55 protein-coding genes and 1 pseudogene (2 of these 56 cut by a window edge) are annotated in these 56538 nt (G+C 71.3%); 28 read left to right on the top strand and 28 right to left on the bottom strand.

The window, feature by feature from the left end:
• On the top strand, positions 1–541 hold the final stretch of the coding sequence (gene metH / locus ACIQLL_RS07250) for a methionine synthase (RefSeq protein WP_402464875.1). 3071 nt of this gene lie to the left of the window's left edge; only the last 541 of its 3612 coding nucleotides appear in the window; the start codon falls outside the window, past its left edge; the stop codon is at positions 539–541.
• Between the two features lie 34 nt (positions 542–575).
• Here the strand turns inward: metH and ACIQLL_RS07245 are convergent, their stop codons facing one another.
• The 5 genes from ACIQLL_RS07245 to ACIQLL_RS07225 form a co-directional block, all read right to left on the bottom strand.
• Entirely contained in the window at positions 576–2114 is a 1539-nt protein-coding gene (locus ACIQLL_RS07245; RefSeq protein WP_402464872.1) for a recombinase family protein, read from the bottom strand.
• Positions 2115–2397: 283 nt separating this feature from the next.
• Entirely contained in the window at positions 2398–3126 is a 729-nt protein-coding gene (qatD, locus tag ACIQLL_RS07240; RefSeq protein WP_402464870.1) for a Qat anti-phage system TatD family nuclease QatD, read from the bottom strand.
• Positions 3123–4391 carry a Qat anti-phage system QueC-like protein QatC gene (qatC, locus tag ACIQLL_RS07235; RefSeq protein ID WP_402464867.1) on the bottom strand — a complete coding sequence of 423 codons (1269 nt, stop codon included), beginning with the start codon at positions 4389–4391 and terminating at the stop codon, positions 3123–3125. The genes qatD and qatC overlap by 4 nt, the downstream gene beginning before the upstream one ends.
• Positions 4388–5119, bottom strand: coding sequence for a Qat anti-phage system associated protein QatB (gene qatB, locus ACIQLL_RS07230; RefSeq protein ID WP_402464864.1), 732 nt, complete (start codon positions 5117–5119; stop codon positions 4388–4390). The genes qatC and qatB overlap by 4 nt, the downstream gene beginning before the upstream one ends.
• Positions 5120–5174: 55 nt before the next feature.
• Complete coding sequence (locus tag ACIQLL_RS07225) at positions 5175–7055, bottom strand: KAP family P-loop NTPase fold protein (protein WP_402464862.1); 1881 nt, start codon at positions 7053–7055, stop codon at positions 5175–5177.
• A gap of 240 nt (positions 7056–7295) precedes the next feature.
• Between ACIQLL_RS07225 and ACIQLL_RS07220 the strand changes: the two genes are divergently transcribed.
• From ACIQLL_RS07220 to arfB, 3 genes are all read left to right on the top strand, one after another.
• Positions 7296–7511: a CDP-alcohol phosphatidyltransferase class-I family protein gene (locus ACIQLL_RS07220; protein WP_402464859.1), complete on the top strand. Its 216-nt coding sequence runs from the start codon at positions 7296–7298 to the stop codon at positions 7509–7511.
• A gap of 3 nt (positions 7512–7514) precedes the next feature.
• Positions 7515–7643, top strand: coding sequence for a hypothetical protein (locus ACIQLL_RS07215; protein WP_402464856.1), 129 nt, complete (start codon positions 7515–7517; stop codon positions 7641–7643).
• Between the two features lie 84 nt (positions 7644–7727).
• Positions 7728–8174: an alternative ribosome rescue aminoacyl-tRNA hydrolase ArfB gene (arfB, locus tag ACIQLL_RS07210; protein WP_402464853.1), complete on the top strand. Its 447-nt coding sequence runs from the start codon at positions 7728–7730 to the stop codon at positions 8172–8174.
• Between the two features lie 15 nt (positions 8175–8189).
• On the opposite strand, the pseudogene ACIQLL_RS07205 reads toward arfB, so the two are convergent.
• Positions 8190–8408 (bottom strand): annotated as a pseudogene (locus ACIQLL_RS07205) (rhodanese-like domain-containing protein); the annotation flags it as partial.
• 470 nt (positions 8409–8878) lie between these two features.
• On the opposite strand from ACIQLL_RS07205, the gene ACIQLL_RS07200 reads away from it, so the two are divergent.
• The 9 genes from ACIQLL_RS07200 to ACIQLL_RS07160 all read left to right on the top strand — a co-directional run bounded on the left by ACIQLL_RS07200 (position 8879) and on the right by ACIQLL_RS07160 (position 17232).
• Positions 8879–9628, top strand: a complete 750-nt coding sequence (locus ACIQLL_RS07200; RefSeq protein ID WP_402464851.1) for an HAD family hydrolase — start codon at positions 8879–8881, stop codon at positions 9626–9628.
• Positions 9625–10662 carry a phosphate/phosphite/phosphonate ABC transporter substrate-binding protein gene (phnD, locus tag ACIQLL_RS07195; RefSeq protein WP_402464848.1) on the top strand — a complete coding sequence of 346 codons (1038 nt, stop codon included), beginning with the start codon at positions 9625–9627 and terminating at the stop codon, positions 10660–10662. The genes ACIQLL_RS07200 and phnD overlap by 4 nt, the downstream gene beginning before the upstream one ends.
• Before the next feature lie 5 nt (positions 10663–10667).
• Positions 10668–11495, top strand: a complete 828-nt coding sequence (gene phnC / locus ACIQLL_RS07190; protein WP_402464845.1) for a phosphonate ABC transporter ATP-binding protein — start codon at positions 10668–10670, stop codon at positions 11493–11495.
• The gene (gene phnE / locus ACIQLL_RS07185; protein ID WP_402464842.1) at positions 11492–12316 is read left to right on the top strand and encodes a phosphonate ABC transporter, permease protein PhnE; all 825 of its coding nucleotides are present in this window, start codon (positions 11492–11494) and stop codon (positions 12314–12316) included. The genes phnC and phnE (ACIQLL_RS07185) overlap by 4 nt, the downstream gene beginning before the upstream one ends.
• On the top strand, positions 12313–13170 hold the full coding sequence (phnE, locus tag ACIQLL_RS07180) for a phosphonate ABC transporter, permease protein PhnE (RefSeq protein WP_402464840.1): 858 nt from the start codon (positions 12313–12315) through the stop codon (positions 13168–13170). The genes phnE (ACIQLL_RS07185) and phnE (ACIQLL_RS07180) overlap by 4 nt, the downstream gene beginning before the upstream one ends.
• 1 nt (position 13171) lies before the next feature.
• Positions 13172–14032, top strand: a complete 861-nt coding sequence (locus ACIQLL_RS07175) for a MurR/RpiR family transcriptional regulator (protein ID WP_402464837.1) — start codon at positions 13172–13174, stop codon at positions 14030–14032.
• Positions 14033–14123: 91 nt separating this feature from the next.
• Positions 14124–14570 (top strand): hypothetical protein, encoded by a 447-nt coding sequence (locus tag ACIQLL_RS07170; protein WP_402464835.1) that lies wholly within the window; start codon positions 14124–14126, stop codon positions 14568–14570.
• Positions 14571–14660: 90 nt separating this feature from the next.
• Positions 14661–15170, top strand: coding sequence for an LURP-one-related/scramblase family protein (locus ACIQLL_RS07165; RefSeq protein WP_402464833.1), 510 nt, complete (start codon positions 14661–14663; stop codon positions 15168–15170).
• A 10-nt stretch (positions 15171–15180) separates the two neighbouring features.
• The gene (locus ACIQLL_RS07160) at positions 15181–17232 is read left to right on the top strand and encodes a bifunctional lysylphosphatidylglycerol flippase/synthetase MprF (RefSeq protein ID WP_402464830.1); all 2052 of its coding nucleotides are present in this window, start codon (positions 15181–15183) and stop codon (positions 17230–17232) included.
• Between the two features lie 42 nt (positions 17233–17274).
• On the opposite strand, the gene ACIQLL_RS07155 is transcribed toward ACIQLL_RS07160, so the two are convergent.
• On the bottom strand, positions 17275–18060 hold the full coding sequence (locus tag ACIQLL_RS07155) for a hypothetical protein (protein ID WP_402464827.1): 786 nt from the start codon (positions 18058–18060) through the stop codon (positions 17275–17277).
• The gene (locus ACIQLL_RS07150; protein ID WP_402464823.1) at positions 18057–18977 is read right to left on the bottom strand and encodes an ABC transporter ATP-binding protein; all 921 of its coding nucleotides are present in this window, start codon (positions 18975–18977) and stop codon (positions 18057–18059) included. Before ACIQLL_RS07150 ends, ACIQLL_RS07155 begins: the two co-directional genes overlap by 4 nt.
• A 208-nt stretch (positions 18978–19185) precedes the next feature.
• On the opposite strand from ACIQLL_RS07150, the gene ACIQLL_RS07145 reads away from it, so the two are divergent.
• Positions 19186–19962: a CPBP family intramembrane glutamic endopeptidase gene (locus ACIQLL_RS07145; protein WP_402464820.1), complete on the top strand. Its 777-nt coding sequence runs from the start codon at positions 19186–19188 to the stop codon at positions 19960–19962.
• A 120-nt stretch (positions 19963–20082) separates the two neighbouring features.
• Here the strand turns inward: ACIQLL_RS07145 and ACIQLL_RS07140 are convergent, their stop codons facing one another.
• Both ACIQLL_RS07140 and ACIQLL_RS07135 read right to left on the bottom strand, forming a co-directional pair.
• The gene (locus tag ACIQLL_RS07140; RefSeq protein WP_402464818.1) at positions 20083–20238 is read right to left on the bottom strand and encodes a hypothetical protein; all 156 of its coding nucleotides are present in this window, start codon (positions 20236–20238) and stop codon (positions 20083–20085) included.
• Positions 20231–20887: a DsbA family oxidoreductase gene (locus tag ACIQLL_RS07135; protein WP_402464815.1), complete on the bottom strand. Its 657-nt coding sequence runs from the start codon at positions 20885–20887 to the stop codon at positions 20231–20233. Before ACIQLL_RS07135 ends, ACIQLL_RS07140 begins: the two co-directional genes overlap by 8 nt.
• Before the next feature lie 102 nt (positions 20888–20989).
• Here ACIQLL_RS07135 and ACIQLL_RS07130 point away from each other — a divergent pair, with 102 nt between their 5' ends.
• Positions 20990–21610, top strand: a complete 621-nt coding sequence (locus ACIQLL_RS07130; protein ID WP_402464812.1) for a dihydrofolate reductase family protein — start codon at positions 20990–20992, stop codon at positions 21608–21610.
• A 13-nt stretch (positions 21611–21623) separates the two neighbouring features.
• On the opposite strand, the gene ACIQLL_RS07125 is transcribed toward ACIQLL_RS07130, so the two are convergent.
• The 4 genes from ACIQLL_RS07125 to ACIQLL_RS07110 form a co-directional block, all read right to left on the bottom strand.
• The gene (locus ACIQLL_RS07125; protein WP_402466248.1) at positions 21624–24029 is read right to left on the bottom strand and encodes a lysylphosphatidylglycerol synthase transmembrane domain-containing protein; all 2406 of its coding nucleotides are present in this window, start codon (positions 24027–24029) and stop codon (positions 21624–21626) included.
• A 102-nt stretch (positions 24030–24131) separates the two neighbouring features.
• Entirely contained in the window at positions 24132–24743 is a 612-nt protein-coding gene (locus ACIQLL_RS07120) for a DUF6580 family putative transport protein (RefSeq protein WP_402464809.1), read from the bottom strand.
• Entirely contained in the window at positions 24740–25183 is a 444-nt protein-coding gene (locus ACIQLL_RS07115) for a DUF4430 domain-containing protein (RefSeq protein WP_402464806.1), read from the bottom strand. Before ACIQLL_RS07115 ends, ACIQLL_RS07120 begins: the two co-directional genes overlap by 4 nt.
• A gap of 88 nt (positions 25184–25271) precedes the next feature.
• Positions 25272–27398: a DNA gyrase/topoisomerase IV subunit B gene (locus ACIQLL_RS07110; RefSeq protein WP_402464803.1), complete on the bottom strand. Its 2127-nt coding sequence runs from the start codon at positions 27396–27398 to the stop codon at positions 25272–25274.
• A gap of 161 nt (positions 27399–27559) precedes the next feature.
• On the opposite strand from ACIQLL_RS07110, the gene ACIQLL_RS07105 reads away from it, so the two are divergent.
• Positions 27560–27775 (top strand): DUF7455 domain-containing protein, encoded by a 216-nt coding sequence (locus ACIQLL_RS07105; protein ID WP_402464801.1) that lies wholly within the window; start codon positions 27560–27562, stop codon positions 27773–27775.
• Positions 27776–27874: 99 nt separating this feature from the next.
• Here the strand turns inward: ACIQLL_RS07105 and ACIQLL_RS07100 are convergent, their stop codons facing one another.
• The 4 genes from ACIQLL_RS07100 to ACIQLL_RS07085 form a co-directional block, all read right to left on the bottom strand.
• The gene (locus ACIQLL_RS07100; RefSeq protein ID WP_402464799.1) at positions 27875–29452 is read right to left on the bottom strand and encodes a SpoIID/LytB domain-containing protein; all 1578 of its coding nucleotides are present in this window, start codon (positions 29450–29452) and stop codon (positions 27875–27877) included.
• 123 nt (positions 29453–29575) lie between these two features.
• Positions 29576–31168 (bottom strand): RNA polymerase sigma factor, encoded by a 1593-nt coding sequence (locus ACIQLL_RS07095; RefSeq protein ID WP_402464797.1) that lies wholly within the window; start codon positions 31166–31168, stop codon positions 29576–29578.
• Positions 31169–31407: 239 nt separating this feature from the next.
• Positions 31408–31764: a universal stress protein gene (locus ACIQLL_RS07090; RefSeq protein ID WP_402464796.1), complete on the bottom strand. Its 357-nt coding sequence runs from the start codon at positions 31762–31764 to the stop codon at positions 31408–31410.
• Positions 31740–32942 (bottom strand): DUF4192 domain-containing protein, encoded by a 1203-nt coding sequence (locus ACIQLL_RS07085; RefSeq protein ID WP_402464794.1) that lies wholly within the window; start codon positions 32940–32942, stop codon positions 31740–31742. The genes ACIQLL_RS07090 and ACIQLL_RS07085 overlap by 25 nt, the downstream gene beginning before the upstream one ends.
• Before the next feature lie 108 nt (positions 32943–33050).
• Here ACIQLL_RS07085 and ACIQLL_RS07080 point away from each other — a divergent pair, with 108 nt between their 5' ends.
• Positions 33051–33614, top strand: coding sequence for a hypothetical protein (locus ACIQLL_RS07080; RefSeq protein ID WP_402464792.1), 564 nt, complete (start codon positions 33051–33053; stop codon positions 33612–33614).
• Between the two features lie 41 nt (positions 33615–33655).
• Positions 33656–34762, top strand: a complete 1107-nt coding sequence (locus tag ACIQLL_RS07075; RefSeq protein ID WP_402464790.1) for a polyprenyl synthetase family protein — start codon at positions 33656–33658, stop codon at positions 34760–34762.
• Between the two features lie 2 nt (positions 34763–34764).
• Here the strand turns inward: ACIQLL_RS07075 and ACIQLL_RS07070 are convergent, their stop codons facing one another.
• Positions 34765–35148, bottom strand: coding sequence for an Rv2175c family DNA-binding protein (locus ACIQLL_RS07070; protein WP_402464788.1), 384 nt, complete (start codon positions 35146–35148; stop codon positions 34765–34767).
• A gap of 62 nt (positions 35149–35210) precedes the next feature.
• Here ACIQLL_RS07070 and pknB point away from each other — a divergent pair, with 62 nt between their 5' ends.
• Positions 35211–37208: a Stk1 family PASTA domain-containing Ser/Thr kinase gene (pknB, locus tag ACIQLL_RS07065; RefSeq protein WP_402464786.1), complete on the top strand. Its 1998-nt coding sequence runs from the start codon at positions 35211–35213 to the stop codon at positions 37206–37208.
• On the opposite strand, the gene ACIQLL_RS07060 is transcribed toward pknB, so the two are convergent.
• The 3 genes from ACIQLL_RS07060 to ACIQLL_RS07050 all read right to left on the bottom strand — a co-directional run bounded on the left by ACIQLL_RS07060 (position 37195) and on the right by ACIQLL_RS07050 (position 40652).
• Positions 37195–38559: a class II 3-deoxy-7-phosphoheptulonate synthase gene (locus tag ACIQLL_RS07060; RefSeq protein ID WP_402464784.1), complete on the bottom strand. Its 1365-nt coding sequence runs from the start codon at positions 38557–38559 to the stop codon at positions 37195–37197. The two genes, pknB and ACIQLL_RS07060, sit on opposite strands and share 14 nt — an antisense overlap.
• Before the next feature lie 13 nt (positions 38560–38572).
• Positions 38573–39799, bottom strand: a complete 1227-nt coding sequence (locus tag ACIQLL_RS07055; protein ID WP_402464782.1) for a pyrophosphate--fructose-6-phosphate 1-phosphotransferase — start codon at positions 39797–39799, stop codon at positions 38573–38575.
• 76 nt (positions 39800–39875) lie between these two features.
• Positions 39876–40652, bottom strand: coding sequence for a lysophospholipid acyltransferase family protein (locus ACIQLL_RS07050; protein ID WP_402464780.1), 777 nt, complete (start codon positions 40650–40652; stop codon positions 39876–39878).
• Positions 40653–40694: 42 nt separating this feature from the next.
• Between ACIQLL_RS07050 and ACIQLL_RS07045 the strand changes: the two genes are divergently transcribed.
• Complete coding sequence (locus ACIQLL_RS07045; RefSeq protein WP_402464778.1) at positions 40695–41201, top strand: hypothetical protein; 507 nt, start codon at positions 40695–40697, stop codon at positions 41199–41201.
• Positions 41202–41298: 97 nt separating this feature from the next.
• On the opposite strand, the gene ACIQLL_RS07040 is transcribed toward ACIQLL_RS07045, so the two are convergent.
• Positions 41299–42243, bottom strand: coding sequence for an ROK family glucokinase (locus ACIQLL_RS07040; RefSeq protein WP_402464776.1), 945 nt, complete (start codon positions 42241–42243; stop codon positions 41299–41301).
• Positions 42244–42454: 211 nt separating this feature from the next.
• Between ACIQLL_RS07040 and ACIQLL_RS07035 the strand changes: the two genes are divergently transcribed.
• From ACIQLL_RS07035 to ACIQLL_RS07025, 3 genes are read left to right on the top strand one after another with little or no spacing between them, the layout of a single operon-like run.
• On the top strand, positions 42455–44263 hold the full coding sequence (locus ACIQLL_RS07035) for an AMP-dependent synthetase/ligase (RefSeq protein WP_402464774.1): 1809 nt from the start codon (positions 42455–42457) through the stop codon (positions 44261–44263).
• A 33-nt stretch (positions 44264–44296) separates the two neighbouring features.
• Positions 44297–46072 carry a DEDD exonuclease domain-containing protein gene (locus ACIQLL_RS07030; RefSeq protein WP_402464772.1) on the top strand — a complete coding sequence of 592 codons (1776 nt, stop codon included), beginning with the start codon at positions 44297–44299 and terminating at the stop codon, positions 46070–46072.
• Positions 46066–46347, top strand: coding sequence for an Lrp/AsnC family transcriptional regulator (locus tag ACIQLL_RS07025; RefSeq protein WP_402464770.1), 282 nt, complete (start codon positions 46066–46068; stop codon positions 46345–46347). The genes ACIQLL_RS07030 and ACIQLL_RS07025 overlap by 7 nt, the downstream gene beginning before the upstream one ends.
• 21 nt (positions 46348–46368) lie before the next feature.
• Here ACIQLL_RS07025 and trpD read toward each other — a convergent pair whose 3' ends face one another.
• Complete coding sequence (trpD, locus tag ACIQLL_RS07020; RefSeq protein WP_402466245.1) at positions 46369–47427, bottom strand: anthranilate phosphoribosyltransferase; 1059 nt, start codon at positions 47425–47427, stop codon at positions 46369–46371.
• Positions 47428–47468: 41 nt separating this feature from the next.
• On the bottom strand, positions 47469–47858 hold the full coding sequence (locus tag ACIQLL_RS07015) for a response regulator (RefSeq protein ID WP_402464768.1): 390 nt from the start codon (positions 47856–47858) through the stop codon (positions 47469–47471).
• A gap of 202 nt (positions 47859–48060) precedes the next feature.
• Between ACIQLL_RS07015 and ctaE the strand changes: the two genes are divergently transcribed.
• From ctaE to ACIQLL_RS06990, 5 genes are all read left to right on the top strand, one after another.
• The gene (gene ctaE / locus ACIQLL_RS07010; protein WP_402464766.1) at positions 48061–48714 is read left to right on the top strand and encodes an aa3-type cytochrome oxidase subunit III; all 654 of its coding nucleotides are present in this window, start codon (positions 48061–48063) and stop codon (positions 48712–48714) included.
• A gap of 70 nt (positions 48715–48784) precedes the next feature.
• Positions 48785–49567, top strand: a complete 783-nt coding sequence (gene qcrC / locus ACIQLL_RS07005) for a cytochrome bc1 complex diheme cytochrome c subunit (RefSeq protein WP_402464764.1) — start codon at positions 48785–48787, stop codon at positions 49565–49567.
• On the top strand, positions 49564–50613 hold the full coding sequence (gene qcrA, locus ACIQLL_RS07000) for a cytochrome bc1 complex Rieske iron-sulfur subunit (RefSeq protein ID WP_402464762.1): 1050 nt from the start codon (positions 49564–49566) through the stop codon (positions 50611–50613). Before qcrC ends, qcrA begins: the two co-directional genes overlap by 4 nt.
• Entirely contained in the window at positions 50610–52319 is a 1710-nt protein-coding gene (qcrB, locus tag ACIQLL_RS06995) for a cytochrome bc1 complex cytochrome b subunit (protein ID WP_402464760.1), read from the top strand. The genes qcrA and qcrB overlap by 4 nt, the downstream gene beginning before the upstream one ends.
• 175 nt (positions 52320–52494) lie before the next feature.
• The gene (locus ACIQLL_RS06990; RefSeq protein ID WP_402464758.1) at positions 52495–53121 is read left to right on the top strand and encodes a superoxide dismutase; all 627 of its coding nucleotides are present in this window, start codon (positions 52495–52497) and stop codon (positions 53119–53121) included.
• A 351-nt stretch (positions 53122–53472) separates the two neighbouring features.
• Here ACIQLL_RS06990 and ACIQLL_RS06985 read toward each other — a convergent pair whose 3' ends face one another.
• The 3 genes in view from ACIQLL_RS06985 to ctaC are tightly spaced (each overlapping or abutting the next) and all read right to left on the bottom strand, a layout consistent with a single transcriptional unit that may run on beyond the window.
• Complete coding sequence (locus tag ACIQLL_RS06985) at positions 53473–53874, bottom strand: cytochrome c oxidase subunit 4 (protein ID WP_402464756.1); 402 nt, start codon at positions 53872–53874, stop codon at positions 53473–53475.
• Positions 53871–55706 carry an aa3-type cytochrome oxidase subunit I gene (gene ctaD, locus ACIQLL_RS06980; protein ID WP_402464754.1) on the bottom strand — a complete coding sequence of 612 codons (1836 nt, stop codon included), beginning with the start codon at positions 55704–55706 and terminating at the stop codon, positions 53871–53873. Before ctaD ends, ACIQLL_RS06985 begins: the two co-directional genes overlap by 4 nt.
• On the bottom strand, positions 55706–56538 hold the 3' portion of the coding sequence (gene ctaC / locus ACIQLL_RS06975; protein ID WP_402464752.1) for an aa3-type cytochrome oxidase subunit II. 91 nt of this gene lie beyond the right edge of the window; 833 of the gene's 924 nt are visible here — the last part of the coding sequence; its start codon lies beyond the right edge, outside the window — the gene reads right to left on this strand; the stop codon is at positions 55706–55708. The genes ctaD and ctaC overlap by 1 nt, the downstream gene beginning before the upstream one ends.

The following is a 56538-nucleotide window of genomic DNA, read 5'->3' as shown; positions in this document are numbered from 1 at the left end:
CGACGGCGGATCCGGCGGCGAGCCGGGCACGGAGCGGCTGCGCTTCACCTTCCCGAGGCAGAAGCGCGACCGGCACCTGTGCCTGGCCGACTTCGTGCGCCCCAAGTCGTGGGTCGAGGAGACCGGCCGCTACGACGTGCTGCCCATCCAGCTCGCCACCGTCGGCGACCCGGTGTCCGCATACACGGCGAAGCTGTTCGCCGAGAACAAGTACCGCGAGTACATGGAACTGCATGGGCTGTCCGTGCAGCTCACCGAGGCGCTGGCCGAGTTCTGGCACTCCCGCGTGCGCTCCGAGCTCGGGTTCGGCGACGAGGACCCTGACGACGTCGAGGGCATGTTCAAGCTGGCGTACCGCGGGGCCCGGATGTCACTCGGGTACCCGGCCTGCCCCGACATGGAGGACCGCACGAAGGTTGTCGAACTGTTGCGGCCCGAGCGGGTGGGCGTGACGCTGAGCGACGAGCTGCAGCTGCACCCGGAGCAGTCGACGGACGCGTTCGTGCTGCATCACCCCGAAGCCATCTACTACAGCGTGTGATCGCCGGAGCCTTCGTCAGATGGTCCGTCGCCGACTACTCCACCCTCAACGGCACGGTCTTCCGAACGTGCTCTCCGTCCTCGTCCACCCGAACTACCAGTGACACCCGGTCTCCATTGATCTTCCCGCGTGGGCCCCGTCCCGAGCCGATAGGACGAGGCTCAACGGCTTCCAGCCATCCCCCGATCAAGCTCCGGCGATCTTCGTCCGTCGGGGCCAGCGAGTACTCCTCGGCGACGGTTCTGCCCGTCGGAACGAGTTCGCGACGCACGGAGCGCGCAGGCGTCTTGCGGAGACGGGCGCGCTCGGTCTTCAGGGCCGAGATCCGGCTCAGCGCAGCTGCCTCGGCACCGTCGCTGTCAGCTGCCAGCAGCGCAGTGGATGCCGCAGCGAGCGCGGCCTCGACCTCAACGAGCGACCCTTCGGACTCGCCGGTCTCGACCAGTCTCTCGACGGCATGCGGGACCTGTCCGACGGCGTCCAAGAACTGCGAGATCACCGCCTCCTCCAGGTCTCGGGCGCGAACACCCGTCGCGCCCGCACATTTGCCACCCTCGCGCACGGGCATGGGGTGCTGATAGTCGACGGCATTCCTCGCCTTGTGCGTCCGTGTGTAGAAGCGCGCACCGCAGACTGAGCACCGAACGAGACCGGTCAGGAGTCGCGGCGAACGCTTCTTCCGACCGCCCGAACTCACCGCCCACGGGAACATGGTGCGGAGGGCATCGGACTCGTGCTGCTCGAGGATCGGATCCGAGACGAGCACGGGCTCGCCACGACTGTTCCGGACGGTCTCACCGCGCTCCTGCTGACGACCGAGCAGTGGGTCACCCGTCATCATCCGGACGATCACGGTGTGGCCCCAGCTACCGGTGTCCAGACCCTCGGCCCGCCGTCCGACAATCAGTGCTCGTCGAGCGGCAGAGTTCGGCGCAGGCACTCCACGCTCGGTCAGATCACCCGCGACGATCCAGGGACTGACCCCGTCCAACAACTGATCGCGGATCTCACGGACGACGGCAGCTTCCTGGGGCTCCTGCACGAGGCGCTTCCCGCCGGGAACCTCGATCGGCCGATAGCCATACGGAATGCGCCCGCCACCCCACAGCCCTGCGCGCAGGCGGGCGGCGCGGTCAGACTTCACCCGCAGGCTGATGTTGTCGGATTCCATCCGAGCGACTTCAGCCAGCATGCCCGCGACCATGCGCCAGGCAGTGCTATCGCTGCGCAACCCATCCTGCAGCGCCACGAACTGTGCGCCCGGCCGGGCTTCGAGAGCGTCCATCAGACCCGCCAGCGCGCCGAGACCCTGTCGTGTGAACCTGTCGAACTTCCAGACGGCGAGCACGTCGGCACGCCCCTCGGCGAGCATCTCGACCGCTTCATCCGCGTTGGCGCGCGCTCGGCGGCCCGAGACGCCCTCGTCGACGAGGACTCGAACCACGACCCAGCCCTCTCGCACTGCCAGGGCGCGAAGATCGTCCTCCTGTCTCGAGATGGACGTCGATGTCTCATCACCTTGTACGGAGAGCCTCGTGTAGAGGACGGCACGCTTCCTTGTCGTCGTTGACATCGCCCCAGTATGCCCGATTCGCGCGCCTTGGGACACCCGGAGGCCAAGTACTTCAGCGTGTGAGTTGCAGGTGCCCTAGCGGCGTCATCCTGATCGCCGTGACTGCAGCGATACACGTCGCAACGCGGACACAGCCGTCGCGCTCCGCACCCGCACCGAGTTCGCCGCCAGATGATCACGTCACCCGTTCTTCCTTGCGGTCCGCGTCATCAGCCTCGACTCCACCCTCATCCATGTAAAGCCCTCTCAGCTCGAAACCGACGTTGGCCCCGACGCAGCGATGTCAATGCGAGAGCAAGACTGCCTCATTCGCCCGTATCGTCTGGGCCGCACGTTGGCGGGTGGTTCTCCACAAGTCTGCTAGGCCGTCGATCACGTCGGTTACGTCCCATGGTCGCAGCGGTCGGCGACCCTTCTTCGCGAAAGGTCCGTCCGTCTCAACGAGCAACCGGTCGATGGGGATCTCGGAGACTAGCGAACGGCCCCGCGCACTGGCGAGCATCGCTGGACCAACGCTGAACCAGCACCCTTGCGCGGCTGCTCGGCGCAACTCGTCCTTCGTACCAGAGAACCAATGAAGAACGACCTTGTTCAACCCAGGATGACGATCCAGACAATCAAGGACCTGCGACGCCGCCCGACGGCTGTGCACCGAGAGAATCTTGCCGCCCGCCCGCTCGCAGGACCCTAAGACGTGGTTGAAGACCAGGAGTTGCGAATCCCAGCTGCTGAGTTGCTGGGGCGAGCCGTCCAGGCCAACCTCGCCCACGAAGCGGGTCTCTGACAGCAGTCGATCGAACAGGGCGAGTTCGCGGTATCGGGCACCGGCGAGTTCAGGGTGAAATCCAAGTGCGGTGCGGATTAGTGGACATCCCTTGGCCAAGAGGGTGGTGCCGGCCCATGCGGCCGGTGTCGTCGTCACCGACAAGACACCGACCCCGCGAAGCCCAAGTTCATCGACGACCGCCGCAGGTTCAGGGAACAGGTCGAGATGGCAGTGGAAGTCGATCACGCCACACCGTAGACATCTAGCAGGTCGCTAAGCTCGCCGAGTCCGCGCGAGAGCATCGCCCGAAGCGCGCCGGCATTGTGAACGTGCGGTGAGTTGAGGGCGTTGCCGATCCAACGATCGAGGCCCTGGTCCTTGACCTGGATTCGCGCCCTGGCGATAGCGCGGAGGTCCTCCAGTTCAGCGCTGGCATAGCTTGAGAGGTCGTCGTACCTGTACGAGGTCGTGTCGGTGAAACCCGCGGACAAGAACGCCGCGCGCCGCACGGTACATGGCAAGCACCTTCCACAATGCTGCAGACCGTAGCGTTGGTAGCGACCGCAGCTCGTTGACTCCACCGCGAGTTCAGCCAGCAAGTTCGGATCACTGCAGTCCTGGATCATCTGACCCTTGGTCTTCTCCGCGTACGGATTCCGCAGTTCCACCCGGAGCGCGAGTGCGTCCAGGATCGACTGGAGTTCCCCCAGGTAGTGCGGATGAGCGGTGCGGGTACTCAGACTGCCGACCCGTCCAGGTGTCAACGCCGGGTTGACTGCAATGAACCCGTTCTCGCAGATGTACACCGGCACGACGTCCCCATCCGCATACCGCTGGGTGGCAGTTGCCGCGAGCACCGCAAAGGCCAGGAACAGCAGCGAGCGTGCCCGCTGCGATGTTTCCCTGAATTTCCACGGTGTGCTGACGTTGTGATTCACCTGAAGGTGATCGATGGCGGCGACTCTCTCAGCGAAGTGGACCTGGTTAGCTTTGTCACCACGAACCGTGTGGCTGACGGCGAGGGCTGCGGACCCCCCCGTGTGCAAGTCGATCATTCCGATTAGGCTGTCTAGGCCACCCGACAAGAGCACGGCCGAGTCAGCCGCGGACAAGCGAGGATTCTTCGGCGCCTCGGGCAGATCGGCGCCCCCTGCGAACCTAACAGACCAGCGGTCCGTGGTGAGAAAAGCAAGTGTCGACGCAATCTGGTCGCTGAGACCGGCCCATCGCGAGAGGTCGCCTACTGCGACCTCCAGATCGGTCTCCCGAGTCCACCCGTCCACGCTTGTGTCCCGGCGAACAGTGAAGTCGGCGGCCACCGCGCTCAGTGCAAGCGAAACAAGGTCCCATGCCGCTGGTGCGGGCGCCAGACCCAAGCGCCGCACTGCGGTGGCAGCCGCACCACCGGCCGACACACCACCCGCCGGCACCGACTTACTGTAGAGCACGACCGGTATCGCCCCGGCGGTGGACCGGCCGATGAATGACTGCGGACCGCAAATGAACTTCATTGCAGGTATCCCTCGAACACTTTGAATGTCTCCCTCAGCGCACCCTGCGTGACCCGCGCCAAGTCCGGGCTGGCGGGCGTCACGCCAGCCGCCCAGAGTTTGTCGAACTCCGCGGCAACCGTCGCAGCGATATACTCCCGCACCTCTGCGAACCTAGCTGCGGCAACGGACGCGGACGACGCGTGCTCGTCGAGCTTCTCGCCCAAATCGAGGCAGAACCGGTTGTAGACGTCCAACCCGACGAACCTCTGGACGACGAACTGCCTCTGGAAATCATCCAAGTCGAGCAGGTCCGCCTCGGGGTATCGCTCCAGGACGTCCGACAGCGCGTCGCGGACCGCCCGGCGCGACGACTCGGCATCTTGGGTGCCGTCGACAGGTCTGATCGCCTCGACGATGGCGTCGAGAACGGACTGCGCGTTCTTGCCGCCAGCGATGGCGGCGTCGCGAGCAGCCGCCAAATCTGCCTGGACACCCGGCTGCAGCACCGCACCCAGTCGGGCAGCCGTCCGCGAGGTACCGTTCAGCCGCCGCGCCATCGTCGCGGCGCCGCCGTAGCCACTTCGGACGTAGTGCCCGACGGCCCGGCGCATCTGCTCGCCACCGCCGGAACGTGCGTATCGGCCGATACTTGTGCGAGCGTTACGAAACCGCGCGGGCGCGGCGACTGGAGACGGCCCATCTGGATCCGGATCGTCGAGCGGCAACTCTCCGGCGGGTGGGTCCACGGGAATGTCCTCCACCCACGGCGGGATTAGGGCGACGGACGCGGACGGTCCGCCGCTACTTTGCGAGGTTCCCATTGCCACTCCGCTCCGTGATGGCCGCCTTGACCGGCGCCTTGATGTCGTCGGCCTTCTTCCACTTGTCGAACACCGCGGACGACCACTCGTGCCCGGCAATCTTCGGCACCACGCTCGCGCTGATCTGGCTGTGCGGGCGCTCGGTCAGGAACCGGGACAGTTTCTGGCCCCACGCCGGGTCGATACTTGCCACCGTCAGGCAGGCGTCGAGGATCGGCGGGCTGCCCCAGGACTGGATCGGACGGGCGATCGCTAGCAGACGATCGAGGATGAATCCTTGCTCCACGCTGGGCAATGCAGCCAGGCGGGCCTTCAACCGGTGCGCCTCCTGGGGGTGCTCGGTGAGAGCGGTGAGCAGTTCGACGGCCGCCGCCGACAACTTGTCCGAGCCGGTGACGAGCGGGGCCTGCTCGCGCCCGACGTATAGAGCGCCGCGCAGGTCGGTACTGGCGAGCTCCGGCTCCAGCCCCAGCCAATCGCGGACGAAGGCGTTGTCCCACCCTTGGGGGAGCGTGATTTCTGCACCCGCGGCCACGGCCGCCTCCCATGGCCCGAGGAACTTCGGGCGCCCGTCGGGGTCCTCGTTGACCTTCGTCGCGAGTTCGACGAACACTGGCGCATCGACCACCCGCTCGAACAGCAGCAGCTTGGCCAGTACCGCCTCGTCCACGTCGACGCCTTGCGCCCGGGCAATCGACATCCGGATCGACAGTGCGTTGAGGAAGCGCTTGATCAGCCGCGGGTTACCAACGATGTGGGTGGCGCCCGTCATCAGCGGCGCCAGACGCTCAGCCGTCTCAAGTCTCGACACGAGAGACGTCGGCAAACGGTCGTCGACCTTTGTCACGAAGGCGCAGTCGACGCGTACGCCCTTCCAGGACTCCCGCAATCCCGACGCGATCGCCGTTCTCAGCGTGTCCTTGCGGGCGGGATCAAGCTCTGTGCTGTCGTCGATGAACAGCATCATCATATAGGCGCGCACCTCCTGGATCCCGAGTGCCGGGACCTTGATCGGCACCTGGATGAGCTTGTCGAAGTAGTTCGTCACGAGTTCGTCGTCGTCGAGGCCGCTGAAGTGCTTCTTGACAGCCCGTTTGACCATCTCGTCGTCGGCCGCGATAACAAAGGCGGTGTTCTGAAGGAACAGCAGCAGCCGAATCGCCTCGAGCGTTGATATCGCGGTCTCGGGCAGGCAGCGGTCCAAGTCGTCGATCAGCACGACGAGCGTGACACCGATCGCCCCAAGCGCCTCTTCGAAGCTGTCGCGCAGCGCCTGGATCTCCTTAGGCGGAGACGTGTCCAACGCGGGCTTGAGAATTCCGGTGCCTGCCGCGGCCAAGGCGCCTCCGACATCCTCGATCTGCTCAGAGTCGGCCGTACCGTCGCGTACGTCGCGGAAGACCTTGGAGATATCGCCGCTGAGACCCACGGGCGGGATCCCCAGCGCCAGAGACGCCGCCGGCAAAGCCACGAGCTTTGCCAGGCGCAGCCACCTGACCCTGCCCATGAACTCCTTGACCTTGTCAGTCCCGGACTTGCGTTCCTCGGCGGCGGCCTCCAGCTTGGAAGCGATCACGTCAAGCAGCGCCGCTCGGGCATCGTCGTACCCCTGATATAGCCACGCGTTGAACTCGACGAACACGAACTCCGTCGGCTCGTCCGTTGGACGCTTCTTCTCGTTCAGCGCCGCCCGCGTCAGTTGGATCATCGTCGACTTGCCTACTCCCCAGGCGCCAGATACCCCCACGGAGATAGGAGTTCCGTGCGCCTGAAGAATGAATTCGGCTACGGTGTCGGCGACGCCCTGAAAGTTGAGCAGGTCCCGATCCGTTTCGTTGTCCGACCACACGACTTCGTGCACCTCGATCGTTGCGCTCCACTGTCCGTCCCGAACACGAGGGTAAGCCCAGTTCCAAGCCCCAGGGTGCTTTGCGGTGGGTGAAATGTTTCTGCGGTAGGCGCAAGGGCAAATGCTGACGAGTCAGCCAGCGGCCGCCCCTGGGATCACGCTCGGCGATGTCGCGGTCCACCCTGGCGGGTTTGGCCGTCAACGCCCGCCGCCCCCTTCGTCTTTGCTTGGGCCTCTCCGCCGTAGGTTGTCGTGGTCCGCCAGAGATCACTCGCAGCCACCAGAGACGACGCCGTCGGGGTGATGCAGCTCGGCACCGAGTTCGGGCTGTTCGGCAAGCCCGATGAGGCGCAGATGTCCGCTGCCCTCGTCCGGATGGTCGACGACCCCGACCGACTGATCCTCTTCGCCTGCGACGGCACCGGGAAGATGCTCATGAAGGCGGTCGAGGAATGGGCATGTTCCTGACCGATGCCGCTCATCCTCGACTGGCAGGCGTCTGCCGGAACGGTCGAGCTCTACGAACGGATCGGGTTCGAGGCCGATCGCGTCGGTGACTACGAGCAATTCCCCGGGTTCTGCATCGACACCCGTCCATGACCGCGAGCGCTGGCCCTCGACGGCAAGCTCGGCTCCGCGATCGAAGAGTATGGACGTGCACGGCAACCACGCCACGATGGAGTCATGCCCTCGTCAATCCGCTCCGGACTCGTCGTCGGCCCGTCCCTGACGATCCCCCGGGCCGAGCTGACCGAGCGGTTCTCGCGGTCCTCGGGCCCCGGGGGTCAGGGCGTGAACACCACCGACTCGCGGGTGGAGCTGTCCTGGGACGTCGGACGCTCGGCCGTGCTGAGCCGCGTCCAGCGCGAGCGGATCCTCGCCCGGACCGGTCACCGGCTGGTCGACGGCGTCCTGACGGTGACCGCTTCCGAGCACCGCGAGCAGCGGCGCAACCGGGACGCGGCCGCCCCCGGTCTGGCCGCGCTCGTCGCCGACGCCGTCGCACCACCCGGCCCCCGCCGTCGGGCGACCCGGCGCACCCGCGGGTCCCAGGAGCACAGGCTCAAGGCCAAGAAGCAGCGGTCCGCGACCAAGCGGATGCGCTCGTCCCGGCCGTCGCGGGACGACTGAGCAGAGCCCGCTCCGTCAGTCGACGATCGCGAGGCCCGTCTCATCGGCCGCCTCCTGGACGCTGCCCGCGTTGACGACGTCGTCGAAGCCCTGCGCCTGCAGGAAGTCGAGCGCGGCGCCGGCGCGGTTGCCCGAGCGGCAGTACAGGACGTACGAACCGTCCGGGTCGAGCTCGGCGAGCTGCTGGGTGGCGCCCGGCGACTGGACGTCGATGTTCAGCGCACCCTCCAGGTGGCCGCCGGCGAACCCGGCCTACGTGCACGCTGAAGGGCACGCCGCGGGTGCCGAGGGCCAGAGCCCTCGGGGTCGCCGCTGAACTGGGCGGCCTGCATCGCCGTCGTGTACGGCCAGCCGACGCCTCGAGAGTCGCCCCGCTGCACCAGGCGCAGCGCGTCCGGGGCGTCCCGGACCGGGCGGCTGGGCTCGTAGGCCAACCCTTCGGCCCGGGCCAGCGCGGCGACCCGGGACTCCATCGGCCGAGCTGGCTCGACCGGCAGCCCTTCCTAGACGACAGGCAGTCGCCGCAATGGCCCGGTCACGGCGCACGTCGCCGATGCCGGACCACCGGCATGGGACGTCGACCGTATAGCTCAAGGCGGGTGTTGTGTCGGGCTGCCGACATCCGTTGTTCACCTCCTCATGACATTTCCGTTCACACAGGCTGGCTACCGTGAACGCATCGTCCACCAGAGGAGGCAGCCCGCGTGACCCCGACCATCCTGTTCGACTTCGACGGCACACTCGCCGTCGGTGACGGCCCCGTGCTCGCGTTCGCCCGGCAGGTCTCGGGCCACGCCGGGCCCGGGTACCTCGAGCGGGTCATGGCCACGTTGCGCGACCACGACGCCGGCACGGCCACGCAGTTCCGCGACGGGTACGACGTCGTCGGCACCCTGGCCCGCCAGGACGGCGTCGACCCCACCGACCTGCAGGACGCCTACCTCGCCAGCCGCCGCGTTCTCGGTACCCCCGAGGCCCCCGTCGACGCGGCCCCCGGACTGGCACAGCTCCTGGATGCGCTCCCCCGTGACGTCCGCGCCGTCCTCGCCACGAACGCCCCCGGCGTCGGCATCGAACGCCTCCTGACCACCTGGGGCGTCCGCGAGCGCTTCGCCGCCCTGCACTACGACGTCGGCAAGCCCGCCGGACTCGCCCCGATCGTCGAGGCCGCCCTCGCCGACGGCCCGGTGCTCGCCGTCGGGGACATCGTGGAGAACGACCTTGCGCCCGCCACGGCGCTCGGCGCCGCGACGGCGCTGGTCGGCCCCACGGCCGACACGCCGCCCGCCCCCGTGACGATGCACGCCCGGACCCTCGACGCCCTCGCCGGTGACATCACAGCGTGGGCCCGCCAAGCAGTCAGCACAGCCACCACCGAAGCCACCACGTCAGCCACCCCCGCGATCCACTCCGAGTCCGTGCCGACCGGCACGGCCGACTCCCTCGAAAGGTGACCCTCCCCATGCGCAAGTCCCTGCTCGCTCCCGGCGCCACCGCGGCACTCGTCCTCGCGCTCGCCGGTTGCGCCGGAGCCGACGACGCCGGCAGCAGCGCCGACGCCGACTCCACCGACGCCGGCACCGAGTGGCCCGAGTCGATCACCATGTCGCTGGTGCCGTCCGTCGAGGGCGAGAACCTGGCCGAGGCGCTCGACCCGCTGACCTCCTACCTCTCGGACGGCCTCGGCATCGAGGTCGAGGGCGTCGTCGCGAACGACTACACCGCCACGGTCGAGGCGCTCGGCGCCGACCAGGCGCAGGTGATCATCACCGACGCCGGGTCGCTGTACCAGGCGACCGAGCGCTACGGCGCCGAGCTCGTGCTGCGCGACGTCCGCTTCGGCGCCACGTCCTACGCGTCGGTCGCGTACACGAACAACCCCGACAAGTACTGCGAGGACGAGCCCGTGCTCGCCACCTACGAGGCCAGCGGCATCGAGCTGTCCTACTGCAACGGCCTGGAGGAGGCCGGTGCCGCCGCGACCGGTCAGGGTCCGGCCGCCACCGACGTCTTCGGCGACCTGGCCGGCGCGGACGTCGCCCTGCAGGCCGCCACCTCGCCGGCCGGCTACCAGTACCCGGTGGTCCTCATGCGCGAGGCCGGCCTGGACACCGACGCCGACATCACCCAGATCCCGGTCGAGGGCAACAACAACGCCGTGCTCGCCGTCGCCAACGGCGACGCCGAAGTCGGGTTCGCCTACTGGGACGCGCGCACCACGGTCACCGAGGAGGTCCCCGACATCGCCGACAAGGCCGTGGCCTTCGCCTACACCGACATGATCCCCAACGGCGGCGTCGCCGTCACCGACACCCTGCCCGACGGCCTCGTCGCCGAGCTCACCCAGCTCATGGACGACTACGCCGACTCCTCCGACGAGGCCGCCGACGTCATGTTCGAGCTCGTGGGCCTGTCCGACTGGACGGCCGAGACCGCCGACGACGAGATCGCCCGCTACGGCGAGGTCCTCGAGCAGTTCGCCGGCTGACTGCCATGACTCACGACACCCAGGCGGCGGAGGCCGGGCACGCCCCGGCCTCCGCCGCGTGGCCGATCCGCCTCGACGGCGTCTCGGTCACCTACCCGAACGGCACCACCGCCCTGCGCGACGTCTCCCTGGACATCGACGCCGGCGAGATGGTCTCGATCGTCGGCCTGTCCGGCTCGGGCAAGTCGACCCTGATCCGCACCATCAACGGCCTCGTGCCCGTCACGTCCGGCACGGTGACCGTCGGCCCGCACACGGTCTCCGGTCTGCACGGTCGCCACCTGCGCGAGGTGCGCGGGCACGTCGGCATGATCTTCCAGGGCTTCAACCTGGCCACCCGGGTCGACGTCTACCGCAACACGCTGGTCGGCCGGTTCGCCCGCGCCGGGCGGCTGCGCACGCTCCTCGGCGTCACCAGCGCGCGCGACCGCGAGGTCGCCCTGACCGCCCTGGACACCGTCGGCATGCTCGACAAGGTCTGGTCGCGGGCGGGCGCGCTGTCCGGCGGGCAGCAGCAGCGCGTCGCCATCGCCCGGGCGCTGTCGCAGGAGCCGAGCATCATGCTCGCCGACGAACCCGTCGCCAGCCTCGACCCGCCCACCGCGCACGCCGTGATGTCCGAGCTGGAACGCATCAACGTCGAACGCCACCTCACGGTGCTGGTCAACCTGCACCTGATGGACCTCGCCCGGCAGTACACCCGCCGCATGATCGGGCTGCGCGACGGCGAGCTCGTCTACGACGGTCCCGCGGCCGAGGCCACCGAGGCCGACTTCGAGCAGATCTACGGCCGCCGCATCCGCCCGCAGGACCGGCTCGGGGACCGCACGTGAGCCCGGGCACGACGGCGGAGCCCGGCCCGCGCCTCGACGTCCCGCCGCGTCCGCGCACCTGGCCGCGCCGCACCCTGGTCGTCTCGGCGCTGACGGCGTTCACCGTGGCGACCTGCCTGCCCGCGATCGGCGGCGTCGAGATCGACCTGGGCGCCATCGCGCAGAACTGGCGCCACGGCGCGGCCAACCTGTCCGCGCTGCTGCAGCCCAACTGGTCGTTCGTCCCGCGCACCATCCAGCCCATGCTGGAGACCCTGCAGATGGCGTTCGTCGGTGCCGCGATCGCGGCCGCGCTGTCCGTGCCGCTCACGCTGTGGGCCGCCCGCCCCACCAACCCGAACACCGTCACCCGCACCGCGGTGCGCGCCGTCATCAACGTCGTCCGCGCCGTCCCGGACCTCGTCTGGGCGGCCATCCTGGTGGCCATGGTGGGCGTCGGCGCGCTGCCCGGCCTGCTCACCCTCGTGCTGTTCGACGTCGGCATCGTGGTCAAGCTCGTCTCCGAGGCGATCGACTCCACCGACCACCCCTACCTCGAGGCCGCCCGCGCCGGCGGCGCCACCCAGGGCCGCATGAACCGCGCCCTCGCGCTGCCCCAGAGCCTGCCGCTGTTCAGCAACCAGTGGCTCTACGCCCTCGAGCTGAACGTCCGCATCTCGGCGATCCTCGGCATCGTCGGCGCTGGCGGCATCGGCCGGCTGCTCGACGAACGGTTCGGGTTCTTCGCCTACGGCGACGTGTCGGTCATCATCCTGGAGATCCTCGTCGTCGTGCTCCTCATCGAGGCCGCCTCGAACGTCCTGCGCCGGAGGCTCGCATGAGCGGCATCCTGCAGAACCGAGCCTCCCGGTCCCGCACCGTCACGTCACGCCCCGCCGGCGAGCGGCCCGCCCTGGCCCTGCCCCCGCGTCCGTCGCGGCGCGGGCAGACCGTCGCGACCGCCGTCGTCGGCCTCGTGCTGCTCGCCTCCGCCGCGACCCTGGACGTCGACTGGTCCGACCTGCGCGAGCTGCCCGCGGCCGTGGCCGAGTACGGCACGCTGATGTTCGCCGACCCGGACTGGTCGCGCCTGCCGCGCGCCCTGTTCGAGATGTGGCGCTCGATCTCCATGGCGTGGCTCGGCGCGATGCTCTGCGTCGTCGTGTCCATCCTGCTCGGCATGCTCGCCGCCGATGGCGTCGGACCGGCCTGGCTGCGCCTGGCCCTGCGCGGGCTCTTCGCCGTCATCCGCGCCGTGCCCGAGGTGATCATCGCCCTCGTGCTGCTCACCGTCACCGGGCTCACGCCGTTCACCGGCGCGCTGGCGCTGGGCATCGCCGGGATCGGCACGCAGGGCAAGTGGACCTACGAGACCGTCGAGACGCTGCGCGACGGCGCCGCCGACGCCGTGCGGGCCGCGGGCGGCGGCCGCACCGCCGTCGTGCGCTGGGCGCTGTGGCCCGCCGCGCTGCCCGCGCTGCTGTCCTTCGCGCTGTACCGGTTCGAGATCAACATCCGCATGTCCGCGGTGCTCGGCATCGTCGGCGCCGGCGGCATCGGCAGCATGCTGGCCAACTACACGAACTATCGTGAATGGGACACGGTCGGCATGCTGCTGATCGTGGTCGTCGTGACCACCATGGCCGTCGACGCCGTCTCGGGCGCGGTGCGCCGCCGCATCATGGAAGGGGCCTGAGGTGACCTGGACCGGCTCGGCCGACGCACCCCTGACCGCCCGCATCGTGGCGCTCGCGCCGTCGATGCACCCCGGCGAGCGCCGCGCCGCCGAGGCCATCGCCGCCGACCTGGACGCCGCCGTCGAACGCACCGCCCAGCAGGTGGCCGACGACGTCGGGGTGGGCCGGGCGACCGTCGTGCGCGCCGCGCAGACCCTCGGGTACGAGGGCTACCCGCAGCTGCGCGTCGCCGTCGCCCGCGAGCTCGCGCTGCGCCCGACGTCGGACGGCTCACCGGACGGCACCATGCTCGGCGCGGTGCGCGAGTCCGTCGACCGGTTCGCCGCCCGCCTCGGGCACACCGTGGCCGGGCTGACCGAGGACGGCCTGCAGGAGTTCGTCCGCGTCCTCGACGACGCCCGGCGCGTGCTCGTCGTCGCCAACGGGCTCTCCTCCCCGCTCGGCCTCGACCTCGTGCTGCGCCTGACGTCCGCCGGCCGGCCCGCCGAGCTGCTGCAGGACGCGCTCGCCCAACGCATCGCGGCCCGGCAGCTCGGCCCCGAGGCCGTCTGCCTCGTCGTGTCCGGGTCCGGGGCCAACGAGGCCACGCTGGAGGTGATGCGGGCCGCGCACGACGGCGGCACCCCGGTCGTGGCGATCACCTCGTTCGCGCAGTCCCCCGTCGCCCAGCTCGCCGACACCGTGCTCGTCGTCCCGCCGGTCAACGAGTCGTTCCGCGACGAGCTGCTGCACACCTCCCGCGCGGCGCTGATGCTCATGATCGAGGCACTCGTCGAGGTGCTGGTCGCCCGGCGCGGCGAGCGCGGGCGCGACGCCCGGGCCGCAGTCCTGCACGAGCTGGGCTCGGCGATCGAGGAGTAGCCGGACGCCGTCCGGTCGCCGGGTCGTCGGCGCCGTGCCAGCATCCTTCTCGACGGACGTATCCCAGTCGATGACCCGGAGGACGATTGCCGTGAGCGTGACGACCGATCAGGTGGACAAGCTGGCCGACGCCGCGATGGGATGCACCGAGTACGTCATGGCGTACAGCCGGGCGGGCACGTGGGGCATGATCAAGGAGGTCTTCGCCATGCGCAGCGCCGCCGGCGACGTGTCGCACGGTCCCGGCCACGAGCTGATCAGCGCCACCCGGAAGCACCTTTCGGACCGGTCGGACTCCGGTCCCACCATCGACGCCGAGGACAAGGACGCGCTCCGCGCCGACGGGCAGCGCCTCGTCGAGAGCGCCCTGCCCACCGTTGCCCAGCTACCGCCCGACGTCGCCGAGCAGGTACGCGCCTGGCTGATCGGCATCGCCGAGAAGGTCGCCGGGGCGTCCAAGGACAAGGGCGGGTCCGAGAAGGTGTCCGACGCCGAGGCCGCCGCCATCGAGGACCTGCGCCGACTCCTCCACGCCTGACCGTCGCTGCGGTAGCCCGCGACGTGGCCTTCCACGTGCTGTGACACGTGTGCTGCGCTACGTTGCTGGCACGTCGACCCGGAGGTCCCGATGCCGCTCCCCCCGCCCCCCGCCGGCTGGTCCCGCTACATCCTCAAGAGCAAGTTCGGGATGGGGCGCGACTTCGCCGTCCTCGACCCGGACACCGAGGAACAGACCTGGTTCGTGGACGGCAAGGTGGGCATGCGCCCCAAGGCCGACGTCCAGGACGCCGCCGGGAACGTCGTCTACACCGTCACCGGCAAGATGTTCGGCATCCCCAAGCAGATGACGATCGCCACCGCCGACGGCACCGAGGTCGCCTCCCTGCGGGCCAAGGCCTTCTCCATGATCAAGGACAAGATGACCATGGAGGTCCCCGGCAGCGAGCCGTGGAGCCTCGAGGGGTCCTTCATCGAGAAGAACTACTCGGTCAGCGCCGGTGGGCGGCACGTCGTCCAGATCACTCAGAAGTGGGTGACCATCCGCGACTCCTACACCCTCGACGTCGCCGAGGGCGTCGACGTCGGCCTGGCACTGGCCGTGGTCTGGGCGATCGACCGCTGGGTCGAGCGCGACTGAGCGGCCTGCCGTGAGCTGGCTCGGGCGGACGGCGCGCCGCATCCCGTTCACTCTGGGCGTGGTCGCGACCATGCTCGTCCTGGGCCTGGTGAGCCAGGCTCTGTGGTCCCCCTTCGAGGACTCGGACTGGTTCGAGTCGGTCGCGTTCGGCGCGCCGGCGTTCGCCGAGGGGCGTTGGTGGACGCCGGTCACCGGGTCGTTCTTCGCCCTGCTGCCGTGGGAGTACGTCCCCGTCGCGGGCGGCTTCCTGGTGCTGGTCGGGTTCGCCGAGCTGCGGCTCGGAACCCGCCGCGCCGCGCTCGTCACCGCCGTCTGCCAGCTCACCGGCGTCGTCGGCTCCGCCCTGCTGCTCGCGTTCCTCGCCCGGACCACCTGGACCTGGGCGCAGCACACCTCCCAGGTGCTCGACGTCGGTTTCAGCGCGGGCGCCGTCGGTGCCGTCACCGTCGCGCTCTGGACGCTCCGCCCGCCCTGGCGCGGGCGGCTGTCCGCCGTCGTCGCCGCCTACGTCCTGGTCTCGGTGGTCTTCTTCGGCGGTATCGCCGACGTCGAGCACCTCGTGGGGTGGCTCGCCGCGCTGGCTCTCGTGCCCGTCGTCGTCCACCCGTCCCTGGGCCTGCGCGCGCCGGCGGGACGCGTACGCCTGGCCCGCGTCCAGGCCGCCGGGTACTTCGGGATCTCCGCCCTGATCACCGTGCTCGCCGGGTTCGCCACCGCCGCCGAGGGGCCGCTCGGCACCGTCGGTGGCGGCGACTGGCCGACCGGTCTGCTCAGCGTCGTCGTGGACCTGGTCCTGGCCGTCGGACTCCTGCGCGGCCGACGACTCTGGTGGCGCGTGGCGCTGGTGCTGACCACGATCTCGCTCGTCCTGCTCTCGCTGCTGCTCGTGGCGGCCGTCGTCGCCGAACCCGACGAGCTCCCGCTCGTCGTGGTCATGCTGCTGCTCGACGCCGGCGCGCTCGTCCTCCTCGTCGCGCGCCGCCACGCCTTCCGTAACCGCCGCGGGGCGGGCCTCGCCGGCACGGACGACACCTTCGACCAGGAGGACGCCCGCGAGACGCTCGTCCGTCTCGGCGCCGGCCAGCGGCTGGCGTGGATGACCACGTGGGACGGGTCGCAGCGCTGGGCACCGGGTACCCCTGACGGCTACGTCACCCACCAGGTGCACTCCGGAGTCGCCGTCGGGCTGACCGACCCCGTCGGCGACGGACCCGAGGGGCGCGCCGAGCTGACCGACGCGTTCGTCGCCGCGGCGCGGCACTCGGGCCTGACCGCCTGCTTCTTCTCCTGCAGTGCCGAGCTCGCCGACCTGGCCGCCGAACGCGGTTGGACCACCGTGCAGGTGGCCGAGGAGGCCGTCGTCGACCTGCCGGACCTGGAGTTCCGTGGCAAGAAGTGGCAGGACGTCCGCACGGCGCTCAACCAGGCCCGCAAACAAGGCATCGAGCACCGCCTGACCCACCTCGCCGACGAGCCCCCGGCGATCCGGGACCAGGTGCGCGGCATCTCCGCGGCGTGGCTCGGCGACAGCGACCTGCCGGAGATGGCCTTCACCCTGGGCGGCCTGCGCGAGGCGTCCGACCCGGCGGTCCGCGTCGGGCTCGCCGTGGATACCGACGGCCGGGTGCACGGCGTGACGAGCTGGCTGCCCGTGCACGCCCCGGGAGGCAAGGTCGTCGGCTGGACGCTCGACGTCATGCGCCGCGCCCCGGACTCGTTCCGCTACACGATGGAGCTGCTCATCGCCTCGGCACTGACCACCTTCCGCGACGAGGGCGCCGTGGAAGCCTCGCTGTCCGGCAGCCCGCTCGCACGCTCCGGCGACGCGGACCCGCAGGGCATCGATGCCGTGCTCAGCCAGCTCTCGGCGACGCTGGAACCGCTGTACGGGTTCAGCTCGCTGCACCGGTTCAAGCTGAAGTTCCAGCCGCGGTCGGTCCCGCTGTACCTGGTGGTCCCGGACCCCGCCGCCCTGCCCCTGGTCGGCATCGCGCTCGTGCGGTGCTACCTGCCCGCGGCACGGGCCAGGGACCTGCTGGCGGCCGCTCGGTCCACGCGCTGACGCCCCGCCGGACGTCCCGGCGGGGCGTCGAGGACGCCCGGTTCAGGCGTCGCGGCGGTTCATCGCGAAGGCGGCGAGCAGGCAGGCGCCCGCCGCCCAGGCGAGCATGACGACGGAGCCGAGCACGACACCCAGGTCGTCGGCCGTCACGCCGAAAGCCCCGCTGCGCACGATCGAGTCGCCGGCCCCGCTGGGCAGGTAGGACGTGAGGTGCGCCAGCCAGTCGAGGCCGAACATGCCGGCGAACGGGAGCACGACGAGCAGCGCCACGACCACGGTGACCGCAACACCGCTTGAACGTACGAGCGCGCCGATGCCCACGGCCATGACCGCCGTGGCGATGCACACCGCCGGCACTCCGAGGAAGACTTCCCAGGTGCGCGCCGCGCCGAGATCGACGACGGCGCCGTCGCTGCCGTGGCGGGCGAGCATGATGGCGGTGGAGGCTGCCACGACCACGATCGACACCACACCCGCATAGATGCCGAGCACGGTCGCCTTGGCCGCGAGCCACAAGCTCCGACGCGGGACGACGGCGAACGAGACCCGGTACATGCCCGAGGTCCACTCGCCGGTGGCCTGGAGCGCCGCGAACACCGAGACGATGACCCAGGCCGTGACGATGGCGCTGGCGATGCTCGCCATGGTCCAGTCGAGCTCGTTGCCCGGTTCGGGCAGGGCTCGACTGGAGGTGGCGACCATCATCAGGCTGAGCGCGATCGACGCGACAGCGACCCACCACATGCCGCGCACCGTGGTCAGCTTGAGGGCCTCGGCACGCACGGCGTGGCCGAAGGTCAGGCGGGCGTCCGCGAGCGTGGCGCTCATCGAGCCGCTCCTTCCTGCGCGGTGGCGTGGTACTCGACGGCGTCGGCCGTCAGGTGGAGGTACGCCTCCTCGAGGGTGGCGTTGGTCTTGACCAGCTCGTGCAGGTCGAGCCCCGCCCCGACGGCGAGGTGAGCGATGCGAGGAGGTTCGAGGCCGTCGACGACCAGCGCCTCGCTCGTGCGGGTGGCTCGTGCTCCTTCGGTCGCGACGATCTCCGCGAACCTCTCGTCGTCGGAGGTGCGCACGGTGACCGCACCCGAGGCCGCCTGGGCCGTGAACTCGACGATGGACGCGTCCGCCAGGATCCGGCCCTTGCCGATCACCACCACCCGGTCCGCCGTGAGCTGGACCTCGCTCATCAGATGGCTGGACAGCAACACGGTGCGGCCCTCGGCGGCGAACTGACGGGCGAGGTTGCGCACCCACAGCACGCCGTCCGGGTCGAGGCCGTTGACCGGCTCGTCCATGATGAGCGTCGACGGGTCGCCCAGCATCGCCGTCGCGATCCCGAGCCGCTGACCCATTCCCAGCGAGAACCCCTTGACGCGCTTGTTCGCGACGGTGTCGAGGCCGGTCATCTGGATGACCTCGTCGACACGGCGGCGTCCGATCCCGTGCGAGGCGGCCAGCACCCGCAGATGGTTGCGTGCGGTCCGGCCCGGTGTCACGGACTTGGCCTCGAGCAGCGCACCCGCGGCACGCATCGGCGCCACGTGGTCCGCCAGCGGCTTGCCCTCGATCGTCGCCGTGCCGGAGTCCGGCCGGTCGAGTCCCATGATCATGCGCATCGTCGTGGACTTGCCGGCACCGTTGGGCCCGAGGAATCCGGTGACCGAACCCGGCGGGGCCAGGAACGAGATGTCGTCGACGGCCCGCTTGGGGCCGTAGGTCTTGGTCAGGCCGGACACCTCGATCATGAGCACGCCTCTCCCTCGGGATGACCTCGGAAAGGACGCTATCAACGAACAGAGATCTTGGCCCGATGAAAGAGAATCATCGCTACTGTCTACCGCGACAACAGAATCTGCTCTTTCGGACTTGAGGGAACCGACATCTTCTGTCGCGCCCCTAGCGAATCAATGGTAGTTGTATGCCATTGCCGCATTCTGAGGAGACGAGGAACTCATGGCGACGACCGAGCCCACCGAGCAGAGCACGGCGCAGGCCGCCACGAAGCGAGACTTCCCCTTCTACGCCGGAAACCCTGTTCTGCTGCGCGGGCGACAGTGGGCGGTCGTCCTGCTCGGCGTCGTCCTCGCCTTCGCACTGCTCTCCCTGCTGCCCGTGCCCGGTCCGCCGCTGCTGGGACAGTGGGTCCGCGCCCTGCTCTTCGTGGCGGTCCCGTTGGCCGCGCTCGCGCTGGTCGCCGGCCGGCACTGGACGGCGCTCTTCCACCGTGTGGGGTGGAAGGACGTCGGCATGATGGTCGGCTTCGCCGTGCTCAACACGTTGGTCAGCATCGTCGTCGGCTCGCTCGTGATCTCCACGGCGGGCGCCGACGCCAACCCGGTGGGCGGTGCGCTCCAGGACATGGGGACCGGCGAGCGCGTGCTGATGTTCACCTCGATGATCCCTCAGCTCATCGGCGAGGAGCTGCTGACGATCCTGCCGTTCCTGGCGCTGCTGTACCTGGGTGTGACCAAGCTCGGCCGCTCCCGGCGCGCCACCATCATCGTCGCGTGGCTCGGCACGGCGCTGCTGTTCGGGGCGGTCCACCTGCCCACCTACGACTGGAACGTCGTGCAATGCTTCGTCATCATCGGCATTGCGCGCGTCATCCTGACCATCCCGTTCCTGATCACCAAGAATCTCTGGGTCAGCGCCGGCGCGCACATCCTCAACGACTGGTTGCAGTTCGGGTTCGGCCTCTTCGCAGGGTCCTTGCTGTTGGTCACCCTGTAGAGGACGCGCACCGCGAGCAGCGCCCCGACCGGGACGCGGCCGCGCGCCGCCCGGCCGTCGCGGGACGACTGACCCGGCGAGCGGAGCACCCTGAGTCGCTGCGCTCGTGCTGATCCACGATCAGCGCCCGCTCGCCGCACCCTCCCCGCGAGCGCCGTCGTCATCCCGGGCCTCGGACCCGCCGTCCGGCACCGCGCAGACGCCGGTGTCCGGGTCGCACACCGCGGCGTCGTAGGCCGCGACGAACGTCAGCGGCACCACGGCGCGCTCAGGCATCGACCTGCTCCCACGCCTGCGCGATCGCCTGGCCGTACGCCTCGGTGGGCACGGCCCCGGGGATGCCGAGCCGGCGTCCGAGCACCGTGAACGGGACGCCACGAGCGCCCAGGGCGATCGCCTCCTCGTGCTCGGCGCGGACGGCGTCGGCGTACCGGTCGGTGGCCAGCACGTCGCGGATCTCGGCCTCGGGGATCCCGAGCCCGGTGCCGAGCCGGACCAGGGTCTCGGCGGCGAAGGCCTCGGGATCGCCGCTGAACAGGGCCGCCTGCATCGCGGTCATGTACTGCCACCCGACGCCGTACTCGTTGCCCAGGTGCACCAGCCGCAGCAGGTCGAGCGTGTTCTGCACGGGGTGGTTCGGCGCGTAGTCGAGCCCCTCGGCGCGAGCCAGCTCGGCGACCTGTTCCTCCATCTGCCGGGCCTGCTCGACCGGCAGTCCCTTCTTGGCCGACAGGTAGTCGACGACGGGTGTCGGCTCGGCGGGGAAGTCCGGGTCGAGCTGGAAGGTGCGGATCCTCACGTCGATGCGGTCGGCCTGCGGCGAGGCCGCGATGGCCTGCTCGAGACGTGCGTCGCCGATGTAGCACCAGGGGCACAGGACGTCGGACCAGACCTCGATCTGGAGGCGGGTGTCGGTGGCAGTCACGCTCGGTACAACGGCGGTGGTGCCGAGACATTCCGTCCCGCTCCGATGAGTTCGGTCACCGCCCCGGGTCCGCCCACCAGGACGATCACCAGGAGGACGACCATGGGCATCATCCAGATCGAGCTGTTCACCACTCTCGACCTCGTCGGCCAGGCACCGGGCGGGCCGGACGAGGACCCGGACGGGTTCCCGTTCGGCGGCTGGCAGGCGCCCCTGCTCGACGACGAGACGGGCACGCAGATCGCGGCCGCCTACGAGGGCACGGACGCCCTGCTGCTCGGGCGCCGCACCTACGACATCTTCGCGGCCTACTGGCCGCACCAGCAGGGCGGCACGGACGGCGACATCGCGACGCTCTTCAACCGCGTCCCGAAGTACGTCGCCTCGCGCGGCACCCCGGACCTGACCTGGTCCGGCTCCACCCGCCTCGGCCCCGACCTGGCCACGGCGGTGCGCGAGGTCCGCGACCGGCACGCCCAGGTCCGGGTCGTCGGCAGCCTCGACCTGGTCCAGTCGCTGCTGCACGAGCGGCTGTTCGACGTCCTCGACCTGTGGGTGCACCCGATCGTGCTGGGCGTCGGCAAGAAGGTGTTCGACGGCGGGGAGGTCCCGGCGAACCTCACGCTGCTCGAGCCGGCCGCCACGAGCCCGCGCGGCGTCGTGCACCTGCGCTACGGCCTCGCCGACGGGGTCCCGGCCACGGGCGACATGTCGGCCCGCTGACCCGGCGCCACGGTCACAACACCTCGCGCCGCGTCAGCACGCGGAACGCCACCGCCCCGGGCGCGATGGGGAGCCAGAACGTCGCGAGCCGGTAGAGCACCACGGCCGCGAGCGCCGTCGCCCCGTCCAGCCCGATGCCGGTCAGGGAGGCGACGAGCACGGCCTCGACCGCGCCGACGCCGCCGGGGACGGGCGCCGCGGTCGCCACGGTGCCGGCGGTGAGGGACACGAGCGCGACGGCCACGAAGCCGACGTCGCCGTCGAACGCCCGCACCGAGAAGTACAAGCAGACGGCGTACCCGAGCGGCAGCAGGACGACGCCGCCCAGGAGGGCGATCATCTTGGCCGGGCTGGTGATCACCTCGTGCATGGCCGTGACCGACGACCGCACGGCGGGCACCACGCGCTCCCGGACGAGGCGGCGGGCCGCCGGCACGACGAAGACGGCCCCGACGACCACGGCCGCGCCCAGGCCCCACAGGCCCAGGGTCCGACCGGACGGCAGACCCTCCAGCTCGCGGGCCAGGGCATCGGTGGTGCCCGCCCACAGCGCGAACGCCGCCAGCAGCGTGAGGTGGACGGTCAGGACCGCGGCCTCCTTCGCCGCGGACGCCGACACCGCCACCGGGGTCGGGAACCCGCGGCGCTGCAGATAGCGGATGTTCAGCCCCACCTGACCCACACCGGGCGGCGCGAAGGTCGCCACGAACGACGCCGCGACCGCCACCGCGGACGCCTCGCCGACGGGGACCCGCCCCGGGGTGCCCCCGGCCAGGCCCAGCGCTGCCCCGAGGTACGTCGCCGCCGAGGCCAGCACGACCGGCACCAGCCATGCCGTGTCGACCTCCCGCACGGTCTCGAGGAGCCCCGGCAGGTCGGCGAGCTGCGGGGCCAGGAAGTAGACGGCGACGACGATCATCGCCCCGGCGACCAGCGTGCGCGGCCGGAACCGCTCGATCTTCTCGAAGACCGGTTCCGCCACGCCCGCGACCCGGCACGTCACCGCCACGACGTCGTCCAGCCCGGTCTCGCCGTCCTGGAGCAGCGCCCGCGTGGCCGGGGTCAGCGCGGCCGGGACCATCCGGGCGACAGCCGCCGCGACCGGCGTCGGGCCCAGGACGGCGTGGGCCGCGGCCGCCGCGCGCTCCGGGCCGACCAGCGTGGCCGTCGCGACCAGAAGCTCGGCCACGTCCCCCGCCAGGACCTGCTCCGGCGCCCCCGGCTCCCCGTGACCGAGGTCGGTCACCCCGATCCCGCCGTCGTCGGCCAGGACCAGGTGCCGCAGCGAGAGCTCCCGGTGCGCGACCCGGGCCCCGCGGAGCGATGCGACCTGGGTCCACGCGGCGTGCAGCACGCCGTCCGTGACGGCGGCGGCCGGGACGTCGTCGAGGCGCCGCCCCTCGATCTGGTCGCACGCGAGCAGCGCCTCCCCCTCGGGGGCTCGCGCCAGCGCCCGGACCGTGGGCACCCGCGCTCCCCCGGCGGCGGCGAGCTGCAGCAGTGCCGCCTCCAGCGCCAGGGCACGCACGGGCGACGTCGACCCCTCCTCGTCGACGCCGGTGCGCAGACGTGCGCGCCGGTAGGTCCGGCTCATGCGTTCCCTGCGCCACGAGCGCCGGTCGACCACGGTGACGGACAGCGTCCCGCCGTCGGCCGCCCAGGCGTGCACCACCCGCGGCGTGCCGGCCGTCGCCGCCTCCCGCACCTCCGTGACCTCGAGCCCGGCACCCGACAGCGTCTCGCGGACGCCGTGGGTGGTGAGCACCCGGACGGTGCGGCCGCACGTCAGCGTCACCAGGACGCCGACGAGACCGCCCACGCCCACCGAGGCCACGGCGTCCAACGGGCCCGAAACCTGCAGCAGGACGTCCAGGACGACCAGCACCGCGAGAAGGCTCCACCAGGCACGTGCCCACGTGCGCGATGGACGCAGCGTCGCCAGGACGGCAGCGAGCGCGGCGACGACCCCGAGACCCGGGCCGAGGTCCTCCAGCTCGGGCCGCACCACGGCGACCTCAGGGGTGGGGAACCGGGCGGCCAGCGCCGCATGGAACGCCGCGGAGGCCACGAGAGCCAGCACGATCGCCAGGCCGCCGGTCAGGAGCAGCCGAGGGCGACGGCGCACCAGGAGGACGACCGGAGCGACCAGGGCGGCCACCAGCACGGCCGCCTGGGCCAGGACCGTGAGGCCGAGCAGGATCTGCCACGGCACCCTGGAGGCTGCGGAGCGCGCGTCGGTGGCCAGACCCGCGGAGGTCTCGGGGCCGACGCTGGCCAGCAGCAGTCCCACCAGGAGCAGCCCCGCGAACACCGCGGCGGACCGCAGGTCGTCCAGGTCCACCCGCACGACGACGTCGCGGTACGGGGCGGTGTCGAGGACAGGCGCGGCACCGGCCGGGGTGCCGCCGTCCACCGTCATGGCAGTCACCTTGGCACTCCCCGGGCCGACGGGCACGCGGAACGTGCGGGGGTGCGTGGCGGGGCGCCGCGCGGTCGGGGCGGCACCTCGGGCGCCGGGCGGTCAGGCGCGGCCGGGAACCGCTCCGAGCGAGTGCGCCCGCTCGAGCCGCTCGACGAGCGCCACTACCCCTGCCGCGACGGGCAGCAGTACCAGGTTGCCCAGCAGCATGGGCCGCAGGAACGGCAGCCCGGCCACGTAGCTGGCCACCAGTCCGTCCAGGCCGGCCGGGTAGAAGGTGCCGCGGCCCTGCAGCCAGACACCGAAGTTGGTCCACAGGTAGAACCACAGCGAACCGCCGACGCCGAACGCCAGCGCCGCGACGAACCGGCGGGCGCCCGTGGCCCGGCGGGTCCACCAGGCACCGACACCGATGGCCGCCCACGCCGTCCAGGTGAACACCAGGATCGCCGAGTTGCTCAGCAGCACGTCGCTCACCGCGACGACCACCAGCGGGGCGAGCATCGCCAGGCGGTGCCGCAGCAGACCGGCCGCCGCGAAGGCGGCGAACGTGGACAGCTCCAGGTTCGGCGGGGCACCGAGATCGTCCTTGACGAGCCGCCACACGACGGCCGCCACGACGAGCAGCACCGCGACGGCGGGACGCCACCAGCGCTCGCCGAGGTCGCGCAGGGTCAGGTCCGGCGCCGGACCCGCAGCGGGCGCGTGGCTCATTCGGTCTCCTCGATCTTCTCCAGCGTCCACCGGATCTGCTGGCCGTCCTCCGTCTCCAGGGAGCCGGCGCCGACCTGGGCCATCTCGTCGTCGACGTACAGCGCCCAGAACTCCTTGCCGTCCTCGGCGGTCCGCCCCTTGATCCCGGTGACGTAGGCCATCTCACCCTCGCCGGAGACCTCGGCGTCCGGGTCGTTGGCGAGCAGCAGGTCCAGGGCCGTCTCGCCGTCCTGACCGACGTAGGAGAACTCGGTGACGTTCTCCGCCATGTGCTCGTCGGTGTCCGTCGACCCCGGCGAGGCCTCGGCCGACGCGCTCGACGCCGACTCCGGGGCGACGTCGTCGTCCCCGGAGCAGCCGGCCAGCAGGCCGATCGAGAGCACGCCGACGGCGGCGGCGGACAGCAGGCGGGGCGACGTCGGACGCAGCAGGGTCTTCACGGGACGAGCCTATCCGCACCGCTCGCAGCGGGGTCCGGCGCGCCGCGATGCGGACGGTGACGTCCGGCACGCTCGACGGCGCCGCGCCTCAGACGTCGATCTGGGAGCGGTCCAGGGCGTGCGCCCCGGCCACGATGAACTCCTTGCGCGGCGCGACGTCGGACCCCATCAACAGCTCGAAGACGCGTTCGGCCGCCTCGGCGCCCTCGACCGTCACCCGACGCAGCGTGCGGTGCCGCGGGTCCATCGTCGTCTCGGCGAGCTGGTCGGCGTCCATCTCCCCCAGGCCCTTGTAGCGCTGGATGTCGTCCTTGTAGCGGCGTCCGGCCTTGTCGAGCCTGCGCAACGTGGCGCTCAGCTCGGCCTCGGAGTAGGTGTACAGGTACTCGCCCTTGCGGCGACCGGACCCGAGCACCTCGACGCGGTGCAGCGGCGGCACGGCCGCGAACACGCGGCCGGCCTCCAGCAGCGGGCGCATGTACCGGTAGAACAGCGTCAGGAGCAGCGTACGGATGTGGGCGCCGTCGACGTCGGCATCCGTCATCAGCACGATCTTGCCGTAGCGCGCGGCCTCCAGGTCGAAGGACCGCCCCGACCCGGCGCCGAGCACCTGGATGATCGCGGCGCACTCGACGTTGCGCAGCATGTCGCTGATCGAGGCCTTCTGGACGTTGAGGATCTTGCCGCGGATCGGCAGCAGCGCCTGGAAGTCGCTGGAGCGGGCCAGCTTGGCCGTGCCCAGCGCCGAGTCGCCCTCGACGATGAACAGCTCGGAGCGCTCGACGTCGTCGCTGCGGCAGTCGGCGAGCTTGGCCGGCAGCGAGGAGGACTCCAGGGCGTTCTTGCGCCGCGAGATCTCCTTCTGCTTGCGCGCGGTGACCCGCGCGCGCATCTCCGCGACGACCTTCTCCAGCAGCAGCGCCGACTGCGCCTTGTCGTCCCGCTTGGTCGACGTCAGCAGCGCGCCGAGCTCGGACTCCACCACGCGCGAGACGATCTGGCGCACCGGCGCCGTGCCGAGGACCTCCTTCGTCTGCCCCTCGAACTGCGGCTCGGCCAGGCGCACGGTCACCACGGCGGTCAGCCCCGCCAGGACGTCGTCCTTCTCGATGCGCTCGGCCGAGTCCTTGGCCGAGACCTTGAGGCGGCGGGCGTTGGCCTCCACCTGCTTGCGGACCGTCTTGAGCAGCCCCTGCTCGAACCCGGTGCGGTGCGACCCGCCCTTGGGGGTGGCGATGATGTTGACGAACGTGCGCAGCTCGGTCTCGTAGCCGCCGCCCCAGCGCAGGGCGACGTCGACCTCGCAGTCGCGCTTCACCTCCTGCGGGGACATGTGACCCTTGGCGTCCAGGACGGGGACCGTCTCGGTGAAGCTGCCCGAACCCTGCAGGCGCCAGGTGGAGGTCACCGGGGCGTCCGGGGCGAGGAACTCCACGAAGTCCACGGCACCACCGGAGTGCTGGAAGACCTCCTCGTGCGGGCCGGACTCCCCCGGCGTGCCGGCGAGCCCGCGCTCGTCACGGACGGTGATCTCCAGCCCGGGCACCAGGAACGTCGTCTGCCGCGCCCGCGTCACGAGCTCGTCGTACGCGAAGACGGCGGACTTCGGGAAGATCTGCGTGTCGGCCCAGTAGCGCACCCGGGTGCCGGTGGCGCGACGGGGCGCCTTGCCGACGACGGCGAGCTCGGAGTGGTCGACGAACGGGGTGAACTCGGCGTCCGGCGACGGACCCGCGACCGGGTCGGCGAACGTGCCGGGCTCGCCGCGGTGGAACGTCATGCGGTACGTCTTGCCGCTACGGTCGACCTCGACGTCGAGGCGGGAGGACAACGCGTTGACCACCGACGCCCCGACGCCGTGCAGGCCGCCCGACGCCGTGTAGGAGCCGCCGCCGAACTTGCCGCCCGCGTGGAGCTTGGTGAAGACGACCTCGACGCCGGACAGGCCCGTCTTCGGCTCGGCGTCCACCGGGATGCCGCGGCCGTCGTCCTCGACGGTCACGGACGAGTCGGCGTGCAGCACCACGCGGATCGTGCGGGCGTAGCCGCCCAGAGCCTCGTCGACGGAGTTGTCGATGATCTCCCACAGGCAGTGCATCAGTCCGCGCGAGTCCGTCGACCCGATGTACATTCCGGGTCGCTTGCGGACCGCCTCGAGGCCTTCGAGGACGGACAGGTGACGGGCGGTATAACCGGTCTCGGAGGTGGCTGTCACGGGCCTGAGCGTAGTCCAGCCCACCGACGTCACCGTGCAGGCGCTCCGGCACCGTGACCGCCGCCACGTGCGCCCCTCGGACCGGGCCCGCCGTGATCGCCCGCAGCGAACCCGGGCCCCCGGGCGGGAACAACTCGGGGCGCAGATGGTTTGATGGTGTCGTGAGCACAACGACCGAACCGACGACCGAGCCCCTGACCGCCGCCGACCGCTGCGACCGCTGCGGGGCCCAGGCCTACGTGCGTGTCGTGCTGCCCGTCGGAGAGCTCCTCTTCTGCGGACACCACGCACGCGCTCACGCCGAGGCCTACGAGTCCGTCGCCGAGCACGTCCAGGACGAGACCGACAAGCTGCACGCCGAGCACGGCGCCGGCTGAGCGAGGCGCCCCCACGGGCGCCCGACAGACATGACGAGGGCCCCGCACCGGACGGTGCAGGGCCTTCGTGCTGCGCGGGGCCGGACCAGGGCCCGAGTGTCAGCGCGTGCGCCCGTCGATCGCGCGGACCCAGGAGCCGCGCAGCCCGAGCGCCGTCCGCCATCCTTCGGCGGTCTTGGTCCGCGACACCTTCTTCCCGCCGGCCGACGTGGCCTGCAGCGTCCGCACCTGCCCACTGGACCAGCGCGACGTCACCGACACCGTCCTGACCCAGCCCACGCCGAAGATGTCCCCGGCGCGGTCCTGGGAGATCGAGTCGGTCCAGGACACGTACGGGTTCCCGGGCGCTCGGGCCGAGGCGGGGTCGGGCACGTGCACCAGGTAGGGCAACGGCGTGGTTCCGAACACGTCGGCGTTGGCGCCCGTCCCCCGCCGCCCGCCGGCGGAGCCGCTCGAGGCGAAGTAGGGCGTCTCCGCGAAGCCGCCGCCACCGTCACGCAGGACGCTGACGGTTCCGTCCTGCACCGTGGCGTCGACGGCAGCGGACCAGGCGCCGCCCCACGGGCCGCCCTCCTTCTTCCAGCCGGTGTAGTTCTGCGAGCGGGTGTCGTCGTAGACGTGGCAGCCGCACGCGGGCCGGTGCCCGGCGACCTTCGCGCGGATCGCGTAGTTGCGTGCCACGATCGCCTGGGCCTGCAGCGCTGCGGTGCCCCCGTTCTTCGAGGAGGCCCAGCCCGACGGCATCTCGTCGAGCCCGTAGAGGTACTCGGTGTTGATGACGACCTGGTTGACGACGTTCGGCCGCCCCGACAGGTTCGTCAGCACCAGGCGACCGTTGCGGTAGGTTCCCTGCGCGCCGGCCACGTGCGCCACGGCCTTGGTCGCTGACGGGCGGTAGTCCCGGGTGCCCGACCACTCGAACGCGAGGCTCGAACGCTTGACGACGCTGCCGACGCGCTCGCCGTCCTGCCGAACCGTGGCCTTGAGGCCGGTGGACGTCACCTCGATGCGCACCTGACGTGACGCTGCGCCCGTCGCCATCACCGCACCGTTGCCGGCGAGCAGCCGCCAGCGGCCGGATCCGATCGACAGGTCGGTCCGCCGGCGCGAGTCGGCGGGCGGCCCGAGCACCTGGACATCGAGGGTGGTGCGAGGGTCGTTCGCCGTCGACAGCCGCGTGCCCGGGTAGTAGTAGTCCAGGATCTCGGCCGCCGACCGGCCGTTGCGCGACTTCTCGTAGGCGCCCCACTGGGCCAGCCCGACGCCGTGACCCGACCCGGAGCCCGTGATCGCGAACCGCGCCGGCAGGATCCGCACGGTGAGCGACGCGCTCGTGGTGCGCCCCGTCCGGAAGCGGAACTTCCGGGTCGAGGACGGGTGGACCCGGGTGCTCACCCGTCCCTGCGAACCCGTCCGCACCGTCCGGATCGTGCTCCAGGAGCCGTTCTTCTTGCGCTGCAGCCGCACGGCGGCACCGCGCACGGCGTCACCGTTCTTGAGGTAGCGCACCGTCAGCTTCTTGCCCTCGGCGGCGGTGGTGGACCCTCCGCCGGACGCCTTCAACGACCAGGTCGCCGCACTGGCGGGCAGCGGTGCCAGAAAGGTCAGCGGCAACGCCAGCGCGACGACGACGGCGAGCAGCCGGGCACGGAGAGCGTTCGGTGCGGTGGGAGGCACGCCCCACACCATGCCACAGGTCGCACCGGTCCCGGGCGAGCCTCCTCCCAGGGTGTTCCCGCAGGGGTGACGCACGACGGCGGCCCGCCGGCCGGAGCCGACGGGCCGCCGTGACGCGGGGTCTCAGTCGAGGTAGTCGCGCAGCACCTGCGAGCGCGACGGGTGCCGCAGCTTCGACATCGTCTTGGACTCGATCTGCCGGATGCGCTCACGCGTCACGCCGTAGACCTTGCCGATCTCGTCGAGCGTCTTCGGCTGGCCGTCCTGCAGACCGAACCGCATGGAGACGACGCCGGCCTCCCGCTCGGAGAGCGTGTCGAGCACCTGGTGCAGCTGCTCCTGCAGGAGAGTGAACGACACGGCGTCCGACGGCACGACGGCCTCGGAGTCCTCGATGAGGTCACCGAACTCGCTGTCGCCGTCCTCGCCGAGCGGGGTGTGCAGCGAGATGGGCTCGCGGCCGTACTTCTGGACCTCGACGACCTTCTCGGGCGTCATGTCCAGCTCCTTGGCCAGCTCCTCCGGCGTGGGCTCGCGGCCCAGGTCCTGGAGCATCTGCCGCTGCACGCGGGCGAGCTTGTTGATGACCTCGACCATGTGCACGGGGATGCGGATGGTGCGGGCCTGGTCGGCCATCGCGCGGGTGATCGCCTGGCGGATCCACCAGGTGGCGTAGGTCGAGAACTTGTAGCCCTTGGTGTAGTCGAACTTCTCGACCGCACGGATCAGACCGAGGTTGCCCTCCTGGATGAGGTCCAGGAACAGCATGCCGCGACCGGTGTACCGCTTGGCGAGCGACACCACGAGGCGCAGGTTGGCCTCGAGCAGGTGGTTCTTGGCCCGCTTGCCGTCGTGCGCGATCCACTTCAGGTCGCGCCACATGCGCCGCTCGTCGGCGTCGGCCTTGGTGCGGTCGAAGTCGGCGTAGTCCTTGGCCAGGCGCTCCTCGGCGAACAGGCCGGCCTCGATGCGCTTGGCGAGCTCGACCTCCTGCTCGGCGTTCAGCAGCGCGACCTTGCCGATCTGCTTGAGGTAGTCCTTGACCGGGTCGGCCGTGGCACCGGCGGTGACGACCTGCTGCGCGGGCTGGTCCTCGTCGTCGGTGTCGGACACGACGAAGCCGCCGCGCTCGTCCTCACGCCGGGTCTTGGCGCCACGGGTCGTCGTCTGACGACCAGTCGGCTCCTCGACCTCCTCGTCGTCCTCGACCGGGACGCCGTCCGGCTCCGGCGCCGGCTTGTGCGCCTTGGCCGCGGCCTTCCGCGTCGTCTTAGGGGCAGCGGCCTTCTTCGCCGGAGACTTCTTCGCCGCGGACGACCGGGCGGTCGACTTCTTGGCGGTGGTCCCGGAGGCGGAGGCCTCCTCGGCCGACGTGTCCGCGTCGGAGGTGTCGGTGTCGGCAGCGCGCGTGGAACGCTTCGCGGCGGCGTTCTGGGCCGCGGTCGGTGCCTTGGCACGCGTCTGGGTCTTGGTCGACGTGCTGGCGGCAGCCGCGACCTTGGTGGCCGTCGGCGCACCGACGTCCACACCGGCGTTCGCGAACGCGCGCAGCACCGCCTTCAGGCGCTTCGGGTCACCCACGGACGCGGTCTCGCAGGCAGAGCGGAAGTTCTCCGCGTCGACGCGACCGTTCGCGGTGCCGCGAGCGAGCAGCTCCTTGAGGGCCGCGTGTTCGAACTCTCGGGGCAGCGGGGGGTTCTGCGCAGTGGACGCCACAAACCGACCTTTCGGCAATCGAGGGGACGGTGAACCGCCGTCACGGCCGGGGACTGTTGGCCTCGCGGCTCGAGCGGACACCTCTATTGTACCGGCGGCACCTGAGCGGATGCGCCGAACACGGCCGCGTCGCCGTGTCGTACGCCACCCACACCGTGCTCGCACCGGGTGAACAATGGCTCAACGCCGGGTGTCCGCCGCCCTATTCCCGAGTTCCGGCGGCGACGGCGCCGCGCGCGTCACGGCTTGACGGCGAGGACCGGGCACGGCGCTTCGAGCAGGATGCGCTGCGCGCCCGAACCGAGGATGAGCTTGCCGACCGGGCTGCGTCGTCGTAGCCCGATGACGATGAGCTCGCCGTCGGACTCCGTCGCGGCACGCACCAGGTCATCGGCGAGGTCCCCGCCCCCGGCCACGACACGGTGCTCGACCCCCGACTCCGCGAGGCGTGACCGCAGCGCCTCCAGCTCCTCGGCCGGCGACCGGTCGGACGCCACGACGACGAGGCCTGCCTGGCGCTGCCGGGCCTCCGACACGGCGGCGACGAGCGCCTCCTTGCCCTCGGCGGTGCTCAGGTGTCCCACGACGATCGCCATGGTGGAACGCTACCGGACGGTGCGCCGACGACGCGCCCGGCGTCGGACGCGCGCACCCAGCCCGGCGGGAGCGCCGCCACCACCACGTTCTGGACCAGGTGCGCCAGCCGGTAGGTGTCGTCGACGGCCAGCGCCTCGCCCACCCGGTAGGACGCCCGGGGACCGTCCCCCTGCCACCAGGCGAGGAACGCCAGCAGCGTGAGCGCCGGGGCGTGCAGCCGGCGCGGGGCGTGCGCCACGACCTGCTCCAGCACCACCCTGGCGCGGTCCGCCTGCGCGGGATCGGGCACCACGGCCACGTCGGGATCGACGACCTGGGCCAGGGCACGGGCGGTCGCCTCGTCGGCCGCCTCGGACGCGGCACCGCGGACCGTGGCCCGCGCCGCGTCCTCGGCGTCGGGGACCAGCGTCAGGAGTGCCGCGTCACGCACCCGGCGGTCCGCGAGCGCCGCGGCCACCCGGCCCAGCAGGGGCGGGCGCACCACGCTGCTCTCCGCGGGCCGGCGCGCGGTGGCCCCGGTCCCGGCGCGGCGCGTCGCCTCGATCCAAGAGGACAGCGCGCCCTCCCGCCAGTCGCGCCGCGAGGCCTCGTCCGGCGCGCCGTGCAGGGCCCGCTCGCTGCGGCGGGCCGCTCGACCGGTCAGGGCCCGCGCGTCGTCGGGCGCCCGCGGGATGCGGAAGGCCTCCTCCCGTGATGCGGCGACCTGCTGCCCGGAGAGCACCGAGGCCGCGGCGACCGTCCCGTGGTCCAGCGCGGAGATCGGGTGGCCGCCCGGCGGGCAGCAGGTCGGGTCCTCGCAGCCGAGCCCTCGGTACCCGTCGGGGGTCACGACCCAGGCGTCCAGTGCGACGAGCGGGCCGACGGCCGCCCGGACGGCGTCGAGGGCGGCGTCGGCCCGTGCCGGCTCGCCGGCCGTGTAGAGCACGAGCGCGCAGTAGACCGGGCGCGACTCCGCGAGCGCCCGGGCGAGAGGCTCGAGCCCCTCGGCCGCCCCGGGTCCACGCAGGTCCTCCAGGTCGACGCGGGCGACGAGCCCGAGCCTGTCGTCCGCCGTCGCGCACGCGAGCACGACGGACTCGCTGGGACGGAACCCCAGCTGGTACGGGATGGCGGCCAGCACGTCGTGGGCCGTGCACAGCGGGACGGTCAGGGGATCGGTGTCGAAGATCGAGGTCATGGCCCGATGCAAGCCGCCGGTCGGCAGAGCGCCCAGCGGCAGCGCCGAGGCCTGGGGACCGAGGGTGGCGCCGCGGGCCTGGGGGCGGTCGCCCACTACGGTGTTCCCGTGCCCACGACCCGACGCCGCCGCGTCCCGCGAGTCGGCCGCGCCGTCTGCGCGGCCGTCGTCGCCACGGGCCTGACGGCCTGCGGGCTGCTGCCCTCCGCGGGCCAGGAGACGCCGGGCGGGTCGGCACCCGCCGCCGGCTCCGGTCCGACGTCGTCCCCTGCCGACGACGCCCCGTCCGTCCTGCCCTCCTTCGACCCGTCATCGGCCGTGGCGCAGTACGCCACGGGGTTCCCGGTGGACCTGCTGCGTGCACCCGACGGAGCCACGGTGCTGGCCAGCTCGGCGACCCCGGCGCAGGGACCGCTCGTCGACTTCTCCCTCAACCTGGCGACGACGGCCAGCACCCAGGAGGTCGTCGACGACTACGCGACCCGGCTGGACGGCAAGGGCTTCGCCGAGTCCGAGTCCGTGGACGTCTCGGGGCTGGACGCCCAGACCGCCTTCAGCCGCACCCGGCCCGGCAAGAACCCGCACGTGGAGACCGTCATCATCGGCGTGCTCGACGACGGCGACCGCCGCCTCGTCTCCCTGTCCGGCACCGTGCGGGCCCCGGACGACTGAACCGGTCCCCCGGGCGGCTCCCGACACCCTAGGCTGGCGGCATGCCCACAGCCGCCGCCCTGGTCGATCTCGAGAACCTCCGCGACGACGTGGATGCCGCGCTGCTGCGGCACCGCGAGCGCCTGGCCGCGGAGGTGGCCGCCACCGGTCCGGGCACGACGGCGCTGACCGACCAGCTCGGCCGTCTGCTCGACGGCGGCAAGCGGCTGCGTGCCGCCTTCTGCTACTGGTCCTTCCGCGCGCACGGCGGCCCCGCCGCCGGACCGGCCCGCGACGCCGTCGTCCGCGTCGGGGCGGCGCTGGAGCTGTTCCAGGCTGCCGCGCTGCTGCACGACGACGTGATGGACGCCTCCGACACCCGCCGCGGCCGACCGACCGCCCACCGCGTCTTCGAGGCCCGGCACGCCGAGGCGGGCTGGTCCGGGGACCCGGCGCGGTTCGGCACGGCGGCGGCCGTCCTGCTGGGTGATCTCGCGCTGGTCGCCTGCCACCGTGAGGCCGCCGCGGCCCTCGACACGTTCGAGGCGCCCGTCGCCCGCGCCGCACGAGACCTGTTCGACGCGATGACCAGCGAGGTCGTCGTCGGTCAGTACCTGGACGTGCTGGTCCAGGCAGAGCCCTGGGGGCTCGACCCGGCCGCGGACGAGGACCGGGCCCGCACGGTGCTGCGCGCCAAGTCGGCCCGCTACTCGGTGGAGCGTCCGCTGGCGCTGGGCGCCGTGCTCGCGGGCGCCGACGAGGCGGCGGTCGAGGCCGTCAGCGCCGTCGGCATGCCCCTGGGCGAGGCCTTCCAGCTGCGCGACGACATCCTGGGCGTCTACGGCGACCCGCAGGTGACCGGCAAGCCGGCGGGCGACGACCTGCGCGAGGGCAAGCGGACCGTCCTCATCGCGCGCACCCTCGCCGGGGCCGACGACGCCGCGCACCGGCTCGTCGTCGACCGGCTGGGCGACCCGGACCTCACCGAGGGGGACGTCGACGCGCTGCGCACCGCCGTCGCCGACACCGGGGCGTTGTCGGGGGTCGAGACGCTCATCGACTCGCTCGCCTCGACGGCTCTGGACGCGCTGCGCGGGTCCGACCTGGACCCGACGGGGCGTGACGTCCTGACCGACCTGGCTCTCGCCGCGGTCGACCGCGCCGCCTGACCTCAGGCCAGCGTCTGCGCCGCGCGGCGGACCGGTGCCCGCCGCCCGGACCGCAACGCCTCGATGGGCGTCGTGCCCAGGGACTCCTCCGGGCTGAACAGCCACTCCAGCGCCTCGGCGTCCGAGAAGCCGGCGTCGCCGAGCATGATCACGGTGCCACGCACGGTCTCCAGCACGTGGGGCGCGGCGCCGGGCTCGACGACCACGAACGCCGCCGGGACCTGGAACGTGGTCCGTTCCCCCCGCTTGACGCCGATCAGGTGCCGCGTGGACACGAGCCCGCGGACCTTGGACACCTCGGTCCCCAGCGCCTCGGCCACGTCGGGCAGGGTCATCCAGTCGCCCACCAGGTCGTCCAGGGGCTGGTCATCGCGTGCGTCGCTCACGGCCTCAGCCTAGCCCGCCGCGCCTGCGCGCCGAGCGTCGGCGGCCGAAATACACTCTCCCCGTGGCCACCACGACGACCGATCCGCTGCTCGGCCGCCTGGTCGACGGGCGGTACGAGATCGTCGCGCGCGTCGCCCGCGGCGGCATGGCGACGGTGTACCGGGCGCGCGACCGGCGCCTCGGCCGGGACGTCGCCGTCAAGGTGATGCACCCGCACCTGGCCGAGGGGGTCGACGGCGCCCGGTTCGTCTCGCGGTTCCGGCGGGAGGCGCGGGCCTCCGCGCGGCTCTCCCATCCCGGTGTGGTGGCCGTCTTCGACCAGGGCGTCGACGGCGACACCAGCTACCTGACGATGGAGTTCGTGCCCGGCACGAACCTGCGCGCCGAGCTGCACGACGGCCCGCTGACGGTGCGCCGGGCGCTCGACGTCGCCGCCCAGGTGCTGGCCGCGCTGTCCGCAGCGCACCGGGTCGGCCTCGTGCACCGCGACGTCAAGCCCGAGAACGTGCTCATCGCCTCGGACGGTCACGTGAAGGTGGCCGACTTCGGTCTGGCCCGTGCCGTCACCGAGGTCACCACGACCACCACCGGCACCATCCTGGGCACGGTCGCCTACCTCGCTCCGGAGGTCATCACGACGGGCGGCTGCACGCCGGCCACCGACGTCTACGCCGTCGGCGTCCTGCTGCACGAGATGCTCACCGGTGCCCTGCCCTATCCCGGCGAACCACCCATCCAGGTCGCCTTCCACCACGTCCACGAGGACCTGCCCGCACCGTCGGAGCGCGTCGACTGGCTCCCCGCCCAGGTCGATGCGCTGGTCGCGCTGTTCACGGCCCGCAACCCGGCCGGGCGCCCGCCGCAGGCCGGGGCGGCGCTCGTGGCCGTCCGTGCGCTGCGCTCCGCCCTGGACGACGCGGTCCTCGACCGGTCGGCGGACCGGCCGACGGAGCCGGCGCGCGACGACGAGCACGACGAGGCGCTCGGCTCCCCCGACGGCCCCGGGTCGGCGGCGGGCTCCGCCGACCCCACCGGCTCCGCGGACGCGATGGACGAGATCCCGGCGGCCTTCTTCGACGAGGTCTCGCCGCCCGGCATGCCGACAGAACATCTGGTGGACGAACCGACCGCCGCGCTCGACCCGCCCGGATCCCCCACGCCCTCGCGTCGCCGCCGGTGGGTGGCGGCGGTGGCCGTCCTCGTGCTCCTCCTCGCCGGCGGGGCCGCCGGGACCTGGTGGTGGAACGCGGACGGCCCCGGCGCCTGGACCACCGTCCCGGGCGGGATCACCGGCGCCCCGCTGGACGACGCCGAGGACCGGCTGCAGGTCGCCGGCCTCGACGTCACCACCAGGGAGACGCACGACGACGACGTCCCTGCCGGGGACGTGGTGTCCAGCGACCCCGGTGCGGGCGAGTCCGTCCGCCGGGACGGCACCGTCGAGCTCGTCGTCTCCCTCGGCGTGCTCATGCTCGACGTGCCGGACGACCTCGTCGGCTCACCGCGCAAGGACGCGACCAGCGCGCTCGCCGACGCGGGTTTCGACGTGCCCGACCCGCGGACCGCGTACGACGACACCGCACCCCGTGGCCAGGTGCTCGCGGTCTCCGTGCCCGAGGGGTCCAGCCAGCCGCACGACACCGCGGTGCGGCTCACCGTCTCGGACGGGCCGGCGCCGGTCCGGGTCCCGCAGGTCGTGGGCGCCGACAGGAGCCAGGCCGAGAGCGACCTCGGCGGCGTGGGGCTCGAGGTGGAGTACGCCGACCCGGAGCACTCGACCGACGTCGCCGAGGGGAACGTGCTGCGTCAGGACCCGGAGCAGGGCACCCAGGCCCACCGCACCGACACCGTCACGCTGACGCTGTCCTCCGGCCCGCCGTCGGCGAAGGTGCCCGACGTCGTCGGCATGTCCTCGCAGGAGGCCACCGACGCCCTGACCGAGGCCGGGTTCGAGGTCGACGTGAACCGCTACCTGGGCGGGCTGCTCGACACGGTCCGGTTCCAGGACGTCGACGGCAAGGCACCGGTCGGGTCGACGGTCACGCTCACCGTCTGGTGAGCATCTCGGCCACCTGGAAGGCCGTCTCCAACGACTGCTGGTGGTTGAGCCGCGGGTCCACGAGCGTCTCGTAGCGTTCGGCCAGGTCGGCGTCGGAGATCTCCTCGCTGCCGCCGAGCACCTCGGTCACGTCGTCGCCGGTGAGCTCCATGTGCAGCCCGCCGGGCACGGTCCCGAGCTCGCGGTGCACCTCGAAGAACCCGGTGACCTCGTCCAGGACGTCGCTGAAGCGCCGGGTCTTGAACCCGGACTCCGAGGTGATGGTGTTGCCGTGCATGGGGTCGGTGACCCAGGTGACGACCGCACCGGCGTCCGTGACCTTCTCCACGACGTCGGGCAGCACGTCGCGCACCCGACCGGCGCCCATGCGGGTGATGAACGTCAGCCGTCCGGCACGGTTCTCGGGGTTGAGCCGCGCGGCCAGCGCGATCGCGTCGTCGGGGCTCGTGGTGGGGCCCAGCTTGACCCCGATGGGGTTGGCCACGCGGGACAGGAACTCCACGTGCGCGCCGTCGAGCTGCCGGGTGCGTTCACCGATCCACAGAAAGTGGGCGCTGGCGGCGTACGGGGCGCCGGTGCGCGCGTCGATCCGGGTCAGCGCGCGCTCGTAGTCGAGGATGAGCGCCTCGTGGCTGAGGAAGAACTCCACGGTGCGCAGCGCGTCGAAGTCGGCACCACACGCGTCCATGAACCGGATCGCCCGGTCGATCTCCGTGGCGGTGCGCTCGTAGCGGGCGTAGGCCGGGTTCTGCATGAACCCGCGGTTCCACTCGTGCACCCGTCGCAGGTCGGCATAGCCGCCCTGCGTGAAGCCGCGCACCACGTTCGCCGTCGCGGCGGAGATCCGGTACGCCTGCTCCAGACGCCGCGGGTCCGGGATGCGCGACTCCGGGGTGAAGGCGTGCCCGTTGACCATGTCGCCGCGGTAGCACGGCAGCGTCACCCCGTCACGCGTCTCCTCGTTCGACGAGCGCGGCTTCGCGTACTGTCCGGCGAGGCGACCCATCTTGACCACGGGCGTGCTCGCACCGTGGGTGAGGACGACGGCCATCTGCAGGATGGTGCGGACCTTGTTGCGGATCCGCGTCGCGTTCGCGTCGGCGAACGTCTCTGCGCAGTCGCCGCCCTGCAGGAGGAACGCCTCGCCGCGACCGGCCGCGGCGAGGCGTTCGGTGAGCGTGTCCGCCTCGGCGGGCACCACGAGCGGCGCGGCGACCGAGAGCCGCTGCGCGACCTCGGCAAGATCGTCGGTGTCCGGCCAGACCGGCTGCTGACGCGCCTCGAGACCGCGGAACCGGTCCAGCCCGTCCGGATCGGTGCCCGGCGCGACGGTGTCGACCGCGCTGCTCACGGTGCCCCTCGCCTCAGTGCTCGGCGGGCTCGGCCGGGACCAGCGACTGACCGATACCGGCCAGGAGCTCGCCGAACCACTCGGTGTGCACGTCGAACGCCTTGCCGCCGGCGATGCGCGGGAACGCGATCGCCTTGAGCCTGTCCTCGTCCTCCTCGTCGTGACCGATGACGCCGGGCTCCCCGCGCAGGGCGCACTCGACGGCGAGGTCGGTCATGGACTTGATGAGGCGCAGGTCCTCGGCGTTCGCGGCCGCGGCGCGCGAGTAGTAGCCGGACTTCTGGACCATGACCTTCTCGGCGCCGAGCTTCTCGGCGAACTGCTGCGCGAACCACTGGCCCGGGTTGATCGTGTCGAGCTTGACGTGACCGAACGGGTCGCGCTGGACCTCCTCGCCGGCGGCCTCGAGCTGCGCGACGATCTCGTGCATGCCCGCGCCCTCGGACAGGAAGATGTTGACGTTGCCCTGCGCGTCCATGATCGCCTTGAGCCGCTCGGCCTCACCGTCGATGTCGATGGCGAGCTCGGGCAGGAAGACGGCGTGCACGTCCCAGCGCTCCCGGGTGAGGCCCAGGGCGGGGGCGAACTCCTGGGCGTCGAGCCACCGGCGGTACTCCTTGGCCGCCGCGGCGGTCAGCCAGCCGCAGTGGCGCCCCATGACCTCGTGCACGATGAGCATGCGCGGGCCGGAGCGGTGCTCGCCGATGACGTTCGCGGCGAACCCGGCGGCCTCCTCGGCCGCGGTCCACGCGCCGAGCGACTGCTTGATCGGCACCACGTCGTTGTCGATGGTCTTGGGCAGGCCGACGACCGTGAGCTCGTAGTCGTTCTCGTGCAGGTAGGCGGCGAGGTCCGCGGCGGTGGTGTTGGTGTCGTCGCCGCCGATGGTGTGCAGCACGTCCACGCCGTCGGCCTTGAGCTGCTCCGCGGCGACGTGCAGCGGGTCCTGGCCCTCGGCCACGAGGCCCCGCTTGACGCAGTCGGCGGCGTTGGTGAGCTTGACGCGCGAGTTGCCGATGGGCGAGCCGCCGAAGCGGTGCAGGATGCCGGCCTGGCGACGCGCCTCGGCACCGATCTCGATCTTCGTCCCGGTCAGCAAGCCGTGGTAGCCGTACTGGTAGGCGATGATCTCGATCGACGGGTCGAGCTCGGTGTAGCGCTCGATGAGGCCTCCGACCGCGGAGGACAGGCACGGTGCGAAACCACCGGCGGTCAGCAGGGCCACACGACGGACCGACATGAGGGGCTACCTCTCGTTGGGGGGATGAACGGTGCCTCCCATCCTAGGAGGCACCGCGGCGCCACGGGACGGCGTCTCAGTGCTCGGGTCGCTCGGGCGGCTCGGGCGCGGCGGGGGCACTCGCCTGGCCGCGGTCCGACGACGGCGAGCCGGGGGCCGCGTCGACGGGGATGCCCTGGGCGATCCGTGCCTTGGCCGTGGCCGCGTACACGTCGACGTACTCCTGCTCGCTGAGGCGCAGGATCGCGTACATGATCTCGTCGGTCACCGCCCGCAGCACGAAGCGGTCGGACTCCATGCCCCGGTAGCGCGAGAAGTCCAGGGGCTCGCCCAGCACGACGCCGATGGGCATCGGCTTGGGCACGGCACGTCCCAGCGGCTGCGCGACGTCGGTGCCGACCATCGCGACCGGCACCACGGGTGCCCCGGACTCCAGCGCCAGACGGGCCACGCCCGTCTTGCCCCGGTACAGCCGGCCGTCGGGGCTCCGGGTGCCCTCGGGGTAGATCCCGAACAGGTCACCCTCCGACAGGACCCGCAGGCCGGTGCGCAGCGCGGCCTCGCTGGCCTTGCCGCCGGACCGGTCCACGGGGATCGTCCCGACGCCGCGCATGAACCCGGCCACCAGCCGGCCGCGGAGCCCGCGCCCCGTGAAGTAGTCGGACTTGCCGAGGAACTTCACCTGGCGGTCCAGGACGAGGGGCAGCACGAACGAGTCGATGACCGCGAGGTGGTTGCTCGCCAGGATCGCGCCGCCATCGCTGGGCACGTTCTCGACGCCCTTGGTCCAGGGCCGGAAGGCGAGCCGGAGCCAGGGCCCGGCCAGCAGGTGCTTCATCACCCAGTAGAACAACGGTCCTCCTCGCGGCGTCGCGGACGACAATAGAGTGTTCCCATGGCCTCACCGAACCGGGACGCTGATCCTGACGACCTGCCGGACGCCGACGTCGATGCCCGCTGGTCCGACATCGTCGCACGTCTGGGCGACGTCGAGGAGGCCGGGCGTGCGGCCCCGGACGCCATGACGACGACGGACCCGGAGCGGGACGCCGTCGCACCGCGGTCGCAGCGGGACCTGCCGCAGCCCTCGGGTCCGCGCGACTGGCCCACGACTCCGGAGGTGGAGGCGCTCGAGGAGGCCGGGTCCCACTTCGTCCCGCCCGAGCCCGAGCCGGTGGCCCACCGGGACCCGATGCTCACGCTGGCCTGGACCGTGGCCGTGGCGATGCCCGTGCTGGCCGTGCTGTGGGTCGTCGTGCGGGCGGCCCTGCCGGGGCTGTCGGTGCCGGGATGGCTGGGACCGGCGTGCGGCGGCGCGTTCGTGGCGGCGCTGGCCGTCCTCGTCTGGCGGATGCCGCACCGCCGTGACCCGGAGGACCACGACCCCGGCGCCGTCGTGTGACGGGCGGGGCGCTCGGCCGACACCGGACGGCAGCCGCCCGGGACGGCCCGCCTCGTGCCGGCCGCCGGTGCGTCGTGCGCCGTCACCGGGCGGGGCCTCAGCGACGGGCGAGGTCCGCGGCGCCCACGATCCCCGCCTCGTTGCCCTGCTGGGCGAGCTCGATCTGCGCGACGGGTCGGTGCCCCAGCGCCGAGAGCTGCGCCTCGTAGGCTTTACGCACCGGCTGCAGCAGCAGGTCCCCGGCGGCGCCGACGCCACCGCCGATGACGAAGAGCTCGGGGTCCAGCAGCGCCGCCACCGACGCCGCTCCCTCCCCGATCCACCGGCCCAGCGTGGCCAGCAGCTCGACCGCCAGGGCGTCGCCCTCCTGGGCGGCCCGGGTCACGTCCGGACCGGTGATGGCCTCACCGTCGCCGCCGGCGAGCTCGACGAGCCGGACCGCGCGGTCCGGCGTCGCGATCGCGGCCTGCCGCGCGTCCCGGACCAGCGCCGAGCCGGAGGCGTACTGCTCCCAGCAGCCCTCGTGCCCGCAGCCGCAGTAGTGGCCGCCGGGGACCACCCGCATGTGCCCGACCTCGGCAGCGACGCCCCACTTGCCGCGCACCAGCTCACGGTCCACGACGACGGCGCCGCCGAGGCCGGTCCCCACCGTCAGCATGATCATGTCGGTCGCGGCCTGCGCGGCGCCGAACCGGAACTCGGCCCACCCGGCCGCGTTGGCGTCGTTCTCGACGACGACGGGGACGTCGAGGTCGACGAGCCCGCTCACGCGCTCGGCGAGCGGGTACTCCCGCCAGGCGATGTTCGGGGCGAAGAGCACCGAGGTGCGGTCCGGGCTCACGAACCCTGCGGCCGCCAGGCCGATGGCGCCGACCTCGTGCTCGGCGGCGAGCTCGGTGCACGCGTCGGCGATCGCGCGGTCGATGCTGGCGACGTCGTCGGGAGCGGTGTCGCGTCGGACCTTGGCCAGGATGTGGCCGGACTCGTCCACGACGCCGACGGCGATCTTCGTACCGCCGATGTCGACTCCGATGGCGTGCATGCGTCAGACCTCACGATCGCTCTCCGGGGGACGTCGAGCGGACCGGTCCGCCGCACCGACGACATGTGGGCGCGCGAGCGCACCGCAGGACAGCCTACCGACCTTCACGACCTGCGCACGCATCGTCCACCGGGCGGTGCTCGCTGGTCCGTGGCAGGCATGCGACCGGGTATCGTGACGCCCACCGACGAGCCCTGCCACTGGAGTCAGCATGGACGAGATCACCACCCCGCAGCTCGTGGAGCTGCCCGCCACGTCGAACCTCAACGACCTCCTCGCCGCCCGCGTGGACAAGGACCCCGGCGCGACCATCATGGAGCACGTCGTGGACGGCGCCTGGACGCCGGTCAGCGGCCGGGAGTTCGACGCACAGGTGGTGGCCGTGGCCAAGGGGCTCGTGGCCCGGGGCGTCCAGCCCGGGGACCCGGTCGGCATCATGTCGCACACCCGCTTCGAGTGGACCCTGCTCGACTTCGCCGCCTGGGCCGCGGGTGCCGTGCCGGTGCCGATCTACGAGACCTCCTCCCCCGAGCAGGTCGAGTGGATCGTCACGGACGCCCAGGTCACCCTCGTCGTCGCGGAGAACGCCGAGCTCGCCGCGATCGTCTCGGAGGTGGCCCGCACGGCGCCGTCCCTGCAGACGGTGCTCACCCTCGACGACGGCGCGATCGCGGACCTCACCGCCGCCGGCGCCGAGGTGGACGACTCCGAGATCGAGCGTCGCCGTCACCTCGCGGGGCTCGACGACGTCGCCACGATCATCTACACGTCGGGCACCACCGGACGGCCCAAGGGCGCGGAGCTGACCCACGGCAACTTCGCCTCGCTGGCGACCAACGCCGTCGCCGCCGTCCCCGAGGTGTTCGCCGCGGGTGGGCGCACGCTGCTCTTCCTGCCGCTCGCGCACGTCTTCGCCCGCTTCATCGAGGTGCTCGCCGTCGCCGGCGGCAGCGTGCTCGGCCACTGGGCGGAGGTCAAGACGGTCACCGAGGGTCTGGGGGCCTTCAAGCCGACCTTCGTGCTCGCCGTGCCGCGCGTGTTCGAGAAGGTCTACAACTCGGCCGAGCAGAAGGCCGCCGCCGGGGGCAAGCTGCGGATCTTCCAGTGGGCGGCCGCGACGGCCATCGCCTGGTCCCGCGCCCAGGACACCGGCGGCGCGTCCCTCTGGCTGACCGTCCAGCACCAGGTGGCCCGCCGGCTGGTCTACACCAAGCTCCTCGCGGCCCTCGGGGGCGACGCGCGATACGCAGTCTCAGGCGGCGGCCCGCTCGGCGAGCGGCTGGGGCACTTCTTCCGCGGGATCGGGCTGACCATCCTCGAGGGGTACGGCCTGACCGAGACGACGGCGCCGACCAGCGTCAACCGCCCGGCCTCGAACCGCATCGGCACGGTCGGCACCCAGCTGCCGGGCTGCGGCGTGAAGATCGCCGAGGACGGCGAGATCCTGCTGCGCGGCGTGCACGTCTTCCGCGGGTATCGCGGCAACGCGGAGGCGACGGCGGAGGCGTTCGACGGCGAGTGGTTCCGCACCGGGGATCTCGGCACGCTCGACGACGACGGCTACCTGTCGATCACCGGGCGCAAGAAGGAGATCATCGTGACCGCCGGCGGCAAGAACGTCGCGCCGGCGATGCTCGAGGACCGCATCCGCGCCCACGCCCTGGTGAGCCAGTGCGTCGTCGTGGGTGACAACCGTCCGTTCATCGGCGCGCTCATCTCCCTCGACCCCGAGGGTCTGCCGGGCTGGTGCTCGATGCACGACAAGCCCGAGCTGACCGTGGAGCAGGCGGCGTCCGACCCCGACGTCCTCGCCGCCCTCGACGCCGCCGTGACGCGGGCGAACGACGCCGTCTCGCGCGCCGAGTCGATCCGGAAGTTCTCCCTGCTGCCGGAGGACCTCACGGTCGAGAACGGCTACCTCACGCCGTCGCTGAAGGTGAAGCGGTCGTTGGTGCTCGCCGACTACGGCGAGGAGATCGACGCGCTGTACGTCGACACGCGGGAGCAGTCCCCCGCCTGATCGCTGTCGGTGGCGGGGGCTACGGTCCCCGCCATGGCGATCGCACCAGCACCGGAGCACGTCGGCCGGGCCGTCCAACCGTCGTTCGCGGACCTCGGCACCTCGCTGCGCGACGTCACGTTCGTGGTGGTCGACCTCGAGACCACCGGCTCGAGGGCGAGCGACGCGGGCATCACGGAGATCGGCGCCGTCAAGGTCCGCGGTGGTGAGGTGCTCGGCGAGTTCCAGTCGTTGGTCGACCCGGGGCGCCCCGTCCCGGCGTTCGTCGCCCGTCTCACGGGCATCACGACGGCGATGGTCGCCACCGCCCCCGGCATCGAGCTGGTCCTGCCCAGCTTCCTGGAGTTCGCCCGGGACACCGTGCTGGTCGCGCACAACGCCCCGTTCGACGTCGGGTTCCTGCGGGCGGCCTGCGAGTCCCTCGACTACGACTGGCCCGGTTTCGCCGTCGTCGACACCCTGCCCCTGGCCCGCCGCGTGGTCACCCGCGACGAGGCACGCAACCACAAGCTGGCCACCCTGGCCGCGCTGTTCCGCGCCACGACGTCTCCCGAGCACCGGGCCCTGGCCGACGCCCGGGCCACGGTGGACGTGCTCCACGGCCTGCTCGAACGTCTCGCCCCGCTCGGTGTCACGCACCTGGAGGACCTGGCCACGGCGGCGGACCCGGTGCCGGCCGACGTGCGGCGCAAGGCTCCCCTGGCCGACGCCCTGCCCCAGGCGCCCGGCGTCTATATGTTCCGCGGTCCGGAGGACGAGGTGCTCTACGTCGGCACGTCGACCAACATCCGTAAGCGGGTGCGGTCGTACTTCACCGCGGCCGAGAAGCGCCGGCGCATCACCGAGATGGTCCGGATCGCCCACGTCGTGACCCCGGTGGTCTGCTCGACACCGCTGGAGGCCCAGGTACGCGAGCTGCGCCTGATCGCCGAGCACTCCCCCCGCTACAACCGCCGGTCCAAGCATCCGGAGCGGCAGAGCTGGGTGCGTCTTACCGACGAGCCCTACCCGCGGCTCTCCGTGGTCTCCGAGGTGCGCGGCGACGTCCCGCACATCGGCCCGTTCGGTTCCCGCCGCACGGCCCAGGACGCCGTCGCCGCACTCCACGACGCCCTGCCGCTGCGTCAGTGCACCCAGCGGCTGCCGGTGGTGCCGACGGCGCCGCGCAGCCCGTGCGCGCTGGCCGGGCTGGGGCGGTGCTCCGCACCGTGCACCGCGACCGACGGACCCGACGCGCAGTACGCCGACGTGGCGTCCGCCGCGACGGACGCGCTCACCGGCGACCCGTCCGGCGTCGTCGGCGCCCTGGCCGCTCGGGTGGCCCGCCTGGCCGCCCAGGAGCGCTACGAGGAGGCGGGGCAGGTCACCGCGCGGCTGCGGGCTTTCGTCCGGGCCGCCGCCCGTGCGCAGCGCCTGGACCCCCTCAGCCGGTGCGCCGAGCTGGTGGCCGCACGCCGGACGACGTCGGGCGGCTGGGAGATCGTCGTCGTCCGCCACGCACGGCTGGCGGCGACGGCGGTCGCCGGACCCGACGACGACCCGCTGGCCGCGGTCGAGGCGCTGCGGGCCACGGCAGAGGACGTGCCGCCACCCGCTCCCCCGGCCCCGGCGTGCCACCCGGAGGAGGCGGCGCTGGTCCTCGACTGGCTGGAGCAGCCCGGCGTCCGCCTCGTGCACGCCTCGCACCCGTGGACCTGCCCGGTGCGGTCCGCCGTGGCCCACGCCGACCTGGACGACGTCGCCGCGAGCGTCTCGTCGGCGATCTCGGGCGCGGCGGAGCACGGCGCCGATACGATGGCGCCATGCTGACCTCGATCGTGCTCATCGACACCGCTGCCGACCGCATCCCGGAGGTCGCCGCGCAGATCACGGACCTGCGCGGGGTCAGCGAGGTCTACTCCGTGACGGGCAAGGCGGACCTGGTGGCGATGGTCAGGGTGCGCCGGCACGAGGACCTCGCCGAGGTGATCGCCGACGGGATCAGCAAGGTGCCCGGTGTTCTGCGCACGGAGACCCTCATCGCGTTCCGCACGTACTCCGCCGTCGATCTCGAGCAGGCGTTCGCCCTCGGTCTCGACGACTGACGGTCCGGTCCGCCGCCGGGCTCACGCCTGCGTCGCGGCGACCCAGCGCTCCAGGACGTCCGCGGCGGCGCCGTCGTCGACGCTGCGCGCCGCGTGGCCGAGGCCGGCTCCGAGCCGGTCCACGAGCGTCCCCTCGGCCGTGCCCGGCAGCGTGCCGTCGGCCACGAGCGCCGCGGCCGCGTTGAGGAGCACCGTCTCGCGCACCGGCCCACGCTCGGCCCCGGAGATCACGTCCCGGGCCACCTGGGCGTTGTGGGCGGCATCGCCGCCACGCAGCTCGTCGATCCCGGTGCGGCGCAGCCCCAGGTCGTGCGCCGCGTCGAAGCGCTCCTGGACGACCTCGCCGCCACGCACCTCCCACACCGTGGTCGGTCCGGTCGCGGCGAGCTCGTCGAGGCCGTCGTCACCACGGAAGACCAGCGCCCGGGTACCCCGCGCCGCGAACACCCCCGCCATCAGGGGGGCCATGCGGGCGTCCGCGCAACCGACGGCCGTCGCGCCCGGCTGGGCGGGGTTCGTCAACGGTCCCAGGAAGTTGAACGCCGTGGCGATCCCGAGGTCCCGCCGGGCGACGCCGGCGTGCCGCATGGACGGGTGGAACAGACCGGCGAAGCAGAACGTGATACCCACCTGCCCGGCGATCTCGGCGACGCGCTCGGCCGGCTGGTCCAGCCGTACGCCCAGGGCCTCCAGGACGTCCGCCGACCCCGACGACGACGACGCCGCACGGTTGCCGTGCTTGACGACGCGCAGCCCCGCACCGGCCACGACGACGGCGGCCATGGTCGAGATGTTGACGGTGTGGTGCCGGTCCCCGCCGGTGCCCACCAGGTCCACGGTGGGGCCCGGGACCTCGATGCGGGTGGCGTGGGCCAGCATGGCGTCGGCCAGACCGGTCAGCTCGGCCGCCGTCTCGCCCTTGGCCCGCAGCCCCACGAGGAACCCTGCGAGCCGGGTGGGCGGGACCTCCCCGGACATCACCTGGTCCATCGCCCACGAGGTCTCGTCCGCGGTCAGGTCGTGCCCGGCGACGAGCTCGGAGAGCACGCCGGGCCAGGTGGGAGCGGTCGGGGCGTCGATGGGCACGGCGATCCTCTTCGTGGTCTGTCTGGCCCCCGCGGTCAGACGACCTGCGGCAGCGCGTCGGCGATCGCGCTCTGCAGCGCGAGGGGGTCGAACGGTCGGGGGACGACCGCGTCGGCCAGCGACCATGATGCCAGCCATGCGTCGTCGGCCCGGCCGGTCAGGACGAGCACCGGCGGGCAGTCGTACACCTCGTTCTTGAGCTGGCGGCACAGTCCCATCCCACCGACCTTGTCCGCCTCGCCGTCGAGGACGAGCAGGTCGAACCGGCCCGTGGGCACCGCCGCGGTGACGGCCGGCGCGGTCGCGGCCTCGGTCCAGGCGATCGTCGGCGCGTCGGCGCCCAGGCGGGGTCCGACGGCGAGCCGCACCTGCTCGCGCACGGTGCGGTCGTCGCTGTACAGCAGCACACGGGGGCCGGTCGTCATCGAGCATCCCTTCGCAGACGTTTGCTGGCATCGTGGCACACCCGCGTCACCTCGGTCAGCCCGTCGACGTGGTCTTTTCGTGGCAGTCTTGTCGGATCCGTCACGAACTGCGGCGTCTGTGGCGCGATTCTGCAGATTCGGTGGTCACGATCTCCACCAAGTACCCCCTTCGAGTCCTCGAACCCGCCGCACGTCGGCCATAATGGCTGACGTGTCGACCGCAACGGCTGCAGCCCCCCACGCCCACCAGCACGTGACCGTCAACCGACCGAACACCGTGTCGGTCGGGACGATCGTGTGGCTCGCGAGCGAGCTGATGTTCTTCGCGGGCCTGTTCGCCATGTACTTCACGGTCCGATCCGTGCTGCCGGAGCAGGAGTGGGCGGCCGAGGCCGACCACGTCTCCCTGGTGTTCCCGATCATCAACACGACCGTGCTGGTCCTGTCGTCGTTCACCTGCCAGGCCGGGGTGTTCGCCGCCGAGCGGTTCCAGCCGGTGCGCACCGGCACCATCCTGCAGGTCCGCCAGTGGGGCATGAACGAGTGGATGACCCTGACCTACCTCATGGGCGCCTTCTTCATCTCCGGCCAGATCTTCGAGTACGCCGAGCTCGTCGAGCACGGGCTGACCATCTCCTCCAGCGCGTACGGTTCGGTCTTCTACCTGGCCACCGGCTTCCACGGCCTGCACGTGGTCGGCGGCCTCATCGCCTTCCTGTTCCTGCTCGGCCGGTCCTTCCGTGCCAAGCGCTTCACGCACCACGAGGTCACCACGGGTCTCGTGGTGTCCTACTACTGGCACTTCGTCGACATCGTGTGGATCTTCCTCTTCCTGGTGATCTACGTCCTGAAGTGAGCCCCCCGGTCGGCGCGGACGCCGGCCTCCTGCCCCTGCACCACACCATCCGCGAGACGAGGACATTTCCGTGAAGGCACTCGCCGCCCGCCGGCACCACCGGGCCGCCCCGGTCGTGCTGATGCTGCTGGCGCTGCTGGTCACGGGCGGCGTGTACGCCGTCCTGGCCCCGAGTCCGGCCACCGCCGACACCGCCAGCACAGCGAACGACGTACAGGAGGGCGAGCGGCTCTTCCAGGCCAACTGCGCCACGTGCCATGGCATGAACGCCGAGGGCACGTCGGAGGCGCCGTCCCTGGTGGGCGTCGGCGCCGCCGCGGTCGACTTCCAGGTCTCCACCGGCCGCATGCCGATGCAGGCGAACGGCCCGCAGGCCGCGCAGAAGCCGCGCCAGATGGACGAGGAGCAGACCGCCCAGCTCGCGGCCTACGTCGCCTCGCTCGGTGCCGGCCCGGCGATCCCCACCGACGAGCAGGTCGACGCCGAGCTCGGTGACGCCTCGTCCGGCGCGCTGCTGTTCCGCACGAACTGCGCGATGTGCCACAACGCCGTCGGTGCCGGCGGTGCGCTCTCGGAGGGCAAGTGGGCCCCGCCGCTGGACCAGGTCTCCGAGCGGAACATCTACCAGGCGATGCTGACCGGCCCGCAGTCGATGCCGGTCTTCAACGACGCCAACATCACCCCGGACGAGAAGCGCGACGTCATCGCCTACCTCGTCGAGCAGCGCGACGGTTCGGCCGGCGGCCTGACCCTCGGATCCCTCGGACCCGTCAGCGAAGGCCTGTGGGCATGGGTCGTCGGGCTCGGCCTGATGATCGGTGCTGCTGTGTGGATCGGAGCGAAGTCCTCGTGAGCGAGAACCAGAACCCCCAGCCCGGAAAGGACGTCACGACGTCCGGTGCCGCCGGGCACCCCGAGCGCTTCCCGGACCCGGGTGTCCCCGAGCACCGTCTGCGGCTGACCGACACGGACCCCGCGGCGAACAAGCGGACCGAACGGCTCATCGCCCTCATCTTCGGCATCTCGGCCGTCGGCGCCATCGCCTGCGTCATCGTGTACTTCGCCGTCCGCCCCGACGGCACGACGCAGGGCACCCGACTGTCGACGGTGCTGCTCGGCGTCACCATGGCGATCTCGCTGCTCGGCATCGGCATCGCCGCGATCCACTGGGCCAAGGCCCTCATGAGCGACCACGAGCACGTCGACGAGCGCCACACCCTGGCCAGCTCGCCCGAGGTCCGCGAGGTCGCCGTCCAGCACCTGACGGACGGCGTCGAGGACTCCGGCATCGCGCGTCGTGGCGTCCTCAAGGGCGCCGCGGTCTCCGCGCTCGCGCTCTTCCCGCTGACGTTCGCGGTGCCCCTGATCTCGAGCGTGGGCGGTGACTGGAACGTCTCGAAGTTTCGCCACACCATCTGGACGAGCGGCAAGCGCCTGGCGTACGACCCCACGGGCCGGCCCATCCGCGCGACCGACATGACGGTCGGCTCGGTGGCCCACGTGATCCCCGAGGAGTCCGAGGAGTACATGTCCTCGCACGAGTGGATCACCGAGAAGGCGAAGGCCGTCGTCCTGCTGGTGCGCCTCAACCCCGAGGACCTGAAGTCCGACCAGTCCCCGGCCGGCGAGACCTGGTCCTACGACGGAATCGTGGCATACTCGAAGATCTGTACCCACGTGGGCTGCCCGGTCGCCCTGTACGAGCAGCAGACCCACCACCTGCTGTGCCCGTGCCACCAGTCGACCTTTGACATGGCCGACGGCGCCAAGGTGGTCTTCGGCCCAGCAAACCGGCCCCTGCCGCAGCTGCCCATCACCGTCGACGACGAGGGATACCTGGTAGCCCAGGACGACTTCGCCGAACCGGTCGGACCGAGCTACTGGGAGCGACTGAAGTGAGCACCGAGACCACGGCGTCCAGCAACGACGCCCCCACCACGCGGGCCGGCAAGGCCGCGGACTACCTCGACCAGCGCACCAGCGTCGGGGTGGCCGTCAAGGAGTTCGCCCGCAAGGTCTTCCCCGACCACTGGTCGTTCATGCTCGGCGAGATGGCGCTCTTCTCCTTCGTCGTCCTGCTGCTGACCGGCGTCTTCCTGACGATGTTCTTCGACCCGTCGATGACGCTCGTCGAGTACCACAACGAGAACGGCCCGGCCACGATGCAGGGTCAGCTCATGTCGACGGCCTTCGCCTCCACGCTGGACCTCTCGTTCGACGTGCGCGGCGGCCTGCTCATGCGCCAGATCCACCACTGGGCCGCCCTGATCTTCATGGCGTCCATCGTGGTGCACATGATGCGCGTGTTCTTCACCGGTGCGTTCCGCAAGCCTCGTGAGATCAACTGGCTCGTCGGCACCGTGCTCCTCATCCTGGGTCTGGCCGCCGGCTTCTCCGGGTACTCGCTCCCGGACGACGTCCTGTCCGGCAACGGCCTGCGGATCACCGACGGTGTGATCAAGTCGCTCCCCGTGATCGGCTCGTACCTGTCGTACTTCGTCTTCGGCGGGGAGTTCCCGGGCGAGCACATCGTGCCGCGCCTCTTCACGGTGCACATCCTGCTCGTCCCCGCGCTGATCCTCGCCCTCATCGGCGTCCACCTGTTCCTCATGGTGCTGCACAAGCACACCCAGTACCCGGGCGGCGGCCGCACCGACAAGAACGTCGTCGGCTACCCGCTCTTCCCGGTGTACATCGCCAAGATGGGCGGCAACTTCTTCATCGTCTTCGGCGTCCTGGCCCTCATGGGTGCCACGATGGCGATCAACAACGTGTGGAACTACGGGCCGTACGACCCGTCCCCGGTCTCCGCCGGCGCCCAACCGGACTGGTACATGCTCTTCCTCGAGGGATCCCTGCGTCTGATGCCGGGTCAGGGGACGGAGTGGGTCGTCTTCGGCTACACCCTGTCGTGGAACATCCTCGTCCCGGCCGTGATCGTGCCCGGGATCCTGTTCACGTTCCTGTTCGTCTACCCGTTCCTCGAGGCCAAGGTGACCGGCGACAAGCGCGAGCACCACGTGCTGGACCGGCCCCGCAACGTGCCGACCCGCACGGGCCTCGGGGTCGCGTTCCTGACGGCGTTCATCATCCTGGCGCTCGCCGGGTCGAACGACCTCATCGCGACGCACTTCGGGTTGTCGATCAACGAGATCACCTGGGTCTTCCGCGTGCTGATCTTCCTCGGACCGATCTTTGCCTTCTGGGTCACGAAGCGCCTATGCCTGTCGTTGCAGCGCAAGGACCGCGAGCTGGTCCTGCACGGCCACGAGACGGGTCGCATCGTGCGGTTCGCCAACGGTGAGTACATCGAGGTGCACCGTCCCCTCGACGAGCAGGAGCGCTGGCTGCGCGTCAACTACGACGCGCACCGGCCGCTGGAGATCGAGCCGGCCACCGACGCCCGCGGGGTGAAGCGGCCCGGCTACAAGAAGGACAAGCGCTGGCAGAAGGTCTCGCAGTTCTTCTTCGAGGACCGCGTCGAGCCCGTGACGCCGGCCGAGCTGGCCGCCGCGCACGCGCACGGCGAGCACGACGAGCTGTCGCCCGCAAGCTCCCCCGCTGAGGTGACCACGGGGGCGAAGAACGTCGAGCGGGAGCACTGAGACTCCTGCCGGGACAGTACGAGGACCCGCGCACCACGCGCCCGCTCCGGCGGTGGTGGTGCGCGGGTCCTCGTCTATCCTGACCAGGTGGGTCCTCGACCCACTGCATCGGTTCGACGACACGACGCCGCTCACCCGTCGATGGTGCGCGGCCCGAACTGGAAGGTACATGAGCATGGCTGTCTACACGCTGCCTGACCTGCCCTACGACTACAGCGCGCTCGAGCCGCACATCAGCGGCAAGATCATGGAGCTCCACCACGACAAGCACCACGCCACCTACGTGGCCGGTGCGAACACGGCCCTCGACAAGCTGGCCGAGGCGCGCGAGTCGGGCGACCTGGCGGCCGTGAACCTGCACGAGAAGAACCTCGCGTTCAACCTCGGCGGGCACACCAACCACACGGTGTTCTGGAACAACCTCTCCCCCGAGGGCGGTGGCGAGCCGGAGGGCGAGCTGGCCGAGGCGATCAAGGACCAGTTCGGATCCTTCGCCGCGTTCCAGGCGCACTTCACCGCGACCGCGACCGGGATCCAGGGTTCCGGGTGGTCCGTGCTCGGCTGGGACTCCATCGGTCAGCGGCTGGCCATCTTCCAGCTGTTCGACCAGCAGGCGAACGTGCCCGTCGGCATCACGCCGCTGCTCATGCTCGACATGTGGGAGCACGCGTTCTACCTCGACTACCTGAACGTCAAGGCCGACTACGTCAAGGCGTTCTGGAACATCGCCAACTGGCAGGACGTCGCCGCGCGGCTGGACCGCGCCCGGACGGCCACGGCCGGTCTCATCGTCCCCGCCTGAGCTCCGGCTCGACGCACGAGGACGTCGAGAGCCCCGCACGCAGCTGCGTGCGGGGCTCTCGCGCTTCTGTCCCCCAGCGCACCGCGGGGTAGGCCAGCGCACCGCGGGGTAGGCCAGCGCGTGGTGACGTAGCCCTGCCCCCGACGTGGAGGCCGAGGGTGGGAGGAGAGCCGTGCCCTGCCCGACCTACCCGGAGAGCCCTTCTGCCTACCTCAACGGATCGTGGCCTACCTCGGCGGAGGGTGGCCTACCTCGCGGGTCTGCGGGGCGCGTGGTCCTCGTGAGCGGTGACGGCGAAGGCCCGCACCCTCCGGAGAGGATGCGGGCCTGTGCGGACCGGAGACGTTGTGCTCAGTGCGCGTGCTGGCCCCGGCTGTACTCGAAGACCCAGCCGACGAGCCCGACGATGCCGATGATCACGGCGATGTAGAGGACCCACCAGCCGACGGCGAGGGACAGGAACGCGGCCGCCGCGGCGGCCCCGATGACGAGCGGCCACCAGGACCACGGCGCGTACACGCCCTGGTCACCGGCGCCCTGCGCGATCTCGGCGTTCTCGTCGTCCTCGGGACGGGGGTCGGTGTGCTTGGCCTGGACCACCAGGTAGGCGCCGATCATCGCCATGAGCGCCCCGACGAGCGGGATGCCCAGATATCCGACGGGCTCGGTGAACCCGGTCATCAAGCCATAGATCACGCCGACGACGACGAAGAACGGCGCCAGCCAGACGAACAGCCGGATCTCGACCTTCACTTGGTCTCCTCCTCGTCGTCCTGCGGACGCTCGGCGTCGATCACCGCGGTGGTCGACTGCTGCTTCTCGGGGTAGTCCTGCATGCTGAGCTCCTCGACGTGCTCAGCCTGGCCGGTGCGGTCGGCGCCGCCGTACACCTGCTCCAGCGGACCGTTGTTACCGTGCGTGTCCTCCATCGCGGCAACCTCCGGGTGGTGCAGGTCGAAGGCCGGCGACTCGGAGCGGATGCGGGGCAGCGACGTGAAGTTGTGGCGCGGCGGCGGGCACGAGGTGGCCCACTCGAGCGACCGACCGTAGCCCCAGGGGTCGTCGACCTGGACCTTGGGGGCGTTCCGCCACGTCACGTAGACGTTCCAGAGGAACGGCAGGGTGGACGCGGCCAGGATGAACGCTCCGACCGTCGACAGCCGGTTCTCCCAGGTGAAGCCCTCACCCGGCATGTAGTCGGCGTACCGGCGTGCCATGCCCTCGACACCCAGCCAGTGCTGGATGAGGAACGTCATGTGGAAGCCGATGAACAGCAGCCAGAAGTGGAGCTTGCCGAGTCGTTCGTTGAGCATCCGCCCGGTGAACTTGGGCCACCAGAAGTAGAAGCCGGCGAACATCGCGAAGACCACGGTGCCGAACACGACGTAGTGGAAGTGGGCCACGACGAAGTAGGAGTCCGACAGGGAGAAGTCGAGCGCCGGGCTCGAGAGGATGATGCCCGTCAGACCACCGAACAGGAAGGTCACGAGGAATCCGATCGACCAGAGCATCGGCGTCTCGAAGGTGAGCTTGCCTCGCCACATCGTGCCGATCCAGTTGAAGAACTTCACACCGGTCGGGATGGCGATGAGCATCGTCATGAAGGCGAAGAACGGCAGCAGCACGGCACCCGTCACGTACATGTGGTGGGCCCACACCGTCACGGAGAGCGCGGCGATGGCGATCGTGGCGTAGATCAGGCCCTTGTAGCCGAAGATCGGCTTGCGGCTGAACACCGGGAAGATCTCCGAGACGATGCCGAAGAACGGCAGCGCGATGATGTAGACCTCGGGGTGGCCGAAGAACCAGAACAGGTGCTGCCACAGGACCGCGCCGCCGTTGTCCGGGTTGAACACCTGGGCGTTGAAGCGGCGGTCGGCGCCGAGCGCGAAGAGTGCGGAGGCCAGCGGCGGGAAGGCCATCAGCACGAGCAGGCTGGTGACGAGCGTGTTCCACGTGAAGATCGGCATCCGGAACATGGTCATGCCCGGTGCGCGCATGCAGATGATGGTGGTGATGAAGTTGACGCCACCGAGGATCGTGCCGAAGCCCGCCAGCGCCAGGCCGAACACCCAGAGATCTCCCCCGAGCCCTGGACTGAACGTGGTGTTCGACAACGGGGCGTAGGCGAACCAGCCGAACGAGGCCGCGCCCTGCGGCGTGAAGAACCCGGCCGCGGCGATGAGGCCACCGAACAGGAACAGCCAGAAGGCGAACATGTTCAGCCGGGGGAAGGCGACGTCGGGTGCGCCGATCTGCAGCGGCATGATGACGTTGGCGAACCCGGCGAACAGCGGCGTCGCGAAGAGCAGCAGCATGATCGTGCCGTGCATCGTGAAGAGCTGGTTGTACTGCTCCTTGCTCTGCACGATCTGGATGCCGGGCGAGAACAGCTCGGCGCGGATCAGCAGCGCCAGGATGCCCCCCACGGCGAACCAAAAGAACGACGTGATGAGGTACATGTACCCGATCGTCTTGTGGTCCGTGGAGGTGATCCACTTGACGATCGTGCGGCCCAGCGTCTGCCGCCCGGGTCGCAGCCCGGGGACGGTCTCGGCGCCGTAGGCGGTCTCGGTGGTGGCCATCAGCCCTCGACCTCCGGAGTAGTTTGCTCGATGCTGGACTCGCCGTGCTGCTGACGGTTCAGGTCGAGGCCGAGCTGACCCGTCTGCCCCTTGGCCGCCAGCGCGTCCATCTGCGCGTCGTACTCGGCGCGGTCGACGACCTTGACGTTGAAGAGCATCCCCGAGTGGTACTCACCGCACAGCTCTGCGCACTTGCCGGCGTAGGTGCCCTCGCGCTCGGGGACGACCTGGAAGGTGTTCGTCTTACCCGGGATGGTGTCCAGCTTGAACAGGAAGGCGGGGATCCAGAACGAGTGGATGACGTCGCGTGAGTCGAGCGTGAACTCGACGCGCTCACCGACCGGCAGGTAGAGGGTCGGCAGGTCCTTCGAGGTGCCGACGGCTCCGTCGACCTCGTCCTCCTCGGTGACCGATCCCGGCTCGAGCAGCTGCTGGCCGGTCTCGTAGACGTCCTCGTCGAGGTAGTTGAAGTCCCAGCTCCACTGCTTGCCGATGACCTGGATGTTCACGTCCGGCTCGGCGCTCGTGTCCATGATCTCGCCCATGTCGCGGTTCGTGTAGAAGAACAGCACCAGCACCATGAGCGTCGGCACGATGGTGTACATGATCTCGAGCGGCATGTGGTAGCGCGTCTGGACCGGCAGGCGGTCGTCGTCGCGGCGCTTGCGGTAGGCGGCGACGCACCACAGCATCAGACCCCAGGTGACGACGCCGACCGCCAGGGCGGCGATCCAGGAACCGACCCAGAGGTCGGTGATCCGACCGGTGTGGTTGGTCACCTCGCCGTCCGAGTAGCCGGGCAGGTATCCGCGCTGGGCGACGTCGCTGGCGC

Source organism: Isoptericola aurantiacus (assembly GCF_044769875.1).
GTDB classification, from domain to species: Bacteria; Actinomycetota; Actinomycetes; order Actinomycetales; family Cellulomonadaceae; genus Isoptericola; species Isoptericola aurantiacus.
Note: the sequence above shows the minus strand (reverse complement) of the source record. Positions and strands in the feature narration are given on the sequence as shown.

What these genes read in the sequence shown, in the direction of transcription:
- ACIQLL_RS07090 (WP_402464796.1), bottom strand. Translation starts at nt 31,764, where the DNA reads ATGGCGATCGTCGTGGGACACCTGAGCACCGCCGAGGGCAAGGAGGCG.
- ACIQLL_RS07025 (WP_402464770.1), top strand. Translation starts at nt 46,066, where the DNA reads ATGCTGACCTCGATCGTGCTCATCGACACCGCTGCCGACCGCATCCCG.
- ACIQLL_RS07125 (WP_402466248.1), bottom strand. Translation starts at nt 24,029, where the DNA reads ATGACGGTGGACGGCGGCACCCCGGCCGGTGCCGCGCCTGTCCTCGAC.
- ACIQLL_RS07165 (WP_402464833.1), top strand. Translation starts at nt 14,661, where the DNA reads ATGCCGCTCCCCCCGCCCCCCGCCGGCTGGTCCCGCTACATCCTCAAG.
- arfB (WP_402464853.1), top strand. Translation starts at nt 7,728, where the DNA reads ATGCCCTCGTCAATCCGCTCCGGACTCGTCGTCGGCCCGTCCCTGACG.
- ACIQLL_RS07155 (WP_402464827.1), bottom strand. Translation starts at nt 18,060, where the DNA reads ATGAGCGCCACGCTCGCGGACGCCCGCCTGACCTTCGGCCACGCCGTG.
- ACIQLL_RS07035 (WP_402464774.1), top strand. Translation starts at nt 42,455, where the DNA reads ATGGACGAGATCACCACCCCGCAGCTCGTGGAGCTGCCCGCCACGTCG.
- ACIQLL_RS07120 (WP_402464809.1), bottom strand. Translation starts at nt 24,743, where the DNA reads ATGAGCCACGCGCCCGCTGCGGGTCCGGCGCCGGACCTGACCCTGCGC.
- ACIQLL_RS07150 (WP_402464823.1), bottom strand. Translation starts at nt 18,977, where the DNA reads ATGATCGAGGTGTCCGGCCTGACCAAGACCTACGGCCCCAAGCGGGCC.
- ACIQLL_RS07040 (WP_402464776.1), bottom strand. Translation starts at nt 42,243, where the DNA reads ATGCACGCCATCGGAGTCGACATCGGCGGTACGAAGATCGCCGTCGGC.
- ctaE (WP_402464766.1), top strand. Translation starts at nt 48,061, where the DNA reads ATGGCTGACGTGTCGACCGCAACGGCTGCAGCCCCCCACGCCCACCAG.
- phnC (WP_402464845.1), top strand. Translation starts at nt 10,668, where the DNA reads ATGACTCACGACACCCAGGCGGCGGAGGCCGGGCACGCCCCGGCCTCC.
- ACIQLL_RS07215 (WP_402464856.1), top strand. Translation starts at nt 7,515, where the DNA reads ATGCCGCTCATCCTCGACTGGCAGGCGTCTGCCGGAACGGTCGAGCTC.
- ctaD (WP_402464754.1), bottom strand. Translation starts at nt 55,706, where the DNA reads ATGGCCACCACCGAGACCGCCTACGGCGCCGAGACCGTCCCCGGGCTG.
- ACIQLL_RS07055 (WP_402464782.1), bottom strand. Translation starts at nt 39,799, where the DNA reads ATGTCGGTCCGTCGTGTGGCCCTGCTGACCGCCGGTGGTTTCGCACCG.
- ACIQLL_RS07030 (WP_402464772.1), top strand. Translation starts at nt 44,297, where the DNA reads ATGGCGATCGCACCAGCACCGGAGCACGTCGGCCGGGCCGTCCAACCG.
- ACIQLL_RS07140 (WP_402464818.1), bottom strand. Translation starts at nt 20,238, where the DNA reads ATGCCTGAGCGCGCCGTGGTGCCGCTGACGTTCGTCGCGGCCTACGAC.
- ACIQLL_RS06990 (WP_402464758.1), top strand. Translation starts at nt 52,495, where the DNA reads ATGGCTGTCTACACGCTGCCTGACCTGCCCTACGACTACAGCGCGCTC.
- ACIQLL_RS07015 (WP_402464768.1), bottom strand. Translation starts at nt 47,858, where the DNA reads ATGACGACCGGCCCCCGTGTGCTGCTGTACAGCGACGACCGCACCGTG.
- ACIQLL_RS07245 (WP_402464872.1), bottom strand. Translation starts at nt 2,114, where the DNA reads ATGTCAACGACGACAAGGAAGCGTGCCGTCCTCTACACGAGGCTCTCC.
- ACIQLL_RS07045 (WP_402464778.1), top strand. Translation starts at nt 40,695, where the DNA reads ATGGCCTCACCGAACCGGGACGCTGATCCTGACGACCTGCCGGACGCC.
- ACIQLL_RS07075 (WP_402464790.1), top strand. Translation starts at nt 33,656, where the DNA reads ATGCCCACAGCCGCCGCCCTGGTCGATCTCGAGAACCTCCGCGACGAC.
- ACIQLL_RS07085 (WP_402464794.1), bottom strand. Translation starts at nt 32,942, where the DNA reads ATGACCTCGATCTTCGACACCGATCCCCTGACCGTCCCGCTGTGCACG.
- qatC (WP_402464867.1), bottom strand. Translation starts at nt 4,391, where the DNA reads ATGAAGTTCATTTGCGGTCCGCAGTCATTCATCGGCCGGTCCACCGCC.
- ACIQLL_RS07130 (WP_402464812.1), top strand. Translation starts at nt 20,990, where the DNA reads ATGGGCATCATCCAGATCGAGCTGTTCACCACTCTCGACCTCGTCGGC.
- phnE (WP_402464840.1), top strand. Translation starts at nt 12,313, where the DNA reads ATGAGCGGCATCCTGCAGAACCGAGCCTCCCGGTCCCGCACCGTCACG.
- ACIQLL_RS07145 (WP_402464820.1), top strand. Translation starts at nt 19,186, where the DNA reads ATGGCGACGACCGAGCCCACCGAGCAGAGCACGGCGCAGGCCGCCACG.